This is a genomic window from Bacillus sp. ms-22 (assembly GCF_009759805.1).
GTDB lineage: Bacteria > Bacillota > Bacilli > Bacillales > Bacillaceae > Bacillus > Bacillus xiamenensis.
Genome location: NZ_CP046653.1, coordinates 1,209,291 through 1,266,961 on the forward strand (window position 1 = coordinate 1,209,291; position 57,671 = coordinate 1,266,961).

At 39.0% G+C, this 57,671-nt stretch carries 53 protein-coding genes, 1 pseudogene and 1 other annotated feature (2 of these 55 cut by a window edge); of the genes and pseudogenes, 37 read left to right on the top strand and 17 right to left on the bottom strand.

The window, feature by feature from the left end; genetic code table 11:
- The 9 genes from GPA07_RS06370 to ccpA all read left to right on the top strand — a co-directional run.
- A protein-coding gene (locus GPA07_RS06370) for a DUF1444 domain-containing protein (protein ID WP_034738405.1) crosses the window boundary here: on the top strand, positions 1–356 show its 3' portion. Its footprint begins 457 nt before the window's first position; 356 of the gene's 813 nt are visible here — the last part of the coding sequence; the start codon falls outside the window, past its left edge; it ends in the stop codon at positions 354–356.
- 16 nt (positions 357–372) lie between these two features.
- Positions 373–978 (top strand): YtpR family tRNA-binding protein, encoded by a 606-nt coding sequence (gene ytpR, locus GPA07_RS06375; protein WP_071168766.1) that lies wholly within the window; start codon positions 373–375, stop codon positions 976–978.
- 195 nt (positions 979–1,173) lie between these two features.
- On the top strand, positions 1,174–3,933 hold the full coding sequence (locus GPA07_RS06380; RefSeq protein ID WP_157292209.1) for a DNA translocase FtsK: 2,760 nt from the start codon (positions 1,174–1,176) through the stop codon (positions 3,931–3,933).
- A 301-nt stretch (positions 3,934–4,234) separates the two neighbouring features.
- Positions 4,235–5,533: a UDP-N-acetylmuramate--L-alanine ligase gene (murC, locus tag GPA07_RS06385; protein ID WP_008356378.1), complete on the top strand. Its 1,299-nt coding sequence runs from the start codon at positions 4,235–4,237 to the stop codon at positions 5,531–5,533.
- A gap of 226 nt (positions 5,534–5,759) precedes the next feature.
- The gene (locus tag GPA07_RS06390; RefSeq protein ID WP_071168767.1) at positions 5,760–6,179 is read left to right on the top strand and encodes a DUF948 domain-containing protein; all 420 of its coding nucleotides are present in this window, start codon (positions 5,760–5,762) and stop codon (positions 6,177–6,179) included.
- Positions 6,180–6,205: 26 nt separating this feature from the next.
- On the top strand, positions 6,206–6,676 hold the full coding sequence (locus GPA07_RS06395; protein WP_071168768.1) for a YtxH domain-containing protein: 471 nt from the start codon (positions 6,206–6,208) through the stop codon (positions 6,674–6,676).
- A gap of 31 nt (positions 6,677–6,707) precedes the next feature.
- Positions 6,708–7,031 (top strand): bacillithiol system redox-active protein YtxJ, encoded by a 324-nt coding sequence (gene ytxJ / locus GPA07_RS06400; protein WP_008356371.1) that lies wholly within the window; start codon positions 6,708–6,710, stop codon positions 7,029–7,031.
- A gap of 215 nt (positions 7,032–7,246) precedes the next feature.
- A complete protein-coding gene (locus GPA07_RS06405; protein ID WP_008356369.1) occupies positions 7,247–8,323 on the top strand; it encodes a bifunctional 3-deoxy-7-phosphoheptulonate synthase/chorismate mutase in 1,077 nt (358 codons plus the stop codon).
- A gap of 451 nt (positions 8,324–8,774) precedes the next feature.
- Positions 8,775–9,776: a catabolite control protein A gene (gene ccpA, locus GPA07_RS06410; protein WP_157292210.1), complete on the top strand. Its 1,002-nt coding sequence runs from the start codon at positions 8,775–8,777 to the stop codon at positions 9,774–9,776.
- Between the two features lie 44 nt (positions 9,777–9,820).
- Here the strand turns inward: ccpA and GPA07_RS06415 are convergent, their stop codons facing one another.
- From GPA07_RS06415 to GPA07_RS06425, 3 genes are read right to left on the bottom strand one after another with little or no spacing between them, the layout of a single operon-like run.
- Positions 9,821–10,981 (bottom strand): acetoin utilization protein AcuC, encoded by a 1,161-nt coding sequence (locus GPA07_RS06415; protein ID WP_157292211.1) that lies wholly within the window; start codon positions 10,979–10,981, stop codon positions 9,821–9,823.
- Positions 10,978–11,619, bottom strand: a complete 642-nt coding sequence (locus GPA07_RS06420; RefSeq protein WP_157292212.1) for a CBS and ACT domain-containing protein — start codon at positions 11,617–11,619, stop codon at positions 10,978–10,980. The genes GPA07_RS06415 and GPA07_RS06420 overlap by 4 nt, the downstream gene beginning before the upstream one ends.
- Before the next feature lie 39 nt (positions 11,620–11,658).
- Positions 11,659–12,291, bottom strand: coding sequence for a GNAT family N-acetyltransferase (locus GPA07_RS06425; protein WP_008356362.1), 633 nt, complete (start codon positions 12,289–12,291; stop codon positions 11,659–11,661).
- Between the two features lie 155 nt (positions 12,292–12,446).
- Here GPA07_RS06425 and acsA point away from each other — a divergent pair, with 155 nt between their 5' ends.
- The gene (gene acsA, locus GPA07_RS06430) at positions 12,447–14,171 is read left to right on the top strand and encodes an acetate--CoA ligase (protein WP_157292213.1); all 1,725 of its coding nucleotides are present in this window, start codon (positions 12,447–12,449) and stop codon (positions 14,169–14,171) included.
- Between the two features lie 59 nt (positions 14,172–14,230).
- Positions 14,231–14,469, top strand: a binding site (T-box leader).
- Positions 14,470–14,522: 53 nt separating this feature from the next.
- A complete protein-coding gene (gene tyrS / locus GPA07_RS06435) occupies positions 14,523–15,791 on the top strand; it encodes a tyrosine--tRNA ligase (RefSeq protein ID WP_008356358.1) in 1,269 nt (422 codons plus the stop codon).
- Between the two features lie 94 nt (positions 15,792–15,885).
- Here tyrS and GPA07_RS06440 read toward each other — a convergent pair.
- Positions 15,886–16,281, bottom strand: a pseudogene (locus GPA07_RS06440) (antibiotic biosynthesis monooxygenase family protein).
- A 267-nt stretch (positions 16,282–16,548) separates the two neighbouring features.
- Between GPA07_RS06440 and GPA07_RS06445 the strand changes: the two are divergent.
- The 7 genes from GPA07_RS06445 to GPA07_RS06480 all read left to right on the top strand — a co-directional run bounded on the left by GPA07_RS06445 (position 16,549) and on the right by GPA07_RS06480 (position 24,808).
- Positions 16,549–17,127: an esterase/lipase family protein gene (locus GPA07_RS06445; protein ID WP_442859333.1), complete on the top strand. Its 579-nt coding sequence runs from the start codon at positions 16,549–16,551 to the stop codon at positions 17,125–17,127.
- Between the two features lie 215 nt (positions 17,128–17,342).
- Positions 17,343–17,909 (top strand): restriction endonuclease subunit S, encoded by a 567-nt coding sequence (locus GPA07_RS06450; protein ID WP_157292215.1) that lies wholly within the window; start codon positions 17,343–17,345, stop codon positions 17,907–17,909.
- 20 nt (positions 17,910–17,929) lie between these two features.
- Positions 17,930–19,522: a type I restriction-modification system subunit M gene (locus tag GPA07_RS06455; protein ID WP_157292216.1), complete on the top strand. Its 1,593-nt coding sequence runs from the start codon at positions 17,930–17,932 to the stop codon at positions 19,520–19,522.
- 4 nt (positions 19,523–19,526) lie between these two features.
- Positions 19,527–20,759, top strand: a complete 1,233-nt coding sequence (locus tag GPA07_RS18810; RefSeq protein ID WP_232532118.1) for a restriction endonuclease subunit S — start codon at positions 19,527–19,529, stop codon at positions 20,757–20,759.
- Positions 20,760–20,777: 18 nt separating this feature from the next.
- Positions 20,778–23,936, top strand: coding sequence for a type I restriction endonuclease subunit R (locus tag GPA07_RS06470; protein ID WP_157292217.1), 3,159 nt, complete (start codon positions 20,778–20,780; stop codon positions 23,934–23,936).
- 19 nt (positions 23,937–23,955) lie between these two features.
- A complete protein-coding gene (locus GPA07_RS06475) occupies positions 23,956–24,159 on the top strand; it encodes a hypothetical protein (protein WP_157292218.1) in 204 nt (67 codons plus the stop codon).
- Between the two features lie 79 nt (positions 24,160–24,238).
- The gene (locus GPA07_RS06480) at positions 24,239–24,808 is read left to right on the top strand and encodes a cysteine hydrolase family protein (RefSeq protein WP_008356348.1); all 570 of its coding nucleotides are present in this window, start codon (positions 24,239–24,241) and stop codon (positions 24,806–24,808) included.
- A gap of 33 nt (positions 24,809–24,841) precedes the next feature.
- Here the strand turns inward: GPA07_RS06480 and GPA07_RS06485 are convergent, their stop codons facing one another.
- The 3 genes from GPA07_RS06485 to GPA07_RS06495 form a co-directional block, all read right to left on the bottom strand.
- The gene (locus GPA07_RS06485; protein WP_157292219.1) at positions 24,842–25,396 is read right to left on the bottom strand and encodes a hypothetical protein; all 555 of its coding nucleotides are present in this window, start codon (positions 25,394–25,396) and stop codon (positions 24,842–24,844) included.
- Between the two features lie 319 nt (positions 25,397–25,715).
- Positions 25,716–26,318, bottom strand: coding sequence for a 30S ribosomal protein S4 (gene rpsD / locus GPA07_RS06490; protein ID WP_008356344.1), 603 nt, complete (start codon positions 26,316–26,318; stop codon positions 25,716–25,718).
- A gap of 310 nt (positions 26,319–26,628) precedes the next feature.
- A complete protein-coding gene (locus GPA07_RS06495) occupies positions 26,629–27,129 on the bottom strand; it encodes a GAF domain-containing protein (protein WP_157292220.1) in 501 nt (166 codons plus the stop codon).
- 126 nt (positions 27,130–27,255) lie between these two features.
- Here GPA07_RS06495 and refZ point away from each other — a divergent pair, with 126 nt between their 5' ends.
- Positions 27,256–27,921 (top strand): forespore capture DNA-binding protein RefZ, encoded by a 666-nt coding sequence (gene refZ, locus GPA07_RS06500; protein ID WP_157292221.1) that lies wholly within the window; start codon positions 27,256–27,258, stop codon positions 27,919–27,921.
- Here the strand turns inward: refZ and hisJ are convergent.
- The gene (gene hisJ, locus GPA07_RS06505) at positions 27,891–28,706 is read right to left on the bottom strand and encodes a histidinol-phosphatase HisJ (RefSeq protein WP_008356339.1); all 816 of its coding nucleotides are present in this window, start codon (positions 28,704–28,706) and stop codon (positions 27,891–27,893) included. The two genes, refZ and hisJ, sit on opposite strands and share 31 nt — an antisense overlap.
- Positions 28,707–29,046: 340 nt before the next feature.
- Between hisJ and ezrA the strand changes: the two genes are divergently transcribed.
- Positions 29,047–30,750 (top strand): septation ring formation regulator EzrA, encoded by a 1,704-nt coding sequence (gene ezrA, locus GPA07_RS06510; RefSeq protein WP_157292222.1) that lies wholly within the window; start codon positions 29,047–29,049, stop codon positions 30,748–30,750.
- A 41-nt stretch (positions 30,751–30,791) separates the two neighbouring features.
- On the opposite strand, the gene brnQ (GPA07_RS06515) is transcribed toward ezrA, so the two are convergent.
- Positions 30,792–32,135, bottom strand: coding sequence for a branched-chain amino acid transport system II carrier protein (gene brnQ, locus GPA07_RS06515; protein WP_008356335.1), 1,344 nt, complete (start codon positions 32,133–32,135; stop codon positions 30,792–30,794).
- Positions 32,136–32,347: 212 nt separating this feature from the next.
- On the bottom strand, positions 32,348–33,688 hold the full coding sequence (gene brnQ, locus GPA07_RS06520; RefSeq protein WP_008356333.1) for a branched-chain amino acid transport system II carrier protein: 1,341 nt from the start codon (positions 33,686–33,688) through the stop codon (positions 32,348–32,350).
- A 186-nt stretch (positions 33,689–33,874) separates the two neighbouring features.
- Here brnQ (GPA07_RS06520) and GPA07_RS06525 point away from each other — a divergent pair, with 186 nt between their 5' ends.
- From GPA07_RS06525 to GPA07_RS18610, 12 genes are all read left to right on the top strand, one after another.
- Positions 33,875–35,017, top strand: a complete 1,143-nt coding sequence (locus GPA07_RS06525; RefSeq protein ID WP_157292223.1) for a cysteine desulfurase family protein — start codon at positions 33,875–33,877, stop codon at positions 35,015–35,017.
- A 4-nt stretch (positions 35,018–35,021) separates the two neighbouring features.
- Positions 35,022–36,227: a tRNA uracil 4-sulfurtransferase ThiI gene (gene thiI / locus GPA07_RS06530; protein WP_157292224.1), complete on the top strand. Its 1,206-nt coding sequence runs from the start codon at positions 35,022–35,024 to the stop codon at positions 36,225–36,227.
- An 88-nt stretch (positions 36,228–36,315) separates the two neighbouring features.
- Positions 36,316–36,528 carry an alpha/beta-type small acid-soluble spore protein gene (locus tag GPA07_RS06535; RefSeq protein ID WP_003216385.1) on the top strand — a complete coding sequence of 71 codons (213 nt, stop codon included), beginning with the start codon at positions 36,316–36,318 and terminating at the stop codon, positions 36,526–36,528.
- A 225-nt stretch (positions 36,529–36,753) separates the two neighbouring features.
- Positions 36,754–38,331 carry an acyl-CoA synthetase MbcS gene (gene mbcS / locus GPA07_RS06540; RefSeq protein ID WP_157292225.1) on the top strand — a complete coding sequence of 526 codons (1,578 nt, stop codon included), beginning with the start codon at positions 36,754–36,756 and terminating at the stop codon, positions 38,329–38,331.
- A gap of 281 nt (positions 38,332–38,612) precedes the next feature.
- Positions 38,613–39,638: a hypothetical protein gene (locus GPA07_RS06545; protein WP_157292226.1), complete on the top strand. Its 1,026-nt coding sequence runs from the start codon at positions 38,613–38,615 to the stop codon at positions 39,636–39,638.
- The gene (locus GPA07_RS06550) at positions 39,635–41,569 is read left to right on the top strand and encodes an McrB family protein (RefSeq protein WP_071168782.1); all 1,935 of its coding nucleotides are present in this window, start codon (positions 39,635–39,637) and stop codon (positions 41,567–41,569) included. The genes GPA07_RS06545 and GPA07_RS06550 overlap by 4 nt, the downstream gene beginning before the upstream one ends.
- Positions 41,553–42,308, top strand: coding sequence for a hypothetical protein (locus GPA07_RS06555; RefSeq protein WP_157292227.1), 756 nt, complete (start codon positions 41,553–41,555; stop codon positions 42,306–42,308). Before GPA07_RS06550 ends, GPA07_RS06555 begins: the two co-directional genes overlap by 17 nt.
- 200 nt (positions 42,309–42,508) lie before the next feature.
- Positions 42,509–43,384: a nuclease domain-containing protein gene (locus tag GPA07_RS06560; protein WP_157292228.1), complete on the top strand. Its 876-nt coding sequence runs from the start codon at positions 42,509–42,511 to the stop codon at positions 43,382–43,384.
- Positions 43,385–43,509: 125 nt separating this feature from the next.
- Entirely contained in the window at positions 43,510–44,124 is a 615-nt protein-coding gene (locus GPA07_RS06565; protein ID WP_157292229.1) for a LysE/ArgO family amino acid transporter, read from the top strand.
- Between the two features lie 286 nt (positions 44,125–44,410).
- Positions 44,411–44,596 carry a hypothetical protein gene (locus GPA07_RS06575; RefSeq protein WP_157292230.1) on the top strand — a complete coding sequence of 62 codons (186 nt, stop codon included), beginning with the start codon at positions 44,411–44,413 and terminating at the stop codon, positions 44,594–44,596.
- A gap of 47 nt (positions 44,597–44,643) precedes the next feature.
- Positions 44,644–45,162 (top strand): hypothetical protein, encoded by a 519-nt coding sequence (locus GPA07_RS06580; protein WP_157292231.1) that lies wholly within the window; start codon positions 44,644–44,646, stop codon positions 45,160–45,162.
- 15 nt (positions 45,163–45,177) lie between these two features.
- Positions 45,178–45,354, top strand: a complete 177-nt coding sequence (locus GPA07_RS18610) for a hypothetical protein (RefSeq protein ID WP_198303844.1) — start codon at positions 45,178–45,180, stop codon at positions 45,352–45,354.
- A 52-nt stretch (positions 45,355–45,406) separates the two neighbouring features.
- On the opposite strand, the gene GPA07_RS06585 is transcribed toward GPA07_RS18610, so the two are convergent.
- Entirely contained in the window at positions 45,407–45,838 is a 432-nt protein-coding gene (locus GPA07_RS06585; protein ID WP_065461571.1) for a MarR family winged helix-turn-helix transcriptional regulator, read from the bottom strand.
- 119 nt (positions 45,839–45,957) lie between these two features.
- On the opposite strand from GPA07_RS06585, the gene GPA07_RS06590 reads away from it, so the two are divergent.
- The 3 genes from GPA07_RS06590 (at position 45,958) to GPA07_RS19130 (ending at position 48,170) form a co-directional block, all read left to right on the top strand.
- Positions 45,958–46,545, top strand: a complete 588-nt coding sequence (locus GPA07_RS06590) for an NAD(P)H-dependent oxidoreductase (RefSeq protein WP_157292232.1) — start codon at positions 45,958–45,960, stop codon at positions 46,543–46,545.
- A gap of 102 nt (positions 46,546–46,647) precedes the next feature.
- The gene (locus GPA07_RS06595) at positions 46,648–47,997 is read left to right on the top strand and encodes an amidohydrolase family protein (protein ID WP_157292233.1); all 1,350 of its coding nucleotides are present in this window, start codon (positions 46,648–46,650) and stop codon (positions 47,995–47,997) included.
- A 38-nt stretch (positions 47,998–48,035) separates the two neighbouring features.
- Positions 48,036–48,170 carry a hypothetical protein gene (locus GPA07_RS19130; RefSeq protein WP_442859324.1) on the top strand — a complete coding sequence of 45 codons (135 nt, stop codon included), beginning with the start codon at positions 48,036–48,038 and terminating at the stop codon, positions 48,168–48,170.
- Between the two features lie 263 nt (positions 48,171–48,433).
- Here the strand turns inward: GPA07_RS19130 and GPA07_RS06605 are convergent, their stop codons facing one another.
- The 5 genes from GPA07_RS06605 to GPA07_RS06625 all read right to left on the bottom strand — a co-directional run bounded on the left by GPA07_RS06605 (position 48,434) and on the right by GPA07_RS06625 (position 54,087).
- Positions 48,434–49,354: an iron-hydroxamate ABC transporter substrate-binding protein gene (locus GPA07_RS06605; RefSeq protein ID WP_008356315.1), complete on the bottom strand. Its 921-nt coding sequence runs from the start codon at positions 49,352–49,354 to the stop codon at positions 48,434–48,436.
- Positions 49,355–49,556: 202 nt separating this feature from the next.
- A complete protein-coding gene (locus GPA07_RS06610; RefSeq protein ID WP_071168788.1) occupies positions 49,557–50,156 on the bottom strand; it encodes a response regulator transcription factor in 600 nt (199 codons plus the stop codon).
- Positions 50,153–51,289, bottom strand: coding sequence for a sensor histidine kinase (locus tag GPA07_RS06615; RefSeq protein WP_157292234.1), 1,137 nt, complete (start codon positions 51,287–51,289; stop codon positions 50,153–50,155). The genes GPA07_RS06610 and GPA07_RS06615 overlap by 4 nt, the downstream gene beginning before the upstream one ends.
- 117 nt (positions 51,290–51,406) lie before the next feature.
- Complete coding sequence (locus GPA07_RS06620) at positions 51,407–52,456, bottom strand: Delta(5) desaturase DesA (RefSeq protein ID WP_071168790.1); 1,050 nt, start codon at positions 52,454–52,456, stop codon at positions 51,407–51,409.
- Positions 52,457–52,644: 188 nt separating this feature from the next.
- A complete protein-coding gene (locus tag GPA07_RS06625; protein ID WP_157292235.1) occupies positions 52,645–54,087 on the bottom strand; it encodes a DEAD/DEAH box helicase in 1,443 nt (480 codons plus the stop codon).
- A 171-nt stretch (positions 54,088–54,258) separates the two neighbouring features.
- On the opposite strand from GPA07_RS06625, the gene GPA07_RS06630 reads away from it, so the two are divergent.
- Positions 54,259–56,100, top strand: coding sequence for an AIPR family protein (locus GPA07_RS06630; RefSeq protein ID WP_232532152.1), 1,842 nt, complete (start codon positions 54,259–54,261; stop codon positions 56,098–56,100).
- 46 nt (positions 56,101–56,146) lie between these two features.
- Here the strand turns inward: GPA07_RS06630 and GPA07_RS06635 are convergent, their stop codons facing one another.
- Positions 56,147–56,950, bottom strand: coding sequence for an NAD kinase (locus GPA07_RS06635; RefSeq protein ID WP_008356109.1), 804 nt, complete (start codon positions 56,948–56,950; stop codon positions 56,147–56,149).
- A gap of 446 nt (positions 56,951–57,396) precedes the next feature.
- Here GPA07_RS06635 and sppA point away from each other — a divergent pair, with 446 nt between their 5' ends.
- A protein-coding gene (sppA, locus tag GPA07_RS06640) for a signal peptide peptidase SppA (RefSeq protein WP_157292237.1) crosses the window boundary here: on the top strand, positions 57,397–57,671 show its start. 727 nt of this gene lie beyond the right edge of the window; the window shows 275 of its 1,002 coding nt (coding positions 1–275); it begins with the start codon at positions 57,397–57,399; its stop codon lies beyond the right edge, outside the window.

Sequence of the window (57,671 nt, forward strand, 5' to 3'; positions counted from 1 at the left end):
CAAGCTTCAACGTCCGCTCGCTTGAAACGGTAGTGAAAATGGATGAAGTTGCTGGCAACCGTTTTTATTTCTTCCGTGCAAATGACGGGTACGATGCAAGCAGAATACTAAATGAATCAATTTTACAAGAATATGCGCAAAAAATAGAGGGGCAGATGGCCATTTCTGTTCCCCATCAAGATGTGTTCATCATTGCAGATGTTCGCAACGAATCAGGCTATGATATTTTAGGACAAATGTCGATGAGCTTCTTCGCTAGCGGCACAGTCCCAATTACCGCATTGTCATTTTTATATGACGAGGGCAAGCTTGAACCGATCTTTATTCTTGCAAAAAGCAGACCAAAACAGCAGTAGAAGGGAATTTTGACGAATGAATGTTTTTTATAATGCAGAAGGTGTAGGCGACACACTCCTTATTTCATTGAAAGATGTCACAAGAGAAGAAGTAGGTCATGAGACGTTTGGAGATGTCGTAAGAATCTTCAATCAAGAAACAAAAGAAACAACAGGCTTTAATATCTTCAACGCATCTACTTACATGAAAATTGAAGAAAACGGATCTGTTCCGCTTTCTGAAACACTTGTTCAAGATATCAATGAAATTTTAAACCGCAACGGTGTCAGTGAAACATTAACTGTCGATCTATCACCAAAGTTTGTTGTGGGCTATGTGAAGGAAAAGGAAAAACATCCGAATGCAGATAAATTAAATATTTGCCAAGTCGATGTTGGCGATGAAACATTACAAATCGTTTGCGGTGCACCAAACGTCGACCAAGGTCAATATGTCGTGGTTGCAAAGGTCGGCGCAGTGATGCCTAGCGGTTTGGTCATCAAAGATGCTGAACTAAGAGGTGTCCCTTCAAGCGGAATGATTTGTTCAGCAAAAGAATTAGACCTTCCAAATGCGCCTGCTGAAAAAGGAATTCTTGTACTAGAAGGCAGCCGCCAAGCCGGCGAACCCTTTGAAGTTTAACTCCCATAAACGGGCACATATGAGCGAAGAATGTGTTATACCAAAAGTCACTAAGTACGTACTTAGTGACTTTTTTTCATCTCCATACAGCACGAACAGCAAGGAGTGGCACTTTTCTCGCTTTTCTGCATGAAAAAGCAATGGTATACTAAAAATCGCCCAAGAAAACGTAAGGGGAGTTAAAGTGAGTGATAAATGATGAGTTGGTTAGATAAATTTTTCAGTGTGTTTTTAGGAGAAGAAAAAAAAGAAGAAAAAGCTGAGAGACCGGAAGCAGGTCCGGCTGCGCCAAAGCAGTCAGCTTTTGAACAAAATAAAGAATATAAAAAAATTGAAGATACAAAAGTGTATTATGAATATCCAAAAGGGAACTTCCGCTTTCCTCTTGTTCCAGATGAACCTGCGCGTGAGGGAGCGAATCAGCAGGAAAGAAGACGCCCGCGTCAGAGCCGGCCAAAGGCAAAGCAGACGACCAATCAGCCAAAACAAACGTTGCAGCCTGATATGAATAAAAAACCATTCAAAACAGAGCAAATCCCTTCACCCATCTATGGCTACCATCAGGATATGCGTCCAAAACGCACAGAAGCCAAAGGAGAAGCTGCCTCTGTTCAAATGAAGGCGGCAGAAGAAACGTCACAGCGTGTCACACTGCTGTCAGAAGAGGCAGAGCGTGAGCGGAATGTGAGACAGCAAATGAACATCCCGTCTATACGAAAAGAACATCGTATGGAAGACATGATGTCTGCTCCAACAGAAGAAAAAGCAGAGAAGCGACCCGATACGACACCGTTTACTGTGCAAGAAGAACTCGCTTATCAGGATCACGTGCAATCGACGATGGAGCGTTTATATGACGAGCCTTTAAGGAAGACAGAGGATCAAGATCAAGCTTTGTCAAAGGCCGAAGATCATCAGGAAGCGCTCTTACATATGGAGCAAGGTGAAGCACACGAAGAACAGCCGGTAGACCTTGAGCTAGAACCAGAACAGTCAGTCACCATCGAACAAGAAAAAGACGAGCTGAATCGGCTTGAAGGTGATACTGAGGAACAAGAAACATTCACATTTGAAACAGCTGAAAACACACCGTCAGCGATTGAAATGGAAATAGACAGCCCAGTAGAAGAAACTGCGATGGTAGAAGAGGACGCAGTGGAACATATAGCTATGGAGGATGTAGAGACATCTTCACAAGAAGAAAAACAAGAAGACGCTATAGCAGCAGAATTTGAAGAAGCTGAGCCAATGATCATACAGGATGTGCAAGAAGGTCATGTTATGGCAGAAGATGAGATCGCAGATGAGGATGAAATCCTGCCGGCAGAACAAGTAACAGATGAACTGACTGCCTCTGAACAGGCTGGCATCGCCATAAATCAAACAGAGCAGCAGGAACAAACGCATGAAGATAAGCGTGAAGTACCAAAGCAGTCATCACCAGAGCCAAGGCGCTCAAGCGGTCAAACCTCCACTGTTCCTTTTAACGTCATGATGCTAAAAAGTGACCAGCGCGTGCAAGGGCAGAAGAAAACCGCAGATGCACATGGATATGTTTTTCCAAGCCTAGCCCTTCTAGACGTACCGCCAGCTCAAAAAGAAGAGGACGGAACATGGGTAAAAGAACGGGCAGAACTGCTCAATGCAACGCTGAAAAATTTCAATGTCAGAGCAAGTGTGGTTCATGTCACACAAGGCCCGTCTGTCACAAGATTTGAAGTGCATCCTGAACCAGGTGTGAAAGTGAACAAAATTACAAACCTGTCAGATGATATTAAACTTAGTTTGTCTGCAAAGGATATTCGAATCGAAGCACCGATTCCAGGAAAGAACACGATCGGTATCGAAGTGCCGAACCTGCACAGCAAAATGGTCTTCCTAAGAGAAATGATCAGAAGCAGTGCATTTAGAGACAATCCATCTCCATTAACAGCAGCGCTCGGATTAGATATTTCAGGTCAGCCAGTTGTCGTTGATTTGCAAAAAATGCCGCACGGCCTAATTGCGGGAGCAACAGGTTCTGGAAAAAGTGTCTGTATAAATACCATTTTAGTGAGCTTAATGTTTAAAGCCTCACCAGATGAAGTGAAAATGCTCTTAATCGACCCTAAAATGGTTGAACTAGCGCCTTATAATCACATTCCGCATCTTGTGAGCCCAGTCATTACCGATGCCAAGACAGCGACAGCTGCTCTGAAATGGGTAGTAGATGAAATGGAAAGACGCTACGAACTGTTTGCACACTCCGGTGTGAGAGAAATCAAACGATTTAATGAACTGGTAAAAGAAAAACAAATGGGTGAAAAGCTGCCGTATCTCGTCGTTGTCATTGATGAGCTGGCTGATTTAATGATGGTTGCACCAAATGAAGTCGAAGAAAGCATTTGCCGGATTGCACAAAAAGCAAGAGCCTGCGGCATCCATTTACTCATTGCGACCCAAAGACCGTCAGTTGATGTCATCACTGGACTCATTAAAGCGAACATCCCAACAAGAATTGCGTTTTCTGTTTCTAGTCAAGTCGATTCAAGAACCATTATTGACATGGCAGGTGCAGAAAAGCTTCTCGGCAAAGGAGACATGCTCTTCTTAGAAAATGGCTCAGGCAAGCCGACGAGGCTGCAAGGGAACTTTGTATCAGACCGAGAGATTGATGAAGTTGTAGCGCATGTAAGAAAACAGCGCAAGCCCGTGTTCCTTTTTGAACAGGAGGAATTAATGCTCCAAGGCTCTGCCATTACAGACGAAGACGAATTGTTTATGGATGCGTGCCGGTTTGCCATCGAGCAAAATAGTGCCAGTACATCCAGTTTGCAAAGAAGATTTAGAATTGGCTACAATCGTGCAGCGAGATTGATTGACATGATGGAACGTGAAGGAATGATCTCTGGCGCAAAAGGCAGTAAGCCAAGAGAAGTCCTCATGACACTAAGTGACTTAGAACAATTGATCTAAACAAACCACTTCATTTTTTTGATAAACATGGTATGATAGCACATAGGTGCAATTTTGGAATTGGACGCTTTTTGCATGCCTGTCTAACCGCTTTTCAAGTGAAATAAGCGAAAACAGGTGTTAGAAATGGGAAAGTTGTCGGATACTAATCATAGTTAATATTGATTAGAATAGGAAGATCGGAAAAAATCTTTATTTGGAGCTGCGATCTGTGATCAGCTAGAGACAAAAATCACAAGTTGCAAATTGAAATGAGCGTCATATACTGTAAGTCAGATAGACGTTTGTTGGAGGTACAATTATGACTGTTTATCATTTTGTTGGAATAAAAGGGACAGGTATGAGTCCGCTGGCCCAAATTCTTCATGATACTGGATATACTGTCCAAGGATCGGATATCGAAAAATACATCTTTACTCAAAAAGCATTAGAAGAACGAAATATCAAAATTCTTCCATTTAACCCAGATAATATTCAGCCGGGGATGACGGTGATTGCAGGTAATGCATTCCCAGATACACACCCTGAAATCGAGCGTGCCCTTTCTAAAGGGATACCTGTCATTCGTTATCATAAATTTCTTGGAGAATACATGGATTCATTCACAAACGTTGCGATTACAGGTGCTCATGGTAAAACATCGACAACAGGCCTGCTGGCACATGTGATGCAATCGGCAAAGCCAACCTCGTACTTAATCGGTGATGGATCTGGAATGGGGAAAGAAAACAGCGAGTATTTTGTATTTGAAGCATGCGAATACCGCAGACATTTCCTCAGCTACCACCCAGACTATGCAATCATGACAAATATTGATTTTGATCATCCTGATTATTTCTCGGATATCGATGATGTGTTTGATGCGTTTCAAAACATGGCGCTTCAAGTGAAAAAAGCCATTATCGCTTGCGGAGACGATGAGCATCTGCTCAAGATTCAAGCGAAAGTACCTGTTGTGTACTACGGATTCAATGAAGAAAATGATTTCCAAGCACGTAATGTTGTGAAAAATACAGAAGGCACCACATTTGATGTATTTGTACGCAATACGTTTTACGATACCTTCTACATTCCTGCCTATGGAAATCATAACGTTCTCAACTCGTTAGCTGTGATTGCATTATGTCACTATGAAGCCATTGATGCAGAACTCATTAAAGGTGCTTTAACGACATTTGGCGGTGTGAAACGACGCTTTAATGAAAAAGTAGTCGGTGAGCAGGTCTTAATTGACGATTATGCGCATCACCCAACTGAAATTGAGGTCACGATTGAAGCAGCTCGTCAGAAATATCCAGACCGTGATATTGTCGCTGTCTTCCAGCCGCATACGTTCACACGTACACAGCAATTCTTAACTGAATTCGCTGACAGCCTAAAGAAAGCGGACTATGTATATCTGTGTGATATTTTCGGTTCAGCTCGTGAAAACATTGGGAAACTCAGCATTGAAGATTTAAGAGAAAAAATTCCGCAAGCTCAATTGATCGAAGAAGACGATACAACTGTGCTGAAAGCGCATGAAAATGCGATTTTGATTTTTATGGGAGCAGGAGATATTCAAAAATATCTGCGTGCTTATGAGAAAGTTGCTGTATAAATGTATCGACATCAAAGTGCCGTTTCAATCGGCACTTTTTTTATTTTGAATAAAATGTGACAAAGGGGCTAAATGTGTCAAGATGTGCCGCTTTTTTTCGATCGCTGTGGACAGGAATCGGCGAATAAGTGTAGAATTATTATTCAATCGGTCATTCTAGGCGATGTTTGAATGATACAACGAGAGGGTATTGAACTGAATATGCCCGCAGCAAAGGAGGTATCAGATGATTATTATTCTTTATTTAAGCGTTGCACTCATTGCAATTGCGTTCTTCATTCTTGTCATCTACTTGTCCAAAACATTGAAATCCTTACAGCTGACATTAAAGAATGTTGCATCAACTTTAGAAGGTCTTGAAGGACAGATGCAAGGCATCACCACAGAGACAACACAGCTGCTACATAAGACGAATCAGCTCGCAGAAGATATTCAAGACAAATCAGCAAAACTAAGCACAGTTGTGGATGCGGTGCAGGGAATTGGCGGCTCGATCAACCAATTTAATACAAGCATAAAGCAGGCAGCTGGAGCGGTTTCTTCGTCCGTTGAAAGGAATCAAGAGAAAGTCACGGATGTGGTAAGCTGGAGTAACGCAGCACTTGAAATTTATAAAAAATGGAAACAGCGTAAACACCAAAAATAAACCATATTCGCATAGGAGGAATAATCATGAGCAAAGACGGAATCAATAGCAAAGACTTTTTGATCGGAACACTTATCGGTGGCATTATTGGTGCAACAACCGCATTATTTTTAGCACCGAAGTCAGGGAAAGAGCTTCGCGATGATTTGAACACCCAAGCGAATGCTTTAAAAGAAAAAACAGATCGACTCACAACAGATGCGAAGGAAAAAGGCACGGAATATGTGACGATTGCGAAAGATAAAACATCTGAATTCTCTCAGCTGGTGGCGGAGCAGTCGAACCAGATTTTAGACAAAGTGAAAGACATAAAAGAGCGTGCAGCTGGTAAAGCTAATCAAGTGAAAAGTGAAGCAGAAGATGCTGCAGCTCAAATTGCAAGTGAAGCGTCAGAAGCAGCAGACGAAGCAAAAGGAAAAGCACAAGAAGCAAAATCAGACATTGAAGAAGGCATCAAAGATGTCAAAGAAAAAGTAGAACAATCGACTAAAAGCTAATTCGCTGTTTGAAGTGAGGAAGGAGCACATCATGTCAAAGCAACTTATCGAAACAGAAGAACAATTTGATCAACTAACGAATCAAGACGGAACCTTTGTCTTTTTTAAGCACAGTTTGACATGCCCAATCAGCCAAGCTGCTTTTCAAGAGTTTGAAGCATTTGCGTCTGCTCATGAAGACGTGCCGACGTATTACTTGCAAATTCAAAACACAAGAGAGCTTTCGTCTTATGTGGCTGAAAAGTCAGGCGTTAAGCACGAAAGCCCGCAGGCACTTATCTTTAGCGGTGGAAAAGTAAAATGGCATGCATCTCACTCAAGCATTACACAAGAAGCGCTTGAACATAATATGTAAAGAAAAACGTCAGCAACCGCTGACGTTTTTTTATAAAAAAGGTTTACTTGTATCAAAAGTATGCTATAATCTTACACATAATACTTTATCGCTTAAAAGCGTTTGGGTAATAAAGAATTTTTTCGTGACAATTCCGAAATCTTTGTTTATAATAAACCCTATTATAAGAGATCAAAAATAAAAAGCGAGAGCGGGCAGAGGAAAGGATGACAAAAATGAGCAACAATGAATTGGAACAATTGAGACAGCAAGCAGATAAACTGAATCTTCAAATCTTAAAATTGATCAATGAAAGAGGAAATATTGTAAAAGAAATTGGAAAGGCAAAAGAAGCGCAAGGTGTCAACCGTTATGATCCTGTCAGAGAGCGCACAATGCTGAACCAAATTATTGAAGAAAATGATGGCCCATTTGAAAATTCAACCATCCAGCATATTTTCAAAGAAATTTTCAAAGCAGGTCTAGAGCTTCAAGAAGATGACCACAGCAAAGCACTTCTTGTTTCTCGTAAGAAAAAACCAGAAAATACAATCGTGAACATCAATGGAGAAGCGATCGGTGATGGAAAACAACGCTTCATCGTTGGACCATGTGCTGTTGAAAGCTACGAACAAGTCGCGGAAGTAGCGGCAGCAGCTAAACAACAGGGACTAAAACTTCTTCGCGGCGGCGCATTTAAGCCTCGCACAAGTCCATACGACTTCCAAGGGCTTGGCGTAGACGGTCTAAAGATTCTAAAGCGTGTAGCGGATGAATACGGTCTTGCTGTGATTAGTGAAATCGTCAACCCAGCTCATATTGAAGAAGCCATCGAGCATATTGATGTGATTCAAATTGGTGCCCGTAATATGCAAAACTTCGAGCTATTAAAAGAAGCCGGATCTGTGAAAAAGCCAGTTCTTTTAAAGCGCGGTCTAGCAGCAACAATTTCAGAATTCATCAATGCAGCTGAATACATCATCGCACAAGGAAATGACCAAATCATCCTTTGCGAGCGCGGAATCCGCACATACGAAACTGCGACAAGAAATACACTAGATATCTCTGCTGTGCCAATCTTGAAACAAGAGACACATTTACCAGTCTTTGTTGATGTGACGCACTCAACTGGACGTAGAGATCTACTTCTTCCAACAGCTAAAGCAGCGCTTGCAATTGGAGCAGACGGTGTGATGGCAGAAGTACATCCTGATCCATCTGTTGCCCTATCTGATTCAGCGCAGCAAATGGATATCCCTCAATTCGAAAAATGGTTAGATGCGTTAAGACCACTTGTCAACATTCACGCATAATCATAGGTAGAAATACCGCCGGATGACAGCCCGGCGGTTTTTTTATGGAGAAAATACGGTGGAGATTGGGAATGAAAGGAAGAAAGCACATTGCAAGCTTAAACATCGCTTGTTCACAATGTTTTCATTTTTAAAATTCGGCAACATCTGCTAAGATCATTGTCATAGCTGACATTCACGATGACTTTTGATGAAATATGATTCAATTTACAGATAACAAACGCATGAAAGTTTGTTTAATTTAGTTATAAAAAGAAAGGGAACGTTTTCATATGATGAAAAAACGTGTATAATTTCATAAAAGAATGTCATTTTGATGTAAATTGAAAAATTATGTGTCTCTTTTCATCGTTTTAATGACAAATAGGATATTATTTTCCTCGTATCTGATATGTCTCTACCCAATTGGTGAATGCTATAGATATGAAGTGTATTTGAAGGAGTGATTTATGTGAATAATGTTACAATATATGATGTAGCAAGAGAAGCAAATGTAAGTATGGCAACGGTATCACGCGTTGTGAATGGTAATCCGAACGTAAAACCAACAACAAGAAAAAAGGTGCTTGAAGCGATTGATCGTCTTGGCTACCGTCCGAATGCAGTCGCGCGAGGTCTCGCAAGTAAAAAGACAACGACTGTTGGGGTCATCATCCCTGATATTTCTAGTATCTTCTATTCTGAGCTTGCACGAGGAATTGAAGATATCGCGACAATGTACAAGTACAACATCATTTTGAGCAACTCAGACCAAAATACTGATAAAGAGCTTCATTTGTTAAATACAATGCTTGGCAAACAAGTGGACGGAATTGTCTTTATGGGTGGAAACATCACAGATGTGCATGTGGAAGAATTTAAGCGCTCTCCTGTACCAATTGTTCTTGCAGCATCTGTTGAAGAGCAGGCACAAACACCATCTGTCAACATTAACTATGAACAGGCCGTTTATGATTCCGTTCAGCTATTAGTTGAAAAAGGACATAAACGAATTGCCTTCGTATCTGGCCCAATGTCAGAACCAATTAACTCTGTAAGAAAGCTTGCTGGTTATAAGCGTGCGCTTGAAGAAGCGGGCATTGCGTTTGACGAAGCGCTTGTTGCTGAAGGTGATTACTCTTATGATTCTGGAATTGACGCTTTGGATAATCTGCTTGACCAATCTGACAAGCCGACAGCTGTTATTGCAGCTACTGACGAGATGGCTCTAGGTGTGATTCACGGGGCGCAGGACAGAGGCGTATCCATCCCTGAAGATTTAGAAGTGATTGGTTTTGATAACACCAGACTTTCTCTCATGGTGCGCCCTCAGCTGACAACGGTTGTTCAGCCGACATATGATATTGGTGCTGTCGCAATGAGACTGTTGACAAAGCTGATGAACAAAGAACAAGTGGAAGACCAAATTGTCGAACTGCCACACAGAATCGAAGAAAGACAATCAACGAAATAAACAAGAAAGCAGGCTCACCTCATCAGTGACAGCCTGCTTCTTTTTTATGCATTTTTCCTCTCTCTTCTAACAGGCATGAGTGCTTTTTCTACCGTTTGTGCATTTTTTTCTGTGATTTCTGCTCTTCTTGGAATCGGTGGATACAAATCATCAGGATCTCCCCATGTTGATGGTAGGGGGACAGGCGATTGCTTATTCCATGCCTGAATCCACTCCTGAGGAAGTTCAGCCGGCGGTGTGATGCCTTTCATCTCAAGCCAAATGCGACTCCACGCTCTTGGAACAACACGCCAAATATCATATCCACCTCCACCCACAGCAATCCATTTGCCATCACAATATTGATGTGCAAGCTCATGGGCAAGTTTAGGAATTTCCTCATATATTTTCATCGTGGCAGATAAATGAGTTAAAGGATCATAATAGTGAGCATCCGCTCCATTTTGCGTCAAAATCACATCTGGTTTAAAAAAAGCAGCAATCTCAGTCACTGCTGTTCGATATGCTTCTAGAAACGATTCATCTTCTGTAAATGCATCTAGCGGAATATTATACGCATAGCCATAGCCTTTATCATGGCCTCTTTCCTGTACTTGTCCAGTTCCAGGGAATAAGTAGCGTCCCGTTTCATGAATGGATACAGTACATACCTCTGGATCATCATAGAAGCTAAACTGTACACCATCACCGTGATGAGCATCCGTATCAATATATAAAATCCTTGCGCCATAATTTTTTTGAATATATTGAATGGCCACAGAGCTGTCATTATAAATACAAAATCCAGATGCACGCCCTTTAAATCCGTGGTGAAGCCCGCCGCCAAGATTGAGTGCGTGCTGTGAATGCCCAAGCATCACTTGATCAACCGCGGTTAATGTTCCGCCAACAAGGAGAGAAGCCGCCTCATGCATCCCTGCAAACATCGGTGTATCCTCAGTGCCAAGACCGTATCGTTCACCGTCTCTTGTAGACAGTTTGCCTTCACTTGCCCGCTGTACTGCTTGAATATAGTCTGCTGTATGGACGAGCTTTAATTCCTCCAGCGTCGCCATACGAGGGGCGACAATCTCATCATTCGATAACGCCTTCATTTTTTGAAGAAGGTCGTATGTTAAGTAGACACGAAGCTGATTGAATGGATGGTCTTGATGAAACTGGTACGTTTGAAAAGATGGTGAAAAAACAAAGGCCGCTTCCTTCATTTGATCGTCTTCTCCATAGGCCAGAGTACCTGATAGCCTTTTGCACGAATCAGCTTCGTCACATGATCTGCATGAATGGTCTGAAGGCGGAAGACGAGCACTTTAGAGGCTTCATTGGCATGCGGGTACACGAGTACACTCAGGATTTGAATATGCTGTTCCTTTAAAATGGCCGTAATGTCTGCAAGACCTTCTGTCACTTGCTCCACTTCAACCTCTAAATGTGACCCCGGCTGGTCTGCACCTGTCAGTCTGACAAACGTGCGAAGTAAATCTGTTTTCGTGATAATGCCTACAAGCTTACCGCGTCTGACAACTGGCAGACAGCCAATGCCGTGCTCAAAGAAGACGCTCGAAATCTCCTCAACGAAATCAAGCGGATGAGCGGTAATCGTCTCTAACACCATAATCTCTTCAACTGGCCTCTGAATAAAAAGCTGCCTTTTTTCTGTTTCGAAAATACTTGGACTGGCATTTTTAATATCCCGATCTGTCACCATCCCAATGACAGAGCCTTGATCAGATACGATGGGAATATGCCGAATGTGATGCGCATTCATTTTTTGAATGGCTTCTTCAATCGTATCGGTTTTTCGCAGCGTGATCACATCACGCTCCATAATTTGTTCAATCATCATGTTTACCAATCCCCTTTGCCGAAAAAAACGAATGGAATGCTAATACATAAAGCGCTGATGGAAGCGAAGACGATCAAAACGCTCAATCGAATCAGGACTCACATTTTTTCCGATTCGTGCCATCAAACAATTGGCTGGATGTGAGCTGATCTCTGGCTCGTCTGTTGCAAACCAGACAAGACCGCCGGCGTTCATCATTTTCTCCATCATTTTGCGGTACTCCCAAACGTTTTTCTTAGTCCCCTTTAAATCCCAATGCCAGTAATATTCAGTTGTAATGATGATGTAATTCTCCATTTGCTCATCCATCATGCTCACATCGAGTAAATGCTTGCCAAGTGAGCAGCCTCTGAATGGAGGAGCGACTTCAATGGCACCAAGCTCAATTAAATTCTCCATGTTGCCCTCTGACCAGCGCTCAAGCGGATCAGGGTACAAATACGTGACATAGCCTATGACAAGCTCATCCACTCTTGCAATGATAATACGTCCTTCGGGAAGGTCTGCTATTTCCACAAGTGCTTGTTTCTGCTCCTCAGGCGTGCGAAATGCCGTTAGTCCTTCATGAAACGTATAGTTCGCAAGCTCTGATGCAGGTACCGGGCCTTCAATCAGGATGGTGCCTGTTTCGTGCTCAATTGTTTTTGAATAATAAGTTTTAGGATGCTCCACGTATCCACCGCCTCAAATTCTAGTGAGTCGTCTCTATTTTATCTTAAATCTTGCAGGAATTAAAACGGTTTCACTATAAGTTTTTTAAAAATTGAGAAAAAAAGTCATCTATACTATAATAGTCATTGTAAACGTATGCAAAGGGGGACTGTTTGATGAAAGTGGAAACGCTACCATCAGTAAAAGGGGACTATCATTTAAATGATTATGAGCAGGCATACAAAAATTTTTCATGGGAGGAAGCGAGAAAAAACTTCTCCTGGTATGAAACAGGAAAAGTAAATGCAGCCTATGAAGCGATTGACAGACATGCGGACTCGTTTCGTAAAAACAAGGTGGCGCTTCACTACAAAGATTCACAGCGGGATGAAAAGTATACGTTCAGGGATATGAAGATCAACACAAACAAAGCAGGGAATCTATTAAGAGAAAAGGCACATGTACAAAAAGGAGATCGTGTTTTTATCTTTATGCCAAGATCGCCTGAACTCTATTTCCTTTTGCTTGGTGCTGTCAAAATTGGTGCAATCGTCGGCCCGTTATTTGAGGCATTTATGGAAGGTGCCGTCAAAGATCGTTTAGAAAATAGTGAAGCAAAAGTGATTGTGACAACGCCTGATCTGCTTGATCGGATTCCGTTTGCAGAGCTTCCAAAGCTTGAATCAGTCGTCATAGTCGGCGGTGAAAAGAAAGACGTCGATGGCGTGCGGACGATTCACTATGAGGATGCGTTTAAAAACGCAGCAAAGGAACTCGACATTGAATGGATGGATGAAAAAGATGGCTATCTGCTGCATTACACATCAGGGTCAACCGGTACGCCAAAAGGTGTGCTGCATGTCCATGGTGCGATGGTGCAGCAAGATCAGACCGGTAAATGGGTACTTGACTTGAAAGAAGACGACGTCTACTGGTGTACAGCTGATCCAGGCTGGGTAACAGGTACAGTATACGGGATTTTTTCGCCTTGGTTAAATGGAGCAACAAATGTCATTTTAGGGGGCAGGTTCAACCCTGATACGTGGTACGAAACCATTGAATCACTAGGGGTGACCGTTTGGTATAGCGCACCGACAGCGTTCAGAATGCTGATGGGGGCAGGGGACGATCTCATTCAAAAATATGACCTTAGCTCGCTTCGTCATGTCTTAAGTGTAGGAGAACCACTTAATCCTGAGGTTATCCGCTGGGGAGATGCTGTATTTGGCAAACGAATTCACGATACATGGTGGATGACAGAAACCGGTGCACAGCTGATTTGTAACTACCCATGCATGGATATCAAACCAGGTTCAATGGGCAAACCAATTCCAGGCGTTGAAGCTGCGATTGTCGATAATGCCGGTAACGAACTCCCACCATATCGAATGGGCAACCTTGCCATCAAAAAGGGCTGGCCGTCTATGATGCATACGATCTGGAACAATCCTGAAAAATATGAATCTTACTTTATGCCGGGAGATTGGTATGTTTCAGGAGATTCAGCTTATATGGACGAAGACGGATACTTTTGGTTCCAGGGACGTGTGGATGATGTCATTATGACATCAGGAGAACGGGTCGGTCCATTTGAGGTGGAAAGTAAACTGGTGGAACATCCGGCCATTGCAGAGGCAGGGGTCATTGGAAAACCAGATCCAGTGCGCGGCGAAATCATTAAAGCATTTATTGCGCTTAGAAGCGGATATGAGCCATCGGATGACCTGAAAGAAGAAATTCGTACATTTGTGAAAAAAGGACTCGCTGCACATGCGGCACCAAGAGAAATCGAGTTTAAAGACAAACTGCCAAAAACCCGAAGCGGAAAAATTATGAGACGTGTACTAAAGGCGTGGGAGCTGAATTTACCTGCTGGTGACCTTTCCACAATGGAAGACTAAGTTTCTTCGTCAGTTGACTTGATATCAAAAGTATGTTAAAAATGACTTTAGTTGAATATGCAAAGGTTTTGACTGAGATTCAGTAGAATCATCTTTCCCTGTTCAAGAGAGCTGACGGCTGGTGCGAGTCAGTACAAAGAGATATTCGAATTACCCTCACGAACCGCTTTTACGAAAAGGGGCATACATGCTGCCTGATTAGTGAAAGAACGGATCTGTCCGTTATCAGTGTAAGTGAAAAGACGTGATATTTGTCTTTTAAGCAGGGTGGTACCGCGATATATATATCGTCCCTTCGTTCATTCGAAGGGGCGTTTTTTATGTTGAATTGTAAATAAAGGAGATTTGGATATGAGTCAATTGATGGAAGATTTAGCGTTCAGAGGATTAATTCAGCAGCAAACAGATGAAGAAGGTTTGACAAAATTATTAGCAGAAGAAAAAATCAAGCTTTACTCAGGCTTCGATCCAACAGCTGACAGCCTGCACATTGGTCACTTACTGCCAATTTTAACATTGCGTAGATTCCAAGAAGCAGGCCATCATCCGATTGCACTTGTTGGCGGCGCAACTGGCCTGATTGGTGACCCAAGTTTCAAAAAAGCAGAACGTTCACTAAACCCAGCAGAAATTGTCGAACAGTGGTCAGAGAAAATCAAAGGCCAGCTCTCTCAATTTCTTGATTTTGAAGTCGGCGAAAACCCAGCTGTCATCGTGAATAACTATGACTGGATCAGTCAAATGAATGTCATCACGTTCCTTCGTGATATTGGAAAGAACTTCGGTGTGAACTTCATGCTCGCAAAAGATATCGTTAGCTCTCGTATTGAAACAGGGATTTCGTACACAGAATTCAGCTACGTCATTTTGCAATCGTTAGACTTCTTAAACCTTTACAGAAATGAAAACTGTAAGCTGCAAATCGGCGGAAGCGATCAGTGGGGAAATATCACATCTGGACTTGAGCTAATCCGTAAGTCTGAAGCAGAAGGTGCGAAAGCATTCGGTCTGACAATGCCGCTTGTCACAAAAGCAGACGGCACGAAGTTTGGTAAAACAGAAGGCGGCGCGATCTGGTTAGATAAAGAAAAAACATCACCATATGAATTCTACCAATTCTGGATCAACACAGATGACCGTGATGTCGTGAAATACTTAAAATACTTTACGTTCCTATCAAAAGAAGAGATCGCATCGTACGAAGAAAAAGTGCAAACAGCTCCTGAAAAGCGAGAAGCACAGCGCCGTTTAGCAGAAGAAGTGACAACACTTGTACATGGCCGTGAGTCATTAGAACAGGCTGTCAACATCTCAAATGCACTATTTAAAGGCGAGATCAAATCTCTTACAGCGGAAGAAGTCAAAGTAGGCTTTAAGGATGTTCCATCAATGGAGAAAAGCAGCACAGAAGAATTAACACTTGTGGATGTCCTTGTCGAATCAAAGCTGTCTCCATCAAAGCGTCAAGCACGTGAAGATATCACAAATGGCGCCGTCTACATCAACGGAGAGAGACAAACCGATAAAGACTACGTCCTTTCAGCAGAAGACCGCATTGAAAACCAATTTACTGTCTTAAGAAGAGGGAAAAAGAAATATTTCCTTGTGACGTATAAATAAATAGCAAATATATCATTGAAATGCACCTCAAATATTAATATGTGGGTGCTTTTCTTTTTTAGAAGCAGGAATGAAGATGAAGGCTGCTGCAAGTTCAAGCGCCTGTTAAAAAGAGCCCACTATTTTGCAGGGCCTCATTCATTTGCTTATTTTCAAGGAGTGAATTTTTGTTTGTGTAATCATGCTCCACCTTGCAAATTCGGGTCGTATAGGATTCGTACCAATCTGTTTCCCCCTTTTTTTGAACACGCTGGTGCGCTGTATGTTCTTTCCATTCTTTGATTGCTGATAATGAATCCCAATACGACACAGTAATCCCAGTCCCGTGTTCATCTCGTACACTTTCAATTCCAAGAAAACCGCCCAAGTCTTTCGCTAATTGATCCATTCTTTGAGCAGCAGCAGCGTACTCTTTCTATTCAACATTTGTTCGTTTCGATGTGAAAATCACCGCATAGTATGGTGGTGCAGGTGTTTGAGTGAAGAGCATCTAGTAGAACCTCCTTTTGTCTATTCATATTATATAGGAAAGAAAGTCTCGTAGTCTTTTTGTTTTAATTTAAAAAAGTCCAAGGTGCTTTTTAATCATTTATAGTGCTACTAAATATTTTTATAAATATTACCTTGTTCACTTTTCTGTCATATTTTCCTTGTTTAAAATAGAGAGGAACAAGAAAAATAAGGAGGAATGAACGTGATATTTTTAAAGAAAACGAGATTGCAAATTCTTGTAGCGCTTGCATTGGTGATTGGTTCAATGGCCTTCATCCAGCCAAAAGAGGTCAAAGCGGCTGAACATAATCCGGTTGTGATGGTACATGGAATGGGCGGTGCGTCTTATAACTTTGCTTCGATCAAACAATACTTAGTAACACAGGGTTGGGATCAAAACCAATTATTTGCAATCGATTTCATAGATAAAACAGGCAATAACCTGAACAATGGCCCTCGTCTTTCTAGATACGTTAAAGATGTACTAGCCAAAACGGGCGCTAAAAAAGTAGATATTGTGGCTCATAGCATGGGTGGAGCCAACACATTATATTACATTAAGAACCTAGACGGCGGAGATAAAATTGAAAACGTCGTCACACTAGGTGGAGCGAACGGACTCGTTTCACTCAGAGCATTACCAGGCACTGATCCAAATCAAAAAATCCTATATACATCTATCTATAGCTCAGCCGATCTCATCGTCGTCAACAGCCTCTCTCACTTAATTGGCGCAAGAAACGTCCTTATCCACGGCGTTGGACATATCGGACTATTAACCTCAAGTCAAGTCAAAGGCTATATTAAAGAAGGATTGAATGGCGGAGGACAGAATACGAATTAATATAAAAATTTGCCAGCTTCCAATCATGGAAGTTGGTTTTCTTTATTTTCACCAGTAATTATTATTAATGAAGAAACTGGAGGAACTATTGATTAGTCGATAAATTAAAAGTAATCTGTGTGAATACTTGAAATGATTGTCGATGAAATCAGACTATGGTACGATGAATATATATTAAAAAGTAATTCGTGCGAATTACTAAATGAGGGCGGGATATGAAGCTTGAACAAATCATAACGATCAAAATGGGGAAAAATCAATCAAGAAAAAACGAACATGATCATGCTGACTTATCTACATATTCTTATGAAGATTTAATGAAAGATTTAGATGGCGCTTATTTAGACTCCATTGTAAATGAAAAAGAAAGCACATTATTAACGGTTGATCCGTACTTAACAAACGTTTGTGATGTGGTCTTTAGCTTTGTTAGTTCAGTTGCGGGCATTGTCAGTATAGAGACTCAAGGTAAAGTCATGAACCAGAACTTTGCCAAACTCATAATTGATACCGATAAGTTAGATAAGCATTATTTATGTTATGTTTTAAATGAATCTCAATTTATGAAAAAACAAATGGCGGTTTCTATGCAAGGAAGTACGGTTCCAAAACTAACACCTGGTATTTTTCGTGGGTTAGAAGTGCAGCTTCCTTCTATAGAAAAGCAAAAAATGATAGGAACAGCCTATTTTATTTTTAGAAAGCGTCAAGCGCTTATGAAGAAACAAGCAAAATTAGAAGAACAAATATTTTTAGAAGTATTAAATCAACATGATCAATAAAGAAAAGTGAGGAAATAACGATGGCTGACTTACATACAACATTATTTAGTGCCGCAGATGACCTTAGAAGCAAAATGGATGCTTCAGAGTATAAAAACTACTTATTAGGATTGATCTTCTATAAATATTTATCTGATCGATTATTAGAAAAAGTGGTCGAAGTTGCAGATGAATCACTGGAAGAATATGATACACAGGATAAACAAGCGCAATTATACAAAGAGTTGTTATCAGATGAGGATATTCAAAAAGACTTAATTGAAACATTAGTCGATACGATAGGGTATGATATCGAACCAACGTATTTATTTAGTGAGTTAGCGAGTCAGGCAAAACAGAATATCTTTCAGTTGAATGATTTGAATAAAGCATTCATTGATTTATCGACGAAATATATTCAATTTAGTGGCTTGTTTGATGATGTGGATTTGAAATCGAAAAAACTGGGGTCAGATGATCAACAGAGAAATATCACCATTACAGAGGTACTGAAAAAATTAAATGATGTCGATGTCATTGGCCATAATGGAGATGTCATTGGAGATGCCTATGAATATTTAATTAGTCAATTTGCCTCTGAAGCAGGGAAAAAAGCCGGCGAATTCTATACACCACATGAGGTGTCTATCATGATGGCGCGTATTGTGGCAATGGGACAAGAGGAGAAAAAATTATTCAGCGTGTATGACCCTACTATGGGTTCTGGTTCTTTAATGTTAAATGTTCGTAATTACATTAAGTATCCAGAAAGTGTGAAGTATCATGGACAAGAACTGAATACGACAACTTTTAATTTAGCAAAAATGAACTTAATTCTGCACGGTGTTGATTACGAGGACATGCGTCTGCGTAACGGGGATACATTAAATAAAGACTGGCCGACCGATGAGCCGTATACATTTGATTCAGTTCTAATGAATCCGCCATATTCAGCCAAATGGTCAGCAGATGATACATTTTTAGATGATTCACGTTTTAATCGCTATGGGAAACTAGCACCGAAATCAAAAGCAGACTTTGCTTTTCTTTTGCATGGCTTATATCATTTAAAAGATTCTGGAACTATGGCGATTGTCCTGCCACATGGTGTTCTTTTTAGAGGTGCAGCAGAAGGTGTCATCCGTAAGAAATTACTAGAAGATGGACATATTGATGCGGTCATCGGTTTACCAGCAAACTTATTCTTTGGAACAAGCATTCCAACGACTGTCATCATTTTAAAGAAAAACCGTACAACGCGTGATGTACTATTTATTGATGCGAGTAAAGAATTCACCAAAGGGAAAAATCAAAACAAATTATCAACTGACCACATTGATAAAGTAGTAGAGACATATCAAAAACGAGAAGAAGTAGAAAAGTATGCACATGTGGCAAGCTTTGAGGAAATCAAAGAAAATGACTTCAACTTAAATATCCCAAGATATGTTGATACATTTGAAGAAGAAGAGCCTGTCGACATGGCCGCCATCGGAGCAAAAATCCAAGAGATTCGAAAAGAAAAAGCAGAGCTAGAGTCTAATTTATATGACATGATTTCCTCCATGCAGTTTGATGAAAAAAATGCAGAATGGATGAAAGGTGCATTAGAGGTGTTTAAACGTGGGAAGTAAGAGAGTGCCAGAAGTTCGTTTTCCTGGATTTGGAGGGGAATGGGGAAAGACAAGGTTAAGTGAAATGGTAGAAATAATTGGTGGTGGAACACCGAGTACAAATGTCCCTGAATACTGGGATGGAGATATTAATTGGTATTCACCTGCGGAAATTGGTAATGAAATATATGTGAGTGATAGTAAAAGGAATATAACAGAACTTGGATTGAAAAAAAGTTCAGCGAGAATTTTACCTGCAAATAAAACGATTTTATTCACTTCACGCGCTGGAATTGGGAATATGGCTATATTAAAAAAGGAAGGAGCAACAAATCAAGGATTTCAATCTTTAGTAGTGAATGATGAAAATGATGTCTATTTTTTATATTCGTTAGGGAAAAAAATAAAAGAATATGCATTGAAAAATGCATCTGGTTCTACTTTTTTAGAAATATCAGGTAAAAAGTTAGGTAAAATGGAGTTGTTTATCCCTCAACTAAATGAACGTATTAAATTAGGCAACTTCTTCAAACAACTAGACGAAACAATTGCTATTCAAAAACAAGAACTAAACGCCTTAAAACAAACAAAACAAGGATTTTTACAAAAAATTTTTCCAAAAGAAGGAGAATCTGAACCTGAAATTCGTTTTACTGGGTTTAGTGGGGAGTGGAGAGAGAGTAGATTAATTTCTCTTGTGGATAGAGTAAAATCATACTCACTTTCTCGTGACATAGAGACGCTTAAAGATACCGGATATCGTTACATCCATTATGGTGATATTCATAAAAAAGTTGCGAATATTGTGGGGAGGAAAAATGAACTACCTAATATTCAAGTAGGTGACTTTGAGCTGTTGAAAAAGGGTGATTTAGTACTAGCAGATGCATCTGAGGATTATCAAGGAATAGCAACTCCTGCAATAGTTAATGATGATATTCCTTATAAATTAGTGGCTGGATTACACACTATAGCTTTACGACCTAAGCCAAAACAAGTTAACTCTTTGTTTTTATATTATTTAATAAACTCTCACCCCTTTAGAAAACATGGTTATAGAGTAGGTACAGGTATGAAAGTGTTTGGAATTAGCCTCACAAATATACTGAAGTTTGAATATGTGTATCCATCTATGGATGAACAAACTAAAATTGGGGATTTTTTCATGAAATTAGACGAAACAATTACTTTAAAAGAAAAAGAACTAGATATTCTAGAGCAAACTAAAAAAGCCTTTTTACAAAAGATGTTTGTCTAAGCAAAAGGGGGAAATAAAATGGGGAAGAATGAATATAGAGATGAAACAGAAATAGAACGTCAGTTAATTGAGGTAATGGGTGAAGGACATAATCAATGGAACTATCGTCCGGATTTAAAATCAGAATCCGACTTATGGCAGAACTTACGAAAGATCATCACACAAAACAACTTATCAGAAATTGGGGAACATCCGATTTCTGATAAGGAATTTGATAAAATTAAAACGGAAATTTTAAATAAAACGCAAACACCTTTTGATGCAGCAAGGTGGCTAAAAGGTGAAAATGGAATTGCTCGCATTACAATTGAACGAGATGATGTGTCCCTAGGTTCGATGTCACTCGTTCTTTATTCAAATCATGATATCGGTGGGGGCATTTCTACATATGAGGTTGTTCATCAAATTGCGAAAAAAAGAGCGAACATTGACGAACGTGACAGGCGTTTTGATGTGACGTTATTAATCAATGGGTTACCCATTGTGCAAATTGAATTGAAAAAAGTTACGGCAAAAGATGGGGTGTTTCAAGCATACAATCAAGTGAAGAAGTATGCAGAGGAAGGGCTATTTCGTAATAATATTTTTTCCACTCTTCAGTTATTTGTCATTTCGAATGAACAAACGACTCGTTATTTTGCCAATGCTCTGCCAAAAGATATGCATAAGAAGTTTGTTTTTAGTTGGCGGACAAAAGATAACCGAAAAGTGAACGACCTCTATGAATTTGTGAAACAAGTACTTAGAATTCCAAATGCACATCGACTGATCGCTCAATATACCGTTGTGAGCGAAGAAAATGATCAAAAAGCGTTAATGGTTTTACATCCATATCAAATACACGCAATTGAAGCATTGTTCACGGCAGCGATGAAACATGAATCTGGATATGTATGGCATGCAACAGGTTCAGGGAAGACATTAACGAGTTTCGTTGCAACCAAATTATTAGCAAGGAAACCAGGCGTTGACCGAACGATTATGCTCATTGATCGAAAAGATTTAGACAATCAAACAACGACAGAATTCACAAGGTTTGCGTCTGAATTTAATACAGGTATCTCTTCAGGTAAGGCAAAGTCTAATAGTTTAATCGTTGGAACTGGCAGTGCAAAAGAACTGAGTGAGACATTATTAGCGGATGCCAATTCAAATACCATTATTATTACGACTCGTCAGAAACTAGAGAAGGCTATCAATTATGCAAAAAAACAAGAAGAGCAGGATGGTAAGAACCGATTTCAAAAACTGATCGGTCAACATATTGTCTTTGTCGTTGATGAATGCCATCGAGCATTAAGTGCGGAGGGCATGGAGTCTGTGAAGAAAACGTTCCCTAATTCTACTTGGTTTGGTTTTACTGGAACACCTATTTTCGATGTTAATAAAAAACAACCAAAAGGGCAGTTAGCACGTACGACTCGTGATCAATACGGTGAAGAGCTTCATACATATACGATTAAAAACGCCTTAGATGATGGTGCAGTTCTAGGATTCCAAGTAGAACATGAAGATACGATTGAACCAAACTCTCTTAGCAATCATATTTTTTCTCGGCTTCGTCAAAATGACAAATACGCTCATCTTAGTGATGATGAATTAAATACGTATATTGATCAAATGGATGGGATAGAGAAGGAATCCCATTTGCCATCGACTATCTATGAAAGTGATGAGCATATTCAAAAGGTCATCCATAAGATATTTCGACCGGATAATGCTTATACAAAGTTTGATTTCAAAAACGGACGACCGCAAAAGTCCGCTATTTTGACAACAAACTCTATTGCGATGGCCAAACGATATTATGATGCGATAAAAAGGATGACGAAAGATCCTGATTGGATGGCAAAAGAGTTTGAAGGTCATCCGATTCGTAAAGGGCGAACGATAGAAGATAAGGATTTTCCTAGAATCGCGATCACCTACTCATTAAATGATAATGAAGAAACTTCAAAACTAGATCAAGAAGATATGATAAACATCATCAAAGACTATAATCAATCTTATGATACCGCTTGGTCGATTCAAGATATTGAGCGGTATAATGGGGACATTAACAACAGATTAGCCCGAAAAAAAGCGGAGTTTAAACAATTTGGTAAGCATATAGATTTAGTGATTGTGGTTGATCGCCTTTTAACTGGCTTTGATGCACCGACCATACAAACTCTTTTTGTGGATCGACTCTTAGAGTATGCGGGTTTAATTCAAGCTTTCTCGCGAACAAATCGTACATATCCTGGTAAAACAAAAGGGCTCATCATGACGTTTAGAAAGCCGTGGACGATGGAGTGGAATGTAGAGGAAGCGACCAAGACATACTCTAACGAACAGGAAGAAACGAATCTTGTTTATCCAACTTATGAAGAATCATTGAAACGATTTAAAAAGGCACATAAAACCTTAAAGTCACTTGATATCAATCTTTCTGAATTGGACGAGCATTCGCCAGTAGAGGAACGTGTTGAATTTGTTAAAGCATTCCAAGAGCTGAGTAATGCTTATGAAGCTCTCGTGACGTATGACAATTACAACGATGATATGGAAGCATCGAAAGCCTTGCGAGAACAAGTGATGACGATTGAAGAAAATATCGGGATATACAATACAATCAAAGGTTCACTAGTAGAAGATGGAACGAAAGAAGAGGAGACACCAAACTTCTCGGAAATTGAATTTTATGGTGAGAATTCTGTTAAGCTATACGACATTGACTCTGCCTTTATTGATCAACTGTTAGGAAATTACTCTGCCAATAATCATGATATCCGTCAAGAAATCGAAAAGGCACTTCAAAAATTGAAAAAAGCTGAAGTGGTAAAAGAGGTTTATCGTGCGATCCTCAATGAAATGGATAATAAACAGGTGAATCTAGATGAAGACATCTTAGTAGTCAAACGAAAATTCTTTACAAAAACGAAAAATTTCTATATACAAGAATTTGCTGAAACATGGTTTGTGGATGAGAACGAACTCCATTTATCGTCTATTCAATACATGATAGGAACTGATCCTATTCCGAATATTGGGAACATCATTGATAGTAAACAATTTGATCAATACAAAGCGATTCACCCAGATGCGAAACCATTAAAATACGGACCCGAAATGAAACGAGCGTGGAGAAGATTGTTAGACGAAGTGATTGTTCCTTTGGATGATGAATTAAGATAATCTTGATAAGGAGTTTTAAATGACGCAAAAACTCAAATTAGGCTATTTTCTCTATTTTCCGTGCTCATTTCTGATCATTTATTTCATCTGGATGAAAATCGTCAAATCAGTGCAGTGGGGAGAGGTCATGTCTAACTGTACATCGATCATTAGCATCTATGACATCATGGCCAGTGTGTGGTTTATCTTTTTGCTGCAAAAACAGACAAAACAGCGTACATAGCCGAATAAAAACATGTACAAATCAACCACCATTCTTTACACTACATATAGTGAATAACAATCATCGGGGGTGGGCGTTTGTGCAAAAGAATCAAAAGGCTTTGATTATTGTGGACGTACAGAAGGCGTTCGAGCACGAAAAATGGGGAGAACGGAATAATCTAGATGCAGAGAAGAATATCAATCGTCTATTGACGTTTTGGAGAAAAAAAGGCTGGACAGTCATTCATATTCAGCATACATCTGACAAGCCGAACTCCGTATTTCATCCGGCAAATGAAGGGCATCTCTTCAAAGAAATCGCCAAACCGCTAGATGAAGAAATGGTCATACGTAAGAAAGTCAACAGCAGCTTTATAGGTACAAACTTAGAGGAACAGTTAAGATCAAACCAGATTGATACGGTCGTGATCGCTGGACTCACAACACCGCACTGCGTATCTACCACAACAAGAATGAGTGGAAACCTAGGCTTTGATACATACCTCATTTCGGATGCAGTAGCTGCCTTTGGACTCACAGATCAAACTGGTACATATTATGACCCAGAAACGATCCATCGCCTCTCACTTGCAACACTGCATGAGGAATTTGCGACAGTCCTGACAGCAGAACAGCTGATGACAAAGTGGACAAGCGAAAGCACCTAGAATCATATCTAGGCGCTTTTTTGTTATAAGCCATTAAGCATGTTCATCCATCGGTGGTTTTCGCTGTTTCATCCCTGAATATATGAGATCAATTCCAATAAATAAAAAGCTGACAAAGAAAGATAAAATTAATGTGCCGTGTCCCCATATGGATACATTCACTAGTTTTATGTGAAGGACATACTTGATAGAGAGATGTAAAACGATCCAAGAAATGATCCACTCCAAAGCAGAAGTCAGCCATGCAGGGAGTTTGAGTAAATAGGCCAGCCCTTTGCCTATGAATAGAAGAAAAGGTGACAAAAAAACCACTATCACACCTACTAACAAAGAGAACGAGATCAATGAAAAAGATGAATCATATGTTATATATTCTCCAAAAAGAAAGTTTCCCCCTAAAGCCACTATGCACAGCATGACACTTGGAACTGTGATCACAAAACAGAGAGAAATAAAGATCAGTAAGATGAACAACATCGCAGCCAATACATTTGGTGGTGCATCTATGATCTGTTTTTTTCTTAAAAGAGAATAAGCGAAAATAGACAAGGCGAAGAGAATGAGAATCATGACTAATATAAAAAACATGGCATTCCTCCAGCTAAGTGCTATAGAAGAAGATGATAAGACGTCGGTGCTTTTTTTATTTCATCTATCATCATTGTACCAATAGACAAATTGCAGCTAAATATTTGTATGTGGGAATGACCATCACATAGTGAAGCGGAGATGGTGGTGATGCTGCGAAGAAAGGTTTTGGATAAGGATGTTGTTACACACTGTCATACATTCGCTTTCATCTTGTAGGTGTTAGGTCATGGTGGAACGCAAACAAAAAACCCTAGACATCCTTGAACAATCAAGGTCTCTAGGGTTTGTTTGCTCACTCTTTGAGAGAGTCATGAAATTAACGAGAGTAGAACTCAACGATTAGTTGTTCGCTGATTTCAGGCGCTAATTCAGAACGCTCTGGAAGACGAGTGAAAGTTCCTTCAAGTTTTTCAGCATCGAAAGAAAGGTATTCAGGAACGAAGTTGTTTACTTCAACTGATTCTTTCACAACTGCAAGGTTTTGAGATTTTTCACGAAGAGAAATCGTTTGACCTGGTTTCACAGAGAAAGATGGGATGTCTACACGGCTTCCATCAACAAGGATGTGGCCATGGTTTACTAGCTGACGAGCTTGGCGGCGCGTACGAGCAAGGCCAAGACGGTATACTAGGTTGTCAAGGCGAGTTTCAAGAAGGATCATGAAGTTTTCACCTTGTTTACCAGGAAGTTTAGCCGCTCTGTCAAATAGTGTACGGAATTGACGTTCGTTGACACCGTACATGTGACGAAGCTTTTGCTTTTCCTGTAATTGTAAACCGTATTCAGATAGTTTTTTGCGTTGTCCTGGACCATGTGGGCCTGGAGCGTAAGGGCGTTTTTCAAGTTCCTTACCTGTTCCGCTTAATGAAATGCCTAAACGGCGGGAAATCTTCCAACTTGGACCTGTATAGCGAGCCATAATGTGACTCCTCCTTATTGTTTTTATTTGTGAAAAATAAAAACCGTCTGCTCTTTGTCTTTTCTGTCATTATGTTTTCATGCATCCTCGCTCCAGCAGCAGGGAGTTACAAGATGCACCTCCATATAGAAGGAACAAAATGATACAAAAAAGCCGAACAAAAAGGCTGCCATATTTCACACAAACTCTATTATATGATGCTGGATAGGAGAAGTCAACCTATTTAAAGAGGAGAATGTCAAACCTGGTCGGCATTCATCGAGGAAGAAAGCAAAACAAAAAAGCAGACAATCTGCCTGCTTTTCCTGCATCATTCCGCATCCGTAGAGACGGATAACGCCTGTTGGAGAACCTCTGTAAATTGAATTAAGTAGGTCTCATCTACTTCACTAAAGCGGTCTTTCACTGGACTGTCAATATCGAGTACCCCAATGATTTGTCCATTTACTTTAAGCGGGATCACAATTTCAGACTGCGATGCTGCATCACATGCAATATGACCAGGGAATGCATGCACATCAGCGATACGCTGCACATCACCTGTCGCAAATGCGGTGCCGCAAACGCCTTTTCCAGAAGGAATGCGCACACAAGCAGGCAGTCCGTTAAACGGTCCAAGTACAAGTTCGCCACCCTTTGCCAAATAAAATCCTGCCCAGTTCACTTCAGGAAGTGAGTGATACAATAACGCCGCAGCATTTGCTAAGTTGGCAATCAGGTCTGGTTCGCCGACTGTGATCGCTTCTACTTGTTTAATCAGTAATTGATAGTCTTTCGATGGATCGCCAGACTGTTTTTCGACATGAAACATGAAAATCTCCTACTTTCTATCTCAAAAATACATAACTTGCGTTTTGCATGTGGGATTTGTCGAGCAATTGTAAAAGGAACTTCTGCCTTCATCTTGAAGTATGTACACATGAAGAGGGGTGAGCGGATGAAAACATCAACAAACGTGCAAACAAAAGACCGCATTATTGAAGCTGCCATCAGACTTTTTAACCAAAAAGGATTTTCTGGTACCTCTGTCCGTGAGATTGCGAAAGAAGCAAACGTCAACGTTGCCCATATATCTTATTACTTTCAAGGAAAAGGAGGACTGCTAGAGCAGCTCGTCTCCGATTTTTATGAAGGCTATATTCACATGATTGAATCGCACATCCAGCACATGGAAACCCGTCACGCAAAAGAATGTTTACTTCATGTGGTTTTTGATATTTTATCTTATCAGCATGAAAACCGTCAATTAACCCGTTTCGTTTATCGAGAAGTGACCATTGATTCGACGCTCATTAGGGAAATCATGTCGACCTATTTAACAAAAGAAAAATACTTGTTTCAACTGATCATTGAAAAAGGGAAAAAAACCCACGTGATTTGTGAGCAGCTTTCACTCTCCTCTTTCATGATTCAGCTGAAATCGCTTCTGATGATGCCGTATTTACAGCCTCAATATTTAGCGGAGGTGCTCTATATCAATCCAAGTGAGCCTTATTTTTATCAAACGTACTTTAAGGAACTAAGCCGCTCACTCCATCATTTACTAGAGCCGAAAGAGCCGGCACTGGATACTCACCTGAAACTGATCATGTCTTCAAACTGATCATACGCATACCCGAGATCTTCCGCTTGATGGGCATCAGACCCAAATATGAGCGGAATTTTTTTCTGTTTTGCGAAATCAATCATCCATTGCTCCAAATAGATACTTCTGGCATATGTCTTACGAAGACCTGATGTATTAAAATCTAAGGACATGCCTTTTTTTGCCGTTTCTTCAAGGCAAAGGGTGACCTTTTGACGTAGTTCAGGCGGCATCTCATATGGAAAAAGCTGTTTGAATTTCTGGACAAGGGTGATATGACCGATTCTCTTTGGCTTATAGTGACCTAAAGATGATAGAATAGAAGAATGAATTTGGTCATAGTAGCTTTCGTAGACCTGCTCGATACTGCCATAAATGCTGATCAGCTGCTTGAAGGCATGCTCGTCAAAATCAAGACAAATATAATCATCGCCAGCAGGAAGAAAGTGAACAGACAAAATACTATCGTCTAGTTCAGGACCGTAGCAGTCTAAAAAGGCACTTGTTTCCTGTTCATACTCTCTGATATAGTCGACCTCAAGCCCAGTTTTTACTATTAATTGTCCTTTGTATTCCTGTTTCAGCTGATCCAGCTTCGTCAAATACGCTTCAAGGTCTTGAAGCTTCATGGCGCTATCCTGCTCAGGTGTTGGATCGCGAAACGAAGGTGGCAGCGGAGCATGCTCGGTAAAGGTGATGGAATCAAATCCCTTTTTCATTGCTTTTTCAATATAAGAATGAAAAGGATCAAGCGTCCCGTGCGGGCAAAACGGAGTATGTAGATGTGCATCTTGTTTCAGCATGTCGTCACCTCTTGTCGATATTTTGAAAAACGTGATGTTGATCAGTGAAAATAATGAAAAATCATGACCAAAAATGTTGGTTACATGGTATCATAATAACAATGAAAACGACAGCTTCCGCATACATAAAAGCAGGTCACATTGAGACGTGTGATCAAATGATAGAAAGCGCTGAATGACTTTCTTGAAAAAACATACATAAAACCGTGAATGGATCGTCTTGGAAAACATACGATCCTGCTTATAAAAAGCAAATGCAAAGCGGACACGAAAGGGTTCTCAGGTCTATTCGGGACACTTTTACCCTGACATCACTTAGATCACAACAAGGGGGCTCATTATGGAGTTAATCATCGGTTTAATTGTCATTTTGCTTGCTTTGTTTTCAGTCGGTTACTTCCTTCGAAAAAATATATATAAAGAGATTGACCGATTGGAAGCATGGAAAATTGAAATTTTAAACAGATCAATTGTAGAAGAAATTTCAAAAATCAAACATTTAAAAATGACCGGAGAAACAGAGCAGTTTTTTGAAAGGTGGCGTGCAGAGTGGGACGATATCGTCACAGCCCATCTTCCAAAGGTAGAGGAGCTATTATATGATGCAGAGGAGTATTCTGATAAATATCGATTCTCCAAAGCTAAGCAAGTCCTGGCACATATTGGGGATTTGCTGGCAGCTGCTGATTCGAACATTGAAGACATTTTAAAAGAGATTGCAGACCTTGTCACAAGCGAGGAGCAAAACCGCAAAGACATTGAAAAGGTCAAAGAGCAATACCAAACCGTTCGAAAAAATCTGCTTGCATACAGCCATTTATATGGCACCCTTTATGACAAAATGGAGCAGGACTTAGATGAGGCCTGGGAAGGGATCAAGCAGTATGAAGAAGAGACAGAAAACGGAAACTACATGACAGCAAGAAAAATTTTGCTTGAGCAAGACCGCAGACTCGATCAGCTGCAATTATATATCAATGATGTACCGAAGCTCATCGCAGACTGCAAACAAACTGTACCAGGTCAGCTGACGAAGCTGAAAGACGGTTATAAAGAAATGACAGACAAAGGCTACAAACTGGAGCACATCCAAATCACAAAAGAACTGGATAATTTAAATAAACAGCTGACTCGAGCAGAAAAATTACTCATTGATGAACTCAATTTAGATGAAGCATCCAGCATTCTGCAATTGATCGATGATGCGATTCAGACATTGTATGATCAGCTGGAAGCAGAAGTAGAAGCAGGTCAGGAAATAAAAAGCAAGATGCCTGAGCTTGAGGAAGCATTCCAAAAGCTTGAACAGGATCATACGCAAACAAAGGCAGAAACAGCCCTTGTGAAAGAAAGCTACAAGCTGACAGCAGGAGAGCTTGATCAGCAGAAAGCTTTTGAGAAACGCTTAGAAGAAATTGAAAAGCTCATGAAGCAAATACGTGAGAAACTCGATCGTGATCATGTGGCATATTCTTTATTAATGACTGAAATAGATCAGCTCGAGACCTTTATCGAGGAAGCAAAAGCCTTGCATGAATCGTTTAAAGATCATCTTCAATCGTTACGAAAAGAAGAACTGCAGGCGAGAGAAACACTGACTGAACTTAAAACACTGCTGACAGATACAGTACGACAGCTGCATAAAAGCAATATTCCAGGCGTACCTGCTGACATCAAAGAACGTGCTGAAAAAGCGCAGGAGATGATTCAGCAAGTGCATGAGCAGCTTGAGAACCTGCCTTTGAATATGCCGGCAGTGAACCAACAATTAAAAGAAGCCTCTGAAACAGTGAGAAGTGTCGCTCATGAGACGCAAGAAATGCTCAGTAAAGTGGATCAAATTGAACGGATCATTCAATACGGCAACCGGTTCAGAAGTCAAAATCATATCTTGTCAGAGCAATTAAAAGAAGCAGAACGAAGATTTTATGCCTATGATTATAACGGTTCATTTGATGTGGCAGCAGCGGCTGTTGAAAAAGCATCACCTGGAGCCGTCCACAAACTTTTAGCGAAGCAAGAAAAAGAATACCAGCACCAATAAAAAAGCTGAAGTCCATTTTTAGGACTTCAGCTTTTTTCAAATTATGAAGCTTGTTTCTGTTGTTCTTCTGAAGCAGAAGAAGTGAAAAGAGAAATGACGAACCCGGCGATGACTCCAAGTAAAGCAGGAACAATCCAGCCAATGCCAAGGTCATAAAATGGCAGTACGGCTTTAAAGATGTCTTTCACTGGACCGATTGGGAGGTTCGCTGCGGCTAAACCGTCAAATAAGCTGACGCAGCCTGTTAAGATTAAAGAGAGAACATAGACAGGTCTTCTATGTCCAAGCCATTTATCAGCAAGTGATAACACAATAATCACAATCGCAAGCGGATAAATCGCTGTTAATACAGGAACAGAGAAAGCGACAATATGAGCTAATCCAAAGTTTGAAATGATGAAACTAAATAATGTGACGAGCGTTACGACCGTTTTATATGAAAGTTTAGGCAGTAACTTTGAGAAATACTCCCCGCATGATGTGACAAGACCGATACTTGTCGTTAAACATGCGACTGTAATGGCAGCACCTAACACAATATTTCCTAGACTGCCGAATAGGAATTGGGAAGACTGAGCCAAGATTTTGCTGCCGTCTCCAACGAATCCAATCGCGTGTGTACTAGAAGCGCCTAAATAAGCAAGTGATAAATACACAAATGTTAAACCGCATGCTGCAATCAGACCAGCTTTGATACAAGCAGAGGCAAGTGCCTTTTTACTTGTCACGCCGCGCCCTTTAATGGCATTGATGACCACAATTCCAAAGACAATCGAAGCAAGAGCATCCATTGTCTTATAGCCCTCAAGAAATCCTTTGAAGAAAGATCCATTGCTATAAGATACATCTGGTGTGCCAATCACACCCATTGGCGTTAAAAGCGCTTTGACGATAATAATCAAAATGATGGTAAATTTAATTGGTGTTAAAACTTTCCCCACTCGATCGACAATCTTTGTTGGGTTTAAAGCAAGGTAATACGTAATACCAAAAAAGACAAGTGTAAATAAAAGAAGTGAAAGCCAAGCTGGCACACTTGATAAAAATGGTAATGCCCCAATCTCATAAGAGACGGTTCCTGTTCGAGGAATAGCGAAAAGCGGTCCAATGGATAAATATAAAATGACTGTAAATGCTGTTCCAAACACTGGGTGAGCCTTATCAGCTAGTCCTTTCGCATCGCGTCCTGTTAAAGCAATCGCAATAATCCCGAGAAGGGGTAAACCGACACCTGTTAATAAAAATCCGCCCATTGCTCTCCACACATTTTGTCCAGCATATTGCCCAAGTTCTGGTGGATAAATCATATTACCGGCGCCGAAGAATAGAGCAAATAGCATAAAACCTATGATAACCGTATCTTTCGTCGACAAAGTTGCCTTCATTGAATGTAAAGCCTCCATTATTATGTTGAAATATTCTGTTAATTGTTTGCTAGATAAACGTACATCATTAACATTCACTAATTATAAAGGATGTACGCCTGATGTCAACATGTGTTTTCATACAAAAGTCATGAATTTTTCTATTTTAGTATATGGAGAACGATAAAAAAACATCCCCTTCACAGGATGGAAGGGGATGTGAGACGCTGATGTTAAGCAAGCTGTTTAGGCGGACTCTTGAATATGGAGATGAGAAGACCGGCAATGGCTCCAATAACGGCAGGAATGGCCCAGCCGATTCCAAGACTGTATAAAGGAACAGTATCTTCTAACAAATCATGTAAACCACCAAGCGGAATCTTTGCTTCCACAAGTCCGTCGATGACGGCAAAGATACCAGTGAAAATAAGGGAAATGATATAAATCATCCGTCTTCCATTGATCCATCGATCGAGAAACGATAAAAGAATGATCACAATAGCTAACGGATAAATTGCGACAAGAACTGGGACAGATAGTGAAATAATTTGTGCCAGACCAAGGTTTGCTACAAATGTACTAAACAAAGAAACGATGAAGATGACGGTTCGATAGGAAAGGCGTGGAAATAGCGTGGAGAAATATTCTCCGCAGGAAGAAACGAGCCCAATACTTGTTGTTAAACAAGCAAATAAAATCGCCGCCCCCAGCACAATATTTCCAGCAGACCCAAATAAAAAGTTAGCGGCTAGGGAAAGAAGTTTCCCGCCATCATTTGATCCTACCATACCTGTTGCATCAGGACTTGATGCGCCAACGTAAGCAAGTGATATGTACACAAGTGCGAGTCCAGCAGCTGCCACAAGTCCAGCTTTAATACAGGCCACAGCAAGAGACTTACGCTCTGTAATGCCGCGTTCTTTAACAGCCGTGACAACGACAATTCCAAAAACGATTGAAGCAAGAGCGTCCATTGTTTTATAACCTTCCAAGAAGCCTGTAAACAGCGGGCTTGTTTCATAGGAAGGATGAGGACTGCTAATTGCGCCCATCGGTGTTGCAATGGCTTTTATCACAATTAAAGCAATGACAGCGAGTAAAATTGGTGTTAAAATTTTACCGATTCGATCAACAAGTTTCGATGGATTTAACGCAAGGGCATAGGTAATTCCGAAAAAGGCAATCGAAAACAAGAATAACGGAAGCCATGATGCAGACTGAGCTTCTGAAAGGAACGGGGCCAGTCCGATTTCATAAGAAACAGTTCCTGTACGTGGGATCGCAAAAAACGGCCCAATGGATAAATATAAAATGACGGTGAAAATTGTACCAAATGTAGGATGTGCTTTATCTGCAAGTCCTTTGGCACCTGTTCCTGTCAAGGCAACGGCTATGACGCCTAAGAGCGGCAGGCCTACCCCTGTCAGTAAAAAACCGCCAATCGCAAGCCAAACGTTTTCACCTGCGTATTGTCCAAGTACAGGCGGAAAGATCATATTACCTGCGCCGAAAAAGAGTGCAAACAGCATTAAGCCGATGGCTAATGTGTCTGACTGACTTAACTTATTGTTCATAAGAGGACCCCCTTATTATTTTATTTTTCCGTCATATTTAAAAATTCTGTTAATTAAGAATGAAATATGACAATGGCACTATGCATGTTATAGTGTATTGATCTAGTTGTCAATACACCGCTTTATTTTGAAAAAAAAGGAATGAGATTCACGTTCTTTAAATGGAGAAAGATAAGGAGTTTCGCAATGATTTATCTTGATAATAGTGCAACAACTAAGCCTTACCCAGAAGTTTTGAAGGTGTATCAGCAAGTGAGTGAGCGTTTTTTTGGAAATCCGTCCTCACTTCATCAGCTTGGCATTGATGCAAGCCGTCTGCTAAATGAAACGCGCAAACAAATGCTTCACTATACAGGCTTTAAGCAATATGAAATTATTTTTACATCAGGTGCAACAGAAGCGAACAACATCGCCATTAAAGGGGCGGCTATCGCCAAGATGAACCGTGGCAGACACATTGTCACAACCACAATTGAGCACCCCTCTGTCATTGAGTCATGTGAGCAGCTGAGGACGTTATTTGGCTTTGATATCTCCTATGTTCAAGTAAATGAGCATGGACATGCCGATATGACTCATTTAAAAGAAGTGCTTCGCCCTGATACAGTGCTGGTCAGTATGATGCATGTAAACAATGAAACAGGCGCTGTCCAGCCAATCGAAGAAGCGGCCAGCATCATTCGAGAGCATGCAAAAGAGGCGCTTTTTCATGTTGATGGCGTACAGGGGATTGGCAAGGTGCCCCTGCCTAAAGAGGTGGATATTGATCTTTTGACGATGTCAGGCCACAAGATTCACGGCTTAAAGGGAACAGGCGCACTCTTTTTAAAGAAAGAGACAGTGCTCGCACCTTTCATCACAGGAGGAGAGCAGGAGCTTGGACTCCGTTCAGGCACAGAAAACCCGGCTGGAGCTGTCAGCTTAGCAAAAGCCATGAAACATTCATTTGAGCATTTGAACAAGCATCTTGATGAGATGCAGTCGTTAAAAACGCAGCTTCAAAAGCAGCTTGGAGAAATAGAAGGTGTTGTCCTCAACACACCGCTTACGAACAGTGCACCGCATATTGTGAATTTTTCAGTGCCAGGCATTCAAATTGAAGTCTTACTCCACATGCTTGAAAAAGAGGGGATTTTCGTTTCGACAACGTCCGCTTGCTCTGCTAAGAAAAAAGAACCAAGCCATGTCCTTCTGGCTATGGGGAAATCAGAAGAGGCAGCTAGAAGCAGCATGAGAATCAGCTTGACATATGGACAAGGACCAGAGCTGGCGCCACGTATCATCACATCCATCGCACAAAGTGTGAAAAAATTAAAAGGAATGAGATAACAAGATGAAGTATGATCATATTTTAGTCCGTTTTGGTGAGATCTCAACAAAAGGGAAGAATAGAAAGAAATTCATTGAAAAATTAAGACAACATATTCGTTTTGTCTTAAAAGATTTTGCAGGACTCAAGTACGCATCTGATAGAGACCGCATTACAATCATGCTGAACGGAGAAGACCCTGAACCAATTTCAGAGCATCTCAAAAGTGTTTTTGGTATTCAAAGCTTTAGCCTTGCAGTGAAATGTGAGACAAATTTGGATGCTATCAAAGAAGCAGCACTGACAGCTGTGCAAGAAGTGTACGAAAAGGGGAATACATTTAAAGTCACAACAAAACGTTCATACAAACAATTTGAGCTTGATTCAAATGAAATGAACCGGGAAATTGGCGGACATGTTCTAAGGAATACGGAAAACTTAACAGTTAATGTGAAGCAGCCAGATGTTCATTTGCGAATTGAAATCAGGGAACATGCGACGTACATTACATTTAAAGATGTAAAGGGTGCCGGCGGTTTACCTGTGGGTTCAAGCGGAAGAGCGATGCTTATGCTCTCAGGCGGTTTTGACAGCCCAGTTGCCGGCTATCAAGCAATGAAACGCGGCATTCAAATTGAAGCCGTTCATTTCTTTAGCCCGCCTTATACAAGTGAACGTGCCAAGCAAAAGGTCATTGATCTTGCAGAATGCTTGGCTGCCTATGGAGGCGAAGTGAAGCTCCACATTGTTCCTTTTACGAAAATCCAAGAGCTCATACACAAACAAGTGCCGGAAAACTATACAATGACATCAACGAGAAGAATGATGCTGAAAATAGCAGATAAAATAAGAGCGAAGCGTGATGCGCTTGCAATCATTACCGGTGAAAGCCTTGGCCAAGTGGCCAGTCAGACACTCGAAAGCATGTATGCCATTAATCATGTAACAAATACCCCCATCATTCGTCCGCTGATTGCAGTTGATAAAAATGACATTATCGAAGAAGCGAGACGAATTGGCACATATGATACAAGCATTCAGCCTTTTGAGGACTGCTGTACAATTTTTACGCCGCCGTCTCCGAAAACGAAACCAAAGCTTGAAAAAGTAGAGCGCTATGAAAGTTTTGCTGATTTCGAGCCAATGCTTGATGAAGCAGTGGAGCAGATCGAAACGATTGTTGTCACGAATGAAAAGAAAGCGGCAGATGAATTCGCTGATTTATTTTAAATGAAAATTTCATAATAATTACCATAAAAACAATCGCATGAAGTCATGTGTTTCTACACATTCTATATTCACAAGGAGGTGAGAACACATGGCTCAACAAAACAGACAAAGCAGTTCTAATCAATTAGTCGTTCCAGGCGCTGCACAAGCGATCGACCAAATGAAGTATGAAATCGCTTCAGAATTTGGTGTAAACCTTGGACCAGAAACAACAGCTCGCGCTAACGGATCAGTTGGTGGAGAAATCACTAAGCGTCTTGTATCTTACGCTCAACAACATATGGGTGGCGGATCTTTCTAAGACACACAATTAAAAAGCTATGGCTTATGAGCGGGATCATTCCCGCTCTTTTCTTTTTGTACATATAAATTGTTAGAATATTTCTAAAAAGGAAGACGAAATGAAAAAATTATGGCATAATACTAGGAGTAGGTCCTAATTCAAGCATTTTTCAGATATGAGTGTTAGAATAGGTAAATTGAAACATGATTCGTTTCATAGAAAGAGGCTAAAAGGAGCTGTACCATGAAAAGAGAAGACTTAATTGCACCAGAACAATATAACTTAGTCAGTGAGATTGAAGCATTCAGTCATAACCGGGAAAAAATGGCCCTGCACTGGCAGGACGGAAACGGCCATGAAGCGCATGTGACGTATGCAGCATTAATAGAAGAAGCCAATAAAATCGGTCATGTATTATTAAATGCAGGCTTTAAAAAAGGCGATAAAATCATTGTAATGGTGCCGCGCATGCTAGAGGCATACAGCATTTATTTAGCGATTTTAAAAACAGGAATGGTTGTGATTCCTTGCTCAGAAATGCTCCGTGCGAAAGATTTAGATTACCGAATGGAACATGCAGAAGCAAAGGGAGCGATTGTTTACGCATCCTTCATTCAATCGTTCGACGGGACCAATCAGCCAAAAGATTTCAAAACATTCTCGATTGGTGAGAACGATCATGGCTGGACAAACATTTTGGCGCAAAAGGAACACCAATCAAACGAACTGAAATTGGCAGAAACAACACGCACAGACATGGCGTTTCTATCTTATACATCAGGCACAACAGGTAACCCAAAAGGGGTTGTGCATACACACGGCTGGGCTTATGCACATTTACGCACAGCTGCTAAAGCGTGGCTGTCTATCAATGAAGGAGATAAAGTATGGGCAACAGCAGGACCAGGCTGGCAAAAATGGGTGTGGAGTCCTCTCTTATCTGTTTTAGGAAGCGGAGCGGAAGGCTTTGTGTATGGAGGGAAATTTAATCCGAATACGTACTTAGAGCTGCTTCAAAAAAATGAAATCAATGTTCTATGCTGTACACCAACAGAATATCGATTTATGGCAAAAGTGGATGACCTTAGTCAGTACGAGCTGCCGAAATTGCATAGTGCTGTTTCTGCGGGAGAGCCGCTAAACCGTGAAGTCATTGATACATTCAAAAAACATTTCAATGTAGAAGTACGAGATGGATACGGCCAAACAGAAAGCACACTGCTAGTAGGCGTATTAAAAGGAATGGACATCAAGCCGGGCAGTATGGGAAAACCAACCCCTGGCAACGATGTGGACATCATTGATGAGAATGGCAGCATTTGCGCACCAGGAGAAATTGGTGACATTGCGGTACATCTTGAAACACCGGCTTTATTTAAGGAATACTATAAAGATCCAGAGCGTACAAAAGCGCAGCGCCGCGGGGATTACTTTATTACCGGTGACCGTGCGAAAAAAGACGAGGACGGATACTTCTGGTTTGAAAGCCGCAGAGATGACATCATTGTTAGCTCAGGCTATACGATTGGGCCGTTTGAAGTAGAAGATGCGCTTATCAAACACCCAGCAGTAAAAGAATGTGCTGTCGTAGCGAGTCCAGATGAAATCAGAGGCTCAATTGTGAAAGCGTACGTTGTATTGCGCGATGCGTCAGCACAAAGTGATGAGCTTATTACAGAGCTGCAAACACACGTGAAAAATACAACAGCACCTTACAAATATCCAAGAGAAATCGAATTCATTGACGAGCTGCCAAAAACACCGTCAGCGAAAATTCGTCGTGTCGAGCTGAGAGAAAGAGAGCTTGCGCGAAAAGGATAATCTTTTTTAATATTTTATTAATAGAAAAAGTCGGCTTAAGTACATTGTTTATGTCCTAAAGCTGGCTTTTTTAATTTCAACAAACTTTCTCTTAATTTAAAGCTAATTTCATGATATACGATGTTTATGAAGTTAAAAATTAATCTGTTGATGTTAATTTGTGGATGATGTATAATTTTTATGGAAAATTTAAGTTTAAATTTCTTAAATTAGAAATTTTTTAGGAGGATAGTCGTTGTTTTTGTTATTAAAATTTAAGTAATTTAGAGAGGGAAATAATTTTGGATAAAGAAATATGGAAAGAAATAATAGGGATTATACCAGATACAGAACTAATTGTTATCATTAAAAATTTGAATATCAAAATTAAAGGGTTTAGAGAACTTAATGCTAAAAATATCTCAACTTCAAAAAAAATTGTAACAGTCCAACTAATTAATAATTTCGAAAAAATCATTAAATATTATAACAAATTGAATATCAAGCCTTTAAACTCCGATAAACAAATTTCTTCAGAAGATATAAGGGGTGTAGGGAAAGAAAAATTAATAACCTTGTATGAAGACGGATTAAACTTGCACTTTATTTTTGGGGCATTACTTTCAAGTGAAAAAACGGAACACCATAATATAGCAAAAGATTTTAAAGTTTTAATTTTGAATAAGTATAAAAAAAATAACTTAGCTGATATTGAAATGAGTAACGCTAATGAACCATCTGGAAATGCGCAAAATTTTAAAGTGAATGTCAAAAAAATCGAAAAAAAATTAGATGAGTATAAGAAGAAGAATCAGGCAATAACTAAAGAGTTAAATACTCTTAGCAAAAAATATAAAGAAGATATAAGAGTGCTTACTGAAAGTAATAATGTATTAAAAAAAGAATTAAAAATTGAAAAAGAAAAATCAAAAAAAAGCGAAAAGAAGATATTGGAAATTAATTCTGAATTGCTTCTCTATAATAAACAACTAAAAGAAGCACAGGAATTGTTATCTAATACAAATGAAGTCGCATCTAGTATAGAGGAGGCTCAAAATTTATTTTCGGAAATTTTAATATTAGGGGATCCACAAAATGAAATAACTGATAATTTAAAAAAGAAAGGACTTAACGTTGTGAATACCAGAGATATTCTCCAAATTTCTAATACTGACTTTATTAAGAGTTTCAGAGAAATATGGATATTAAGTTTTTTAGTGCCAGCTCAATATAAAAGAAGTATAAAAATTGAGAAAAATCAATCAATAAATGATTTCAAAGATTTTAAGGTCTTAAGAGAAGAATTAGAAAGAAGGATGAATAAATGAGCACAAGAACATGGAATACAGACTTAGTAGGTGTTTTAGACAACTATGAAAAATTAGATTCTCAATATAGAGACTCGATTTTTATAAATAAGCATAATAGCTTACAAATGAACATTAGAATAATTTCTCAAGGTGCAGCAAGTTTTCCTAATGTAAAAACTGTTACTTGTTTTAATTCTGCTCTTGAAAATTGGGGCTTTAATGATGATTTACAAGTGACTGATGAGGAAAGGAAAAAAAAGTTAAAAAATTGGCTAGAAGATAAGCTTTTTATATTTAATGTAGAAAGACGTTTAATATATAATACACAACAAGACGGTGTTTATAGACAACAAGAAGTTTATAATGCGATTAATGTTAGGATAATTCACAAGCTGCCTAGCTTTACTAACGATTTAAATCTAATACCAATACCTATTTTTAGTTCGAAAAGCCATGAATACACCTTTGACGATTTCTTTTTTAAATTATCAAACGGGAAATTTATAGGAAGAATAGAAAATATCTCTCATGAACCAGAAGATACTCCTTCATTAATTATATGGAAAGAAGAAGATACTGATGAATTCAAAATATTTGGTGAGTTTGTGCAGCATCAGTATGCATACGGTGGATTCAATTTAAAGGAGAAAGAAGGAATAAAAGAATCTGTATTAAAGAGAGAAATTGCTGATGAATGCTATTATGGAGAATTTTGCCCTGATTTGCTTTTCATGCCTCTGGAGAAGTATTTAACTCTTACAGAAGAGATTGAAAAAGATGAAAAAACAATAACTCCAGAGCCAATTGAAGTTGTTAAAGAACAATTAAACGAAACAATTACTCCTAAAGAAATTACAACATTAGAAAAAGAGGAAGATTTTTTAAAGCAGTTTATGAAAATAACAAAGGAATGGGGACTTCAATATAGTGAAGAAGATTTAGTTAATTTCCATACAGCAATGAAGATATCGTCTCTAGTAATTTTAGCAGGAATGAGTGGGACAGGAAAATCAAAATTAGTTGAAACCTATGGATATTCATTAGGTCTTAAAGATAATTTGACAATCATACCAGTTAGTCCATCATGGACATCAGATTCTGATTTAATTGGTTTTGCTGATACCCTTAATATGGTGTATAGACCGGGGGATTCGGGTTTAATTAACACTTTAATAAAGGCTGAGCGTAGTGAAAAAGATGAATTGTTTATTATTTGTTTTGATGAAATGAATTTAGCAAGAGTAGAGCATTATTTCTCCCAATTTCTTTCAATTTTAGAGATGAGTAAAGGCAAAAGAGTTCTAAGGCTTTATAACGATGATTTAGAAAGTAGGCTATATAATTCAGCTCAATTTCCACCAACGATATCCATAGGGGACAACGTACTATTTGTAGGTACTGTAAATATAGATGAATCAACTTATCATTTCTCTGATAAAGTTTTAGATAGAGCAAATGTTTTTTCGTTAGAAATTTTACCATTTCGTGGAATAAGAGAGGTTTCTGAAGAGAAGAAAAGGGCCAGAACAGATGAAATTAAACTAAGTACTTATAATTCTTTCAGGGATCAAGGTACAGATTTGAGATTAAATGACGATGAACTAGATTTCCTATGGGATCTTCATAATCTGTTTCAAATAACTAATAAGCAACTAGGAGTAGGTCCAAGAATAGTTAAACAAATAGATATGTACATAAAAAACCTCCCTAATATAAGTAGTATTACAAGAGGAGATGCTTTTGATATTCAAATCGTACAGCGTATTCTAACTAAGGTAAGAGGAACTGGTGAACAACTAAAAAATTTATTGATTGAGACAAATAAAAAGGAGAAAAGTAGTATTGTTGAATTATTTGATAAGTATGAGCATGTTTCGAGATTTTATAAGAGTAGAGAAATTATAAATCAGAAGGTGGAAGAAATAAATTATAATGGATACTCTATTTGAAGATAAAAATCAATTTAAAATTATTTTAACTTACTTAAAAAGAAAGGAGCCTCATGCTACAAAGGAGTATAGTGAATTATATTTTTTTACGAATTTAAATGATTTGGATGAAAACTATCAAAAATATATTGAATTTGAAGAAAATTCACCTTTAAAATTAACGTTTTATAGTGAAGATCAATCTGCGACTTGTTACATGGATGGATTTGATATATTGAATGATGAAGCATTAATATACGATGAAGAACTTGAAGAAAAGTATATATTCTCAAATACAACTGTTAAATTATTTGAATATCCAAATAGCGGAAAAGAATATTATCCATATATACCTGGAATTTATACAATAAAAGTAATAATCAAAGATATTGTTTATTATTCTTATATAAAAGTTAAAGCAAAACATTTAACAGAAGACTCCATATCAATTATGAGAGAGGATGTACAAACTTACTTAAAAGGCCTAGCAATAGATATTGTAAGGAAACAGCCTAATAAAAAGAAAGATAGTAATATAAAAGTAGATTCGCAAATGCTAGATAAATACTTTGTTTTAAAGCAACATTTTAATGAAATACGAAGTATTCTCACTGATTTAATTGGAAATCCGAGGCACTCAATTAAAAAAGATTACGAGATGAGAAGTATAAATCAGTCTTTAAACATAGATTCGATTTCTATAAGGCATAGACTTAAACACCCTGAGTCTACTCAATATATAAAATCTCTCAAAAAGTAATCAGTTATAACAACCCTGAAAATATAATATTAAAAAAATTGTGGAGAATTGGGTTGTTCTTTTAAATAAATTTTTAGAATCCATAAAATACAGTTTGGAAGAAAATAATAAATATTATAAAAAGTTTTCGGAATATACCCAATAGCATAAAGGAAGACTTACTTCAAGAATTAGAAAGTTATTCTGCTGATGCGACTAAAATGATAAACTCTTTAAATAAGTTGAGAGAAAATAATTGGTATAAAGAAATCGAAAATAAAAATACTACCTTCTTAAATTACAGTAAAGTATATTTAGATTTTCGTTACAAAAAATTTATTGAAATAAATAAATTGATGTTTTCAAATGAAAAAAATATAGACTTTGATTCTAAGTGGAATTATCATTGGAAAAGAACTGATCAACTATATGAAATTTGGGGATTTATTCAATTAATAGAAGTACTTAGTAAGACTGAATATAATTTTGAAATTGATCCAAGCGACTATTTTAACAATTCTTATTGGGGGAATAGCAAAAATTTATTAATACCTATTATACCGGAAGGAACAAAATTTAAACTTATTAAAGGTGATTTAGTGGTAAATGTTTTGTATAATAGTTTGATTCCAAAAAAACAAGAGAAAACTGATCTACACGATAAGCCTATATATACAACAGGAAAGAATACGAAACCTGACATGCGATTAGACGTATATATTAAAGAGATTTATGTTGGGACTATTTTGTTAGACACAAAATATAGAGCAAGACATTTTGTAGAAAATGAAGTAAAGAATAATCAATCGGTTCAATTAACTAGTTATGCAGATAATGTAAGGTCTAAATTTATTTATGGTAGAAAAAAAACAGATAGAATTAGGCCAGTTCACAAAGTCGTGGTACTATATCCTGAACAAAAACAAAATAACATTAATCTAGAGGAAATAGCAGGAAGAAGCATTTCATTTTTACCCCTGACGCCAAATTCAGATCTGACAAAATTTAAATTTAGTATTGAATCTTTAATTAGTGAAGTTATTGCTGAAGCCGAAGAAAATGGTATAGTACCAAGTCAGTACACTTTTAAACACTAACTACAATATCAAAGCGTTTGGATTGAAGCATCCAGCGCTTTTTTGTACGGAAAATCAAATTTTTAGAAAGTTTTAAGCTATTAATACGTATTAAAGTATTTCCATAAAAGGAGAATGTTCTGAAAATGTCGATTGCGATAATTCATGGGATTGTGCTTGCCTTTGGTCTTATTTTACCTTTGGGCGCGCAAAATGTATTTGTATTTCAGCAAGGAGCCCTTCAGCCTCGATTATATCGCGTGCTGCCTGTGGTCATCACAGCCGCCCTCTGCGACACACTTTTAATCACTTTAGCTGTCATTGGGGTTTCGGTTGTTGTTCTCACCATTCCGATCTTGCAAATAGCTCTTTTTATCATTGGATTTTTCTTTTTACTTTATATGGGGTGGTCAGTTTGGAACACGAGCTCCGCAACAGGTAATCAAGAAAAGATGGACTTGATGCCCGTGAGAAAACAAATCATATTTGCCTGTTCCGTTTCACTTTTAAATCCTCACGCGATTCTCGATACAATAGGAGTGATAGGAACGAACTCTCTGCAATATCATGGGGCGGAAAAATTGGCATTTACCGCAGCCTGTATCATTGTCTCGTGGTTATGGTTTATGGGTCTTGCTCTTCTCGGGAAAATGTTAGGAAAGCTAGATACAAACGGCAAGTGGATGAACCGGATCAATAAAGCCTCTGCGGTCATGATCTGGCTGGTTGCATTATATATCGCCTATCAGCTTATTGGATAAAGGATACATAGAGCAAAAGAGACGTGATGTTGAACATGTCATTTGAAGAAGCGTTGGATGGAAAACATCCGGCGCTTTTTTGTTGTCTACTGTCTCGGGGCAAGCATCAGTTACACCCCGTTCATTTATCTCAGACATACTGACGATTCAATTACCTGAAGGAAATGATATCAAGTAGGAGATATGCTACATTATTTATAGTGGTTTTTTTTGGTAAATAAACCTCTTATGTCATTTTCCATAAAAAGGTATAATTTTTATGGGATTTATTAAAGGAGGCTACATAATGAAAGTAAGGAAGATGCTTGTTGTTTTATTATTCATTTCACTTCTATGCGGACAATATCCTGTGGGGAAAGCTGTTAGCATAAAAGAGGATATGCCTTTTGAAAAGATACAAAACAATAAAGTGGCTGAAAGGCTCATAAAAAAACAAAAAAGAGCTTTCAATTTTTACAGGCAAAAGAAATAGCCTACAAAAAAGGGTATCAATTAAATGGAGAAAGTGTAGCAGTTCATTTGAATGATGCTAAAGCGAATGTTGTTTATTTTTATCTAACAAAGAAGAAAGCAGATAATCAGCTAGTAAGCACAGCATCATTTATTTCAATTTCACTAAGTCAGATAAAGTCCCATTATATTCAACTTGCGGAATACGATGAGCAAGGTAATTTACACTCATATTTCATTCAAAATGGAAAGTTGAAGAATGAGTTTCATATCAATCCAAATGGGGAGTTTTTAAAAGGATCTTTTACCTATGGTGAAAACGGTGCGAAAAAAGATATGATGGAATTAAATAGAAAAATTATGAATGCTGAAGATTCGGAAATTCAAACGAGCTTTAATTGGAACAAATTTTGGAGTTGTTTAAAAAAGAAAAGTGGCCCGAATGAATCTCTTCCGCTTCGTTCAATGGTTCTTGGGGCTTGTTATTATGTTTGTTTAACAGGACCTGTTGGTTGTATAGCATGTACAGTCATTAATGCAGGAATATCGGCTGGGATAGCAGGTTATTGTGTGAAAAAAGTTTGGTGAATTGGAGGTTTTCAAATGGCTCATAAAGAACAGCGTAAAGGGGCAGTGCTTGCTGTCTTTGATACATTGACGTTTGGTGTACCAGTCTTGTTGTGGAATTTATATAAGAATACGAATAAAACATTGAAGCTGATGATCCTGATTATTCCAATAGTAGGTTTCATCACGTATCTTTTGGCATCTCTTTACTAATGTGTTCAAAAATCATTTGCATGAGCGATACGCTCATGCTTTTTTCATTCGATCATTTTTTGAAGATGGTTTGATTTAATAGACGGAGAGCTTGTACGATATCATCCATTTGATTTTGGTCAGAGGAAGAAAGGCTGTCCATGAGCATGGATTCAATTTGTTGAAATGCTTTGTCCATACACGCACGGCCTTTTTTAGACAGCATAATGACATGTTTTCGCTTGTCATCTTTATCTTCTTGTCTATCAATGAATTGTTTTTCGTGAAGCTTTTTCAATTCTCTGCTGACATTCGGAAGAGACATGTGCTGACAATCGGCGATTTCACTAGGTGTTAGCGGCTCACTGACGGCTAACTGCTCCAGAATCAAATATTGTAGAGTGGTTAGATCAGATGGTTTGATCTTGCTCATCATGGCATGTTTCAGCTCAGAAAAAGTAGAAGCAAATGCAACAAATTCTTTGAAAAAATGTGGGTTTTTCATCATTTTTCACCTCCTACGTACCATATCAAATTTGTTATCAAAAAACAATTATCATTTGACAACTAAATAAGAAAGGTATACGATTTTTGTTATCAAATGATAACTAAAAGGGACGAGCCATGAATGTACTCATGATTTATACTCACCCCCATCACAATAGTTTAAATGGTGCTTTTTTTAAAGAAATCCTAAAGGGCAGTGAAGAAAATCCAAACGTTCAAGAAGTGAGAATCATAGATTTATACCAAGACAAATTTGATCCTGTACTTATTTTTAATGAAGTGAAAAAAAGACGTGATATGCATAAGGACCCTGAGATTCAAGAATATCAAGAGAAAATCAAATGGGCAGACAATATCGTGTTTGTTTATCCGATTTGGTGGGGGCGGCCGCCAGCCATGCTGCTTGGTTTTATTGATCGAATGTTTGCAGCAAATTTTGCTTACCGTCAAACAGGCGGGCTGCTTCCAGAAGGCTTGTTAAAAGGAAAGAGGGCTGTATGTGTATCGACAATGCAAGGACCGACCCACTACCCTTTCTTCTTTTTGCAAAATGCCCACAAAATCTTAATGAAACGAGCTCTTTTACAATATGTCGGGATTAAACCGGTGAAGTTCTTCGAATTTGGCATGATGGAAAGTCCAAAAGGGAAGCATGACGTGAAATTAAAACGGATATACGACTATTTTCGGAATATTAGCTCATAAACCACATTCCTTGAGTCACTTTTCTTCTAATTTGATCCTATTATGTTTTAAAATGGCATAGAGGGTGAGGCTCATCCTCGTTATTTGAAAAGGGGGATATGAATGAAGAAAACATTGTTTAAAGATGCGGCGCTCATTACACTTGATCCATCTTTAGGTTTTTTGGAAAAGGGAGATCTATTAATTGAAGGGGCACACATTGTAGAAGTTGGGCCTTCGATTGAAGCAAGTGGTGCTGACATTGTCGATGCATCTGACATGGTCATCATGCCAGGGCTTGTGGATACCCATCGTCATGTGTGGCAGTCTGTCATAAGGGGCATAGGAGCAGATTGGTCTTTGCAGACGTATTTGAGCAAAATCTATTATGGCAACTATGGAGCCATGAGACGGCCATCAGATGATCGAATTGCTAATTACTTAGGGGCACTAGAGGCTTTAGATGCAGGGGTAACCACATTTTTCGATTGGACGATGATCAATTCAATAGATCATACAGATGAGCTCATTGAAGGATTAAAAGATGCAGGCATTCGTGCTGTCTTTGGTTTTGGTACCTCTGGAGATGCAGAGTATTGGGATAGAGAGAGTACACTGACGAATATGGAAGACGCAGCCCGCGTGAAAAAAACGCATTTTCAATCGTCAGACCAGCTGCTGACGATGGGACTTGCCATTCGTGGCCCTGAGTTTTCCTCATGGGAGACCTCGGTATATGAAATTGAAACAGCAAGATCCCTAGATGCATTATGTAGTATGCACATTGGCTTTGGAAATTGGGGGGCAGCGGATCGTTCGATTGAGCGGCTTCATCAAGCAGGGCTGCTGGGGCCTGATCTGAATATGGTGCATATTAATGCAATTGATGCAGAACAAATGAAAATGCTCGCCGACAGTGGAAGCTCAATATCCATTACACCGGAGATTGAAATGATGATGGGGCACGGTTATCCTGTAACGGGGCTCGCCATTGAGAATGGAGTTCTTCCAACGCTCGGTGTAGATGTGGTGACAGCCACAGGAGGTGATTTGTTTACCCAAATGAAATTCGGACTTCAGGCAGAGCGGGCGATCCAAAATCAAGCTTTATTGATGGAGGGGACGATGCCAGGACCTGAGCTTGGCCTGTCTGCTCATCAAATGCTGGAAGCAGCAACGATAAATGGAGCCCGTGCATTGAAGCTTGATGACAAAATTGGATCACTCACACCTGGAAAAGAAGCTGATTTCATCTTGATTGATCGGACAAGCATGAATCTACTTCCAATGACAGATCCAGCTGGAGCGGTTGTCCAAACGGCACACCCTTCAAATGTTGATTCCGTCTATGTTGCCGGAAAGGCAGTGAAGCAAAATGGGAAGCTAGTTGGAGTGAACCTAGAAGAGATCAAACAAAAAGCTTATGCAGCAAGAGATCACATCTTATCGCATCAGTTTGAATCAACAAAATAAAGCACAATCCCCCATAGGCCTTTGCCTATGGGAAGTACATGACAAAAACGGTATCAATTGATACGACCATCCGCATTTGTATTCACAGCTCACCGCCGAATAAAAAAAACAGCCAGATTGTACAGCAAAGCAGCTGTGCAGCAGCCCGGCGAGAAACGGAATGTCAAAGTTAAATAGCTGCTTTAGCCGAACACCTTTTAAGAGATCTTTTTCCGTAAAATGAAACCTACGCAGGATCGTGTACAAGCTTTGTTTTTCTTCGCTTTCATTCATTTGTTTGAATAAATGTGAAATCATCCGGCACCAATGACAGTGGTCGTACTTTGACAGCTGTATATCGCCTGATGAAAATCGTTGATCTCATACACATCATAGGGCCAGTACTCCCGCTAGAAGCAGACAAAAAAAGCAAGGGAAGAAGATCCCTTGCTTCAGCTTATTTACCTAAAAAATGCTTTTTAAAGAATGATAGTTGATATTCAAGTGTGAGTGGGTCATTAAAGTAAAATTCTTCAGCATTTGCTACGTACACACGATGTTTTTTCACAGCAGGGATGGACTTATAGATTTCACTGTTTTGATAGGAATTGTCCATTTCATTGTTTTTACTAATGATCATGTAGTCCCCGGCAAATTCAGGGATAACCTCTTGTGACACCGCGTAATAACCGGCTTTTAATGCTTTTTCTTTTACTTTTTCAGGCATTTTCAGTTTCATTGCTTGATAGAGAATTTCGGTTCCACGACCCCATGCATCTCCAAATACATAGAGATCTTTTGTGCCGCTTTCAAAGACAGATACTGTCGCATCTTTACCAATTTTTGCTTTGATTTCTTTTCCAGCTTCAGTTGCACGTTTTTTGAAATCTTTTACCCAAGCTCTCGCTTCTTTTTCTTTGTTTAAGACTTTTCCAATTTCAATATGCTGCTGAAGGTAATCGACTTTGTTGTACGTGAACAAGACTGTCGGGGCGATTTTTTTAAGTTTTTCTACATTTTTTGCATTGCTCAAACCGATGATGACATCAGGCTTTAGCTTCATGATTTTTTCTACATTTTCATCCGAAACTTCTGCTACATTTTTTAATTTCTTTTGGAAACGTGGATTCTTTTTTGACCAAGAGTCAACGCCTACAAGGTTCACACCAAGTGACATGACATTTCCTGAATAAGAGCCGAGAACCACGACACGTTTTGGATTCGCTGGTAGCTTCACAGGTCCATTTTCAGATTGATATGTAATCGTGTCAGATGACGTTGATTGATTTCCTTTATTTGAGGAAGAGTTGCTGCTATTGCCACATGCGCTCAACGCAAGTACGAAAATGAGCATCAGAGGGAACAATATTTTCTTCATGAATGTAGACTCCTTTGAAATCGGCACATGAGCCGGATATTTGGTTGTATTAGTGATAATGATAATTATTATCACTAAGTTATCATATCACAGAATTGCGGTCTGTTGTCAATTACATTTTGATAGTTGGTGATAAAAAAAACAGAGAATTTCTCATAGAAAGAAAAAAAGATCAAGGCAGCATGTGACCTGATCTTTTTTCTTATTTAAACCAGCCTTTTTCTTTTGAGCGTGTGATGGCTTCAATTCGATTTTTGACTTCTAGTTTATCTAAAATAATGGATATATAGTTTCGGACAGTGCCGCTTTTAATGCTTAGTTCCTTTGCGATCTCTTTTGTGTTTTTGCCGTCTGCGACGAGTTCAAGAACAGATCTTTCTCGTTCGGTTAAAGGGTTTTCGTCACTGTATAAGTCTTCCATTAATTCAGGGGCGTACACCTTTTTCCCTTTCATCACGCTGCGAATGGCACTTGCCAGATCTTCACTTGGACTGTCTTTCAGCATGTAGCCGCTAACGCCAGCTTTCAGTGCTCTTTGGAAATATCCAGAGCGGGCAAAGGTCGTTAAAATGATGATCTTCACATCAGACTTTTTGAGTTCTTCAGCGGCGTCGAGCCCAGATTTCCCGGGCATTTCAATATCCATTAAACAAATATCGACTGGATGTTTTTTAGCAAAATCAATGGCGTCCTGGCCGTTTGTCCCTTTTCCAACAACGGTCATATCGTCTTCTAAATCGAGAAGCGACCCAAGAGCACCAAGCAGCATTTGCTGATCTTCTGCGATAAAGATATTAATCATTTTATTGCCTCCTTATGTTTTGCTGCTGAATCATTTGGAATGCTCATGATCAGCTTTGTCCCGTCCTTTGTCTCAATGCGCAGGCGTCCATTTGCAAATTCCAATCTTTCTCTAATGCCTAAAAGGCCATGTCCCTTCGTTTGCGAGGATGGATGATCACCTTTAAATGTTCCATTATCCTCAACTGTAATGACGGCTTCCTTTGACTTTTGATGAATGGTGAGCTTACAGACAGTGGCATCACTATGTTTGACGACATTCGTTACAGCTTCTTTGATGCACATGCTCACGATGTTTTCGTTGAGGAGAGAGATGTGTTTTGGTGCTTCCTTTTCATCATAAATCAATTCAATATCGGCCGCTTCAAGAATTTGCCGAATGTTCAATATTTCATCTTTGATCCGAATACCTTTCATGGAGGAAACAATTTTTCGCACTTCATTAAGAGACGTTCTAGCTGTCTGCTGCACACTTTTTAGTTCGGCACGGGCCTGTTCAGGATCTTTATACACAAGTTTACGGGCAAGATCACTCTTTAAACCGATGAGAGAGAGCTTTTGTCCAAGTGTGTCATGCAGGTCACGTGCAATGCGCTGTCTTTCTTCAAGCTTCACAAGATCGGCGATCCGTTCGTTTGCATATTCTAATTTCTCCTCGAGCCGTTCACGTTCCTTCCTGCTTCGAATACTCAGAGGGAGGAGGATGGCGCTAATAAGTGTGATCACAACAAACGGAATTTGTGTGAGAAACCAGCCTTTTTTTAAGATCAAACTAAAGTTCACCGCCACGGCGGCGCTCGCTAGATGAATATAGTATAGGATATAGAAAGGGACCTTTTTTTTGATATGTCCATTGAAATAGGCGATACAAAAAGCAAAATAAATGTAGCTGTAAAGCATCACATAGCCAGTCGAAATGGCGATTAATAGAAGGCCGAATACATATAAAGACCACCCTTTTGCGACAAAGGCGAAACGGTAGACAGCAAAAAAGACGACGTTTAAAATAATGCCGATCACAATGCCTAAAGTGGAAGGGGTCTTAAAGATAAAGTAAAAGGGCAGGATGAAAAAAATCGCCCATATATATGGGGAAATCCCATGCAGTTTTTGAATTTTTAGTTGTTTTTTCATCCGTGATTCACCTTTTCCATTTTTTCAGTCTTTTTCACTACTTTATCAAATTGAACACGTTACCGCATCCTGCAAATACAACAAGCTCCTTCTATTGTAAGAAAGAGCTTGCGCCAATTATGCATTCTTCTTGAGTATGTCTCCTTTTATCACAGGGGTGTTTCTAATCTGACGTGCTTCTTTAAAGGTAACAAATGCTTTCGTATCTTCATCCCATAGCCTGAACTTCATTGACTCAATGCTAGTTTTCAACGTGATGGTTGGAACATTTTGAAGCGGCTCACTATGCTCATGGGCATGCTCTAAATGATAATTTGGTACCCTCGGGCTTAAATGATGGACATGGTGGTACCCGATATTACCTGTTAACCATTGAAGGAGCTTTGGCAATTTGTAAAAGGAACTGCCTTCTACAGCTGCCTGCACATAATTCCAATGTTCATCTGCTTCAAAGTAAGAATCTTCAAATGTATGCTGCACATAAAATAACCATACACCGATTGATCCAGAAATGAGGAAAATCGGACCTTGAACAAGTAGGAAGCCCTGCCAGCCAAAGAGTAGACATGTGGCTGCTGCTAATAAAACAATCGTCACGTTTGTCAAATACGTATTCCAGCGCTCTTTTTTACGAGCACTTTTCACATTGAAACGGTTTTGAATGAGAAACACAAAGATCGGTCCTAAAATAAACATCACAAAGGGATTACGATAAATTCTGTAACGAATTTTCGTCCATACAGATGCTTCTTGATATTCTTTGACTGTCAGAAGCCAAATGTCACCAGTACCTCGTTTATCTAAATTACTGCTTGTGGCATGGTGAATCGAATGATCTCTTTGCCATTGAAGATAAGGGAAAAGGGTGAGGACACCCGTTAAGAAACCAAACAGGTGATTCAGCGGCTTCTGTTTAAAAAAAGATTGGTGGCAGCAGTCGTGAAAAATGATAAAGACGCGCACTAAAAATCCAGCTGCAATAACCGCAATGAAGAGGGTGAGAAGATAGGAGATGTTCAGACTATAATAGGCTAGAAACCAAAGTCCGAAAAATGGGATAAATGTATTGAAAAGCTGCATGATACTTTTTTTAGAGTCAGCACCAGAAAATTGACCTACTTGTTTTCTTAAAGTGGCTTGCTGCTGTGTGTTTGTTGAATTTGTCATGAAGGTTCAAGTCCTTTCCGTTTCTTTCTACTTCAAAGTATAGAAGGAAAGGTGTGATGCTCATAGTAGCACCCATCATGTATACAACATGACATTTGTCATGTTGGTCATGAAAAAAGCTTGCGGTATAAGGGTTTGTAAGTGGTGATATTGATTAAAAACAAGTGAAGGCGCCAGGCCCTCACTTGTTATGAGCGTGCTTCATGTACTTTTAACTGCTTGCCTTTAATGGTAGTATGCCTCATCGCATTTAGCACAAGAGGGCCTTTGCCATTTAAAATATCTACATACGTTTTCGTTTCCTGAATGGTAATAATCCCAATGTCATCAAATGCAACGCCTTCTATTTTGGCAATGGTCCCAACGAAATCGACGGCCCTGAGTTTCTTTTTCTTCCCGCCGTTAAAATAAAGCTTCATGATATCCTTCTCTACACCGGCCTGCTTGTTTTCCTTTTGAATAGGCGTTTCAATCTTCTCTTCAAAGGATGCTACATGCTGCTCTGCTTCTTCTTTTGTAGGATAAGGATGAGTCTGAAAGTCAATGCCGGCATCCTGCTTTAATTCTTCAATGAGCGGCTGCCCGTGCCTTGTCATAAACGCAATCGTTTTTCCGCTTTTACCCGCTCTGCCAGTTCTTCCGGTCCGATGAATATAGCGTTCTTTTTCATATGGCAAGTCGTAATGAATGACATGTGTCATATCACTGACATCAATTCCTCGGGCTGCTATATCGGTTGCGATCAAATAACGGAATTCTCCGTTTTTGAATTCATCCATGACGGCAAAGCGGTCTTCTTGTCTCATGCCTCCGTGAATTTTGTCACAAGGCACATCCCATTCATCCAGCTTCATCGTCAGCTCATTCACTCGCTCCTGCGTATTGCAAAAAATGATACAGCTATCTGGATTTTCAATGACAATCGTTCGTTGAAGTAATGAAAACTTGCCTTCTTCCTCGGTTTCAATCAACGTGTGGGTGATTTGCTGCTTCGTCGTTTCCTCCCGAGCAATCTCTATCACTTTTGGCGATTGTAAAAACTGCTCACTCAAATCCTTCATTTCATCAGACATCGTCGCTGAAAATAACATCGACATCCGCTTTGGCGGCAGATGCTGAATAATAGAAGAGACTTGATCAATAAATCCCATGTTGAGCATTTCGTCTGCTTCATCTAACACGAAAAATGACAGATTGTCTAAAGAAAGTGTCCCTTTTTCAAGGTGATCCAATATTCGTCCTGGCGTTCCGCACACAATGTGGTTCTTTTGTGCAAGCTCTATTTTTTGTGCTTGAAATGGAGCTTTCCCGTAAATGGCGGCCGCTTTGATTCGTTTAAATCGTCCGAGACTGGTCAGATCCTGTTTGACCTGCATGGCAAGTTCTCTTGTTGGGACGAGGATGAGGGCTTGAGGTTTATTCTCAGCCCAATCCACCATTTCACAAATTGGCAGACCGTAGGCTGCTGTTTTGCCACTACCTGTCTGAGATTTGACAATAAGGTCCTGCTTTGAAAAAGCAACGGATAATGTCTCGTGCTGGACGGGTGTAGGTGTATGGAAATGAAGCGCTTCTAGCGCTTGTTTCAATTCATCGCTTAATGGATATTGATCAAAATGTTGTAATGGCATCGTGTTCTCCTTTTCGTACATGTATACTTGTGACATCATACCATATGATTTCCTGTAATTTTATACAATGTCTTTATAATCATAATGAAAATTAAATTAAAATCTGTTAAATATATGAAAAATGTGGTAGTTTTGATTATATATAAATACTAGGGGGAGTGTTTGTTGAAGGTGAAGAATAACAAAAAGATATTATATCAAGTTCTCCATAATGAAGTAAACGAATCTATAAACGAATACCTTAAAGAAGGTGGGCAAGATAATTCAGTTTCAAAAGGACAAAACTTTTGTGAATGGGTTCTATTTAATGTTTTTGAACTTAGAGAAGATGAAGTAGCAGAAGCAACAGAAATATCAGGAAATTTCAATAGTGGAATAGATGCAATTTTTGAAATGAATAATGAGTTGTGCATAATGCAGTCAAAGTATAAAAATGCACATTCACCAGAAGCAATGAAAGCTCTATTAGTGGATTGTAATCGAATAATATCAGATATACCTGAAACAGAAAGGTCGATTGTTCTAGAAAATTGTAAAAAGATAAGAGAAAGTTATCAAAATGGAGAAAATATAAATTGTTTTTATGTAACTAATAATGAAATAAGTGAATGGGAAGATATTCAACTTAAGCAAACACTAAAAGAAAATAGAATCTCGAACTCTCAATTAAAATTTGAATTTTGGGATATAAATAAAATAATTGAACAAATCTCTATAAAAAATGGTGAACTCCCTAAAAATTTTAGGGATAAGACATTTAAAATGAATATTGAAAAAAGTTTTGATGCCTATGATACGACATTGGTTGCAATGGTCAAACTAAAAGATTTTGCAAATTTTGTTATCAAAGGAGGGAATACATTATTTCATTCTAATATTAGAAATTATTTAAAAGGGACCAAAATAAATAAAGGGATTAAATCTACTTTGTCAGAACAAATTGATAAATTTTGGCTTTATAATAACGGTGTTACGATAGTTTGTGATACTTATGAAGATCGAACAAATATAATATCGCTAAAATCGCCTCAAATAGTGAATGGATGTCAAACTGCCAAAACAATTGGTGAATTTTATAATAAATTAACTTCCAGTGAGTTATCTGACATTGATAAAGAAGGTCATGTATTAGTTAAAGTGATTAGAACTAGAAAAAGTGCTACCAATGAAGAAAAGAAAGAATTGAGAGATAATATTACTAGGTACACTAATTCACAAAATGCTGTTAAAGGTTTGGATTTTTATGCGTTAGATCGTTTTCAAAGAGATTTACAACGGAGATTGGAAAAATCTTTCGGTTTTTATTACGAAATACAAAGAGGAGCTTTTATTACTTTAGATGTTAACAAGAAAAACTCTTTTATGGGCTACAGTGATTATAATTATCTTTTGGAGGGCGTTAACAGTAAGAAAAAATATGTTTTACCAGCAAAAGAAGTAATCCAGTCATTTACTGCAGCTATAAAACAAATGCCAAATGTAGCCTACGGAAGAGCTAATGAATTAACACCAACTGGAGACAGGTGGAAAGACATAGTTAATGATGAGACTGAAAAAATGCCAATTGAACATTTTTTATATCCTTATCTAATTTTGAAATATGTAAAAGAAAAATTGAAGTATAGAGGTGGAGTAAAGGACTTTAGAAAAAACTCTGCATTTTTGTTTATAGCAACGTATTATAAATTAATATTAAAACTTATTAACAAGTTTCAAGAGGCCGATTACGAGAAGCCGGAGGAAATTCCAATAGAGTATTACAGAGGTATATTTCAGAACTCTGAATTAAATAAAATGTTGTTAAATCACACACACGATATTTTAAAATATTATTTTAAAGATAGTGCTGTCAAAAAATCTGTTGCAGATAATTTAAGAGGTTTTCTGATGAACAGAGTCACTCAAGCTGAATATTGGCATATTTTAAATGAATATATAGATGACAGTATTAATGAGAACGAAGAAGAGATTTATCATGATATGAGAGATTTATTAATTGTATTAGATAAGTGAGTAATAAGTATAACAGCCCCTCCCATCAAAGGAGGGGCTGTTACAATTAAAGGAATCTGCGTTTTACTTTTTCCCAATAGGAGTTATCTTTCAATTTGACCGTTTTAATTACTTTGCCTGAAAGTCCAATGTCAATTTGTTTGACGTGTTTTGTACCGAGCGCTTCGTTATCAAGTCCGATAATCGGATGGTCGTTTCCATCTTGGACCACCTTCAGCGTCAGCTTGCGGTCACTGCTTAAAATAAATGGGGCGCCAAGTGTCCGGTACGAGTTGTTATTCAGAGATGCAAGCTCTGTCACTTGCATACAAGGAAGCATCGGGTCAACCACGGCGCCGTTTACGGATTTGTTGTATGCCGTTGAGCCGGTCGGAGTGGAAATAATCATCCCGTCACCTCTAAAGGTTTCAAAATGAAAATCATCTATATACACATCGATGACAAATGTTTTAATGATGCTAGAGCGGATCGACAGTTCGTTTAAGCAATGGAATTGATTTGTACTGTCGATGCTTACATCAATGATTGGATATTTTCTTACTTCAATTTTTTCGGTGTTCATGGCATCAATCATTTTATCAAAATGCTCTAATGAAAAATCACAGTATAAATGTGAATTCTCTGTTTTTGATACCCCTACATACAAGCAGTCATCACGGAATTTCGTTTTACGAACTGCTTGAAGAAATGTGCCATCTCCGCCAATTGAAGCAATAATATGGGCATCTTCTGCACGCTTGACGACTTGAAAGCCTTGATCGGTAGCGAGCTTCTCCAGAGAAGAAATATGTCCATCCAATTCATGATCTTTTTTGTAAAAGAAAAATACATTGCGGCGATTGTCTGTCATTGACGTTCTCCCCTTTGTTGTCAAAAATAGATTTCCATTATTAAAGGGCTTACATATAAAACCCTTGGTCACATTTTACACTTTTTTCATATGAAAGTAAAAATATTAGAAAGACGCAGATGATACTAGGTTCTTCTTTTAGAAATGAGTCGATGTAAGTGATTCGAACTCGCTGACTTTGAGCATAATTTAATAGCTGTTTTTTGATGCAGGAGAGGTTTGGGTGTTTCGTTGTGGTGAGTATCTATGCTATTAGGTGTGGGGAGAGGATAAAATAGCCAATTTCTCGTGGTGAGATTCTCATGATAAAAGATGTAAAGTTGATCGTCATTTAAGATCGGTGCTATCATATGTTGAAATGAAATGTAAAAAAACCACAGTTCTTGTGAAACATTTCATGTGTGTATTCGTATGAATGAAGTGAGACAAAAAAGGAGGAGAAAGAGATGAATGCGAAAAGATGGGTAGCGTTAATCATTGCACTTGGTGTTTTCGGATTTTCGATTCTGATTAGTATCACGATGGCCGTGTTCGAAAACTTCAATGACAATAAAATGAGCTATCAATTTGGGGATGAAATCGAAGAAAAGGTACTAGAGGAAGGGAGCGGAGCGAATAAAATTGCCGTTCTTGAGATTAATGGAACGATTCAAGATAACGGCGGTGCATCAAGCCTTTTAGGCGGAGAAGCGTATGACCATCGTGCGTTCTTAAAAGAAAT

Bases quoted from the DNA above. Each gene is read 5' to 3' on its own strand.
- GPA07_RS06555 (WP_157292227.1), top strand. From the start codon at position 41,553: ATGGATACTCTATTTGAAGATAAAAATCAATTTAAAATTATTTTAACT.
- GPA07_RS06575 (WP_157292230.1), top strand. From the start codon at position 44,411: ATGAAAGTAAGGAAGATGCTTGTTGTTTTATTATTCATTTCACTTCTA.
- GPA07_RS06535 (WP_003216385.1), top strand. From the start codon at position 36,316: ATGGCTCAACAAAACAGACAAAGCAGTTCTAATCAATTAGTCGTTCCA.
- murC (WP_008356378.1), top strand. From the start codon at position 4,235: ATGACTGTTTATCATTTTGTTGGAATAAAAGGGACAGGTATGAGTCCG.
- brnQ (WP_008356333.1), bottom strand. From the start codon at position 33,688: ATGAACAATAAGTTAAGTCAGTCAGACACATTAGCCATCGGCTTAATG.
- GPA07_RS06380 (WP_157292209.1), top strand. From the start codon at position 1,174: ATGATGAGTTGGTTAGATAAATTTTTCAGTGTGTTTTTAGGAGAAGAA.
- ytxJ (WP_008356371.1), top strand. From the start codon at position 6,708: ATGTCAAAGCAACTTATCGAAACAGAAGAACAATTTGATCAACTAACG.
- rpsD (WP_008356344.1), bottom strand. From the start codon at position 26,318: ATGGCTCGCTATACAGGTCCAAGTTGGAAGATTTCCCGCCGTTTAGGC.
- GPA07_RS06565 (WP_157292229.1), top strand. From the start codon at position 43,510: ATGTCGATTGCGATAATTCATGGGATTGTGCTTGCCTTTGGTCTTATT.
- GPA07_RS06635 (WP_008356109.1), bottom strand. From the start codon at position 56,950: ATGACAGACAATCGCCGCAATGTATTTTTCTTTTACAAAAAAGATCAT.
- GPA07_RS06525 (WP_157292223.1), top strand. From the start codon at position 33,875: ATGATTTATCTTGATAATAGTGCAACAACTAAGCCTTACCCAGAAGTT.
- mbcS (WP_157292225.1), top strand. From the start codon at position 36,754: ATGAAAAGAGAAGACTTAATTGCACCAGAACAATATAACTTAGTCAGT.
- GPA07_RS06485 (WP_157292219.1), bottom strand. From the start codon at position 25,396: ATGTTTTTTATATTAGTCATGATTCTCATTCTCTTCGCCTTGTCTATT.
- GPA07_RS06415 (WP_157292211.1), bottom strand. From the start codon at position 10,981: ATGAAGGAAGCGGCCTTTGTTTTTTCACCATCTTTTCAAACGTACCAG.
- GPA07_RS06550 (WP_071168782.1), top strand. From the start codon at position 39,635: ATGAGCACAAGAACATGGAATACAGACTTAGTAGGTGTTTTAGACAAC.
- ytpR (WP_071168766.1), top strand. From the start codon at position 373: ATGAATGTTTTTTATAATGCAGAAGGTGTAGGCGACACACTCCTTATT.
- GPA07_RS06585 (WP_065461571.1), bottom strand. From the start codon at position 45,838: ATGAAAAACCCACATTTTTTCAAAGAATTTGTTGCATTTGCTTCTACT.
- GPA07_RS18610 (WP_198303844.1), top strand. From the start codon at position 45,178: ATGGCTCATAAAGAACAGCGTAAAGGGGCAGTGCTTGCTGTCTTTGAT.
- hisJ (WP_008356339.1), bottom strand. From the start codon at position 28,706: ATGCTGAAACAAGATGCACATCTACATACTCCGTTTTGCCCGCACGGG.
- GPA07_RS06445 (WP_442859333.1), top strand. From the start codon at position 16,549: ATGGCCTTCATCCAGCCAAAAGAGGTCAAAGCGGCTGAACATAATCCG.
- brnQ (WP_008356335.1), bottom strand. From the start codon at position 32,135: ATGAAGGCAACTTTGTCGACGAAAGATACGGTTATCATAGGTTTTATG.
- GPA07_RS19130 (WP_442859324.1), top strand. From the start codon at position 48,036: ATGACAAAAACGGTATCAATTGATACGACCATCCGCATTTGTATTCAC.
- thiI (WP_157292224.1), top strand. From the start codon at position 35,022: ATGAAGTATGATCATATTTTAGTCCGTTTTGGTGAGATCTCAACAAAA.
- GPA07_RS06560 (WP_157292228.1), top strand. From the start codon at position 42,509: ATGATAAACTCTTTAAATAAGTTGAGAGAAAATAATTGGTATAAAGAA.
- GPA07_RS06450 (WP_157292215.1), top strand. From the start codon at position 17,343: ATGAAGCTTGAACAAATCATAACGATCAAAATGGGGAAAAATCAATCA.
- GPA07_RS06390 (WP_071168767.1), top strand. From the start codon at position 5,760: ATGATTATTATTCTTTATTTAAGCGTTGCACTCATTGCAATTGCGTTC.
- GPA07_RS06625 (WP_157292235.1), bottom strand. From the start codon at position 54,087: ATGCCATTACAACATTTTGATCAATATCCATTAAGCGATGAATTGAAA.
- GPA07_RS06610 (WP_071168788.1), bottom strand. From the start codon at position 50,156: ATGATTAATATCTTTATCGCAGAAGATCAGCAAATGCTGCTTGGTGCT.
- ezrA (WP_157292222.1), top strand. From the start codon at position 29,047: ATGGAGTTAATCATCGGTTTAATTGTCATTTTGCTTGCTTTGTTTTCA.
- GPA07_RS06590 (WP_157292232.1), top strand. From the start codon at position 45,958: ATGAATGTACTCATGATTTATACTCACCCCCATCACAATAGTTTAAAT.
- refZ (WP_157292221.1), top strand. From the start codon at position 27,256: ATGAAAACATCAACAAACGTGCAAACAAAAGACCGCATTATTGAAGCT.
- acsA (WP_157292213.1), top strand. From the start codon at position 12,447: ATGAAAGTGGAAACGCTACCATCAGTAAAAGGGGACTATCATTTAAAT.
- GPA07_RS06620 (WP_071168790.1), bottom strand. From the start codon at position 52,456: ATGACAAATTCAACAAACACACAGCAGCAAGCCACTTTAAGAAAACAA.
- GPA07_RS06470 (WP_157292217.1), top strand. From the start codon at position 20,778: ATGGGGAAGAATGAATATAGAGATGAAACAGAAATAGAACGTCAGTTA.
- GPA07_RS06475 (WP_157292218.1), top strand. From the start codon at position 23,956: ATGACGCAAAAACTCAAATTAGGCTATTTTCTCTATTTTCCGTGCTCA.
- GPA07_RS06420 (WP_157292212.1), bottom strand. From the start codon at position 11,619: ATGATGATTGAACAAATTATGGAGCGTGATGTGATCACGCTGCGAAAA.
- GPA07_RS06405 (WP_008356369.1), top strand. From the start codon at position 7,247: ATGAGCAACAATGAATTGGAACAATTGAGACAGCAAGCAGATAAACTG.
- GPA07_RS06595 (WP_157292233.1), top strand. From the start codon at position 46,648: ATGAAGAAAACATTGTTTAAAGATGCGGCGCTCATTACACTTGATCCA.
- GPA07_RS06495 (WP_157292220.1), bottom strand. From the start codon at position 27,129: ATGTTTCATGTCGAAAAACAGTCTGGCGATCCATCGAAAGACTATCAA.
- GPA07_RS06615 (WP_157292234.1), bottom strand. From the start codon at position 51,289: ATGAAAAAACAACTAAAAATTCAAAAACTGCATGGGATTTCCCCATAT.
- GPA07_RS06455 (WP_157292216.1), top strand. From the start codon at position 17,930: ATGGCTGACTTACATACAACATTATTTAGTGCCGCAGATGACCTTAGA.
- tyrS (WP_008356358.1), top strand. From the start codon at position 14,523: ATGAGTCAATTGATGGAAGATTTAGCGTTCAGAGGATTAATTCAGCAG.
- GPA07_RS06395 (WP_071168768.1), top strand. From the start codon at position 6,206: ATGAGCAAAGACGGAATCAATAGCAAAGACTTTTTGATCGGAACACTT.
- GPA07_RS06605 (WP_008356315.1), bottom strand. From the start codon at position 49,354: ATGAAGAAAATATTGTTCCCTCTGATGCTCATTTTCGTACTTGCGTTG.